Genomic DNA, 56,306 nt, shown 5'->3' with positions numbered 1-56,306 from the left:
CTGCTCGCCTCGGCCGCGCGTGACGACGGGCGGCAACGCGACCCGTGGCCGGAGCGGGACGTGGCGGTGCTGGCGGTGGCACTGTGCGCCGGGCTGCGCCTGTCGGAGCTGCTCGCGTTGCGGGTCGGCTCACTGTGTGGACGGCCGGGTGAGCGGCGCGTGGAGGTGGTTGGCAAGGGCGGGCGGCCCCGGGTGGTGCCGATCGAGGCGGATCTCGACCGGGTGCTGATGGACTACCTGGACAGTCGGGCGCGGCGCTTCGGTTCGCGCTCGGTACGCCCCGACTCGGCGTTGCTGGTGGACCGGCACGGTGAGCCGCTGCGCCGCGGTGGTCTGCAGTATCTCGTCGAGTCGTGTTATCGGCGGGCGGGCATCGGTGACCGGGTGCCGCGTGGCGCGCGGTTGCACGCGCTGCGGCACACCTTCGCGACCCGGTTGGCCGAGGACGGTGCGAGCGCGGCGGAGATCATGCGGTTGCTGGGGCACGCGTCGTTGGCGTCGTCGCAGACGTACATCGAGGTGACGGCCGGGCAGCAGCGTGACGCGATCCGCTCCAGCCGTACCAACCGCGCGTTGGCGGCTCTGGTGCCGGGGCGGCGCGCAAAGGGTGACCGGGCAGGCGCGTAGTCCCTGGAGGTGCTGCCAGCCCTCGTGGTGCAGCGGTGTTCCCAACCCTGTGCGGTCGCGGTCCCCGGTGGCCGAGGAGGTCAGCCGAGGTCGACCAGCAGGGGGCGGTGGTCGGAGATGGTGGACAGCGGCGTGGTGACGGCCCGTACGGGTGGGAGCTGGTCGAGGGCGTGCCGGTCGGCGAGGATGTGGTCGAGTTGGACGCGGGGTTGCCCGGCGGGGTAGGTGGGGCGGCGGCCCAGGGGGCGCCAGCCGGAGATGAGCCGGGCCGGGCCGGCGGGCAGGTTGAGGTCGCCGAGCAGGACGCGGGGGGCGGGCAACGCGCGCAGGGCGCGGACGGTCTGCCGTAGTTGGCGGGCGTTCCAGCCGGGGACGAAGGACAGGTGGGTCGCGGCGACGGTGAGTGGGCCGTGTGGGGTGTCCAGGACGGCGGCGAGCACGACGCGGGGTTCGTCGTGCAGTAGGACGAGGCCGCCGCCGGGGCCGGGCACATAGACCGGGGAGCGTACGGGTGCGGGCTTGAGGCGGGTGACCTGCCAGCTGCGCACCGGGTGCCGGCTGATCAGGCCGATGCCGTAGCAGGGTTCGCCGTGGCCGTCGTCGTCGTGGCGCAGGGGGCGGAACTGTTCGCCGGGGGTGCCGACGACGGCGGCGGCGAAGCGGTGGTGTGGCGCGTCGAGGGCGCGGGCGGCGATGGCGGTGAGGTCGAGGTTGCCGCTGCGGTGTTGGTCGCGGTCGACTTCCTGTAGGGCGAGCACGTCGGCGTCGAGGGCGCGTACGGCGGCGTCGAGTCGGTCGGGGTTGACGAGGCCGTCGGTGAGGGATCGTCCGTGCAGCAGGTTGAAGGTGGCCAGGCGCACCCCTGCACCCTACGTCCCCGTGGGAGGGTTGCCGGGTGCTGAAGGTGCTGCTGTGTTCGGTGTTGGTGTTCGTGGCGATGGGCGCGTTGGGGGTGTGGTTGCGGCGGGCGCGGGGTCGCTGACGTCTCGTACGTGGGTGGCGCGCGGCGCGCTTGCTCCGGTGCGCATGGCGGCTTCGTCGCTTCTTGATCTTTTCTTCATGGCTGGTTCCTACTCTGCGGGCATGTCGATCGCCATGGCCGGCCGTGACCGCGCGGCGCGGATTCCGAATCCCCTCCCTGATGCCTCATCTGCGCGCTCGGTGCCGTCACGACGGCGAGTGCTCGCGGGTGTTGCCTCAGCTTTGGCTGGCGCGGGGGTGGCTGCCGCTGGGAAGCGTGGCTACGACGCGTTCACTGCCGATGATCCTTTGCCGTTCTACGGCGGGTACGCCGCCACCGTTCACGCCGACCGTCGCACGCCGCCCAGGTCGTCTCACCTGGATGTGGTGTGGGGGGTGGACACGGCCAAGCGGCTGATCGCGCTGACCTTTGATGATGGGCCTGCGCCGAACTGGACGCCGCAGGTGTTGGCGATCCTGGCTGAGGCCCGGGCCCGGGCCACGTTTTTCATGCTGGGCGCGAACGCGCGCCGTTACGGCGATCTCGTCGCTGGGAAGCTGGCTGAGCACGAGGTCGGGAATCACACGTGGGCGCATCGGGATCTGGCCCGGATGACCGTCGAGGACAGTCGTGCGGCGATCAGCCGTGCTCATGACGAGCTGGCCCGGCTGACCGGCCGGGAGCCGACCCTGTTGCGCCCGCCGTACGGGCACCTGGCCGGCAGTAGCATGCTGGCCGCGAACGAGCTGGGTTATCAGATCATTCTGTGGAATCGGCAGATGATCGAGTCGGAGTATCCGGGCGACCCGGGGGGGTTGACGGACTACATTGTCAATGCCTGCACCCCGGGGACGATTCTTCTCGCCCACGACACCGGACCCGCTGATCGGCTGGTCGCCATCCAGGGTCTCGCGGGGATGATTCAGGGCCTGCGCCGCCGGGGCTTTGAGTTCGTGCGGGTTTCCGACCTGCTGGCTGAGTCGGCGACGCGCCGGTGACCCGCCGCACGTCGGAGGTCGAGCTGGGGCGCGACGTCGATTCCGTTGCGGGACGGCCGGTGACGGGTGATCGGCGGGTGGCCGCGTTCGCCCTTCTGGTCGTCGCGTTCGTCGTGTGGTGGTTGACCATTGGTCTGCCGACGGACATCACCGCCGCGCTTGGCTGGATGTGGGCCGCCACCGTCTGCTGGAACATCCGGCTGCCACCGCGCGAGCATCTGCGTTTCGCACGCGACTGGCTGCCGGTGGCGGTGCTGCTGATCGTCTACGACGTTGGTCGGGGGCTCGCGGACAATGGCGCTACCCCTCATGTGACGGAGATGATCGCGCTGGATCGTGCCATGTTCGGTGGTGCGTTGCCGACCGTGTGGTTGCAGCATCATTTCTACGACCCGGACACGGTCCGCTGGTACGACATTCTGGCAAGTTGGGTCTATTTCAGCCATTTTGCGGTCACGTTGACGATAGCGGTGGTGCTGTGGCTTCGCGCCCGGCCGGTCTGGATCGCGTTCACCACCCGGTGGTTCGCGCTCACCGCGCTGGGTCTGGGCACGTACTTCGCCTATCCGGCCGCGCCGCCGTGGTGGGCCTCCGTGCACGAGCTCGCACCACCGATCGTCCGGATCTCCACCCGGGGCTGGCATGCGATGGGGCTGCACGGTGCCGGGAACCTGGTCACTCAGGGGCAGGCTCTCGCCAATCCGGTCGCCGCCATGCCCTCTCTGCATGCGGCTTTCGCTCTGCTCGCGGTGGTGTTCTTTCTCCGCCGGGTGCGCCGTCGGTGGGTGCCGCTGCTGCTGGCGTATCCGCTGGCGATGGCGGTGACCCTGGTCTACACCGGCGAACACTGGGTCGTTGACGTGCTGTTCGGCTGGGTGTACGTCGGTGCGGCGATGGCGCTTGGCGCGCTCGTGGATCGGGCGCGCTCAGGTCGCGGACATCGCCGGCAGGGTGATGGTGAACGTGCAACCGGCGCCGACCTGGCTGGCGACCTCGATCGAGCCGCCGTGGTCGGTGATGATCTGTCGGGCGATCGACAGGCCGAGGCCGCTGCCACCGGTGTGTCGACCCCGGGCCGGATCGCCCCGCCAGAACCGCTCGAAGATGTGGGGAAGCGCGTCGGAGGCGATGCCGCAGCCCGTGTCGGCGATTCGCACCACGACGGTTCCCGGCGCGTGGTGGGCCTGCAGCGTGATTCGACCCCCGGCGGGAGTGGCCCGTAACGCGTTGGTGATCAGGTTGCCGATCAGTTGGCGTAACCGATCCGGATCGCCGTGCACGGTGGCCGGCTCAGCACGGACGGCCAACTCCACTCGGTCGGCTTCTGCTCGGGATCGATGGGCGGTACGGCACGTCTCGAGCAGTTCCGCTACGTCGACCGGAACGCGGTGGTACGCCAACTGTCCCGCTTCCGCCAGCGCCAGATCCTGCAGGTCGTCGACGATCCGTTGCTGGAGCACCGCCTCGTCGTGCAAGCTGGCGAACAGTTCCGGCCCCGGCGCGATCACCCCGTCCTGGAGCGCCTCCAGGTAGCCCCGGAGGTTCGCCAACGGCGTGCGCAACTCGTGGGCGACGTCGGCGATCAGCCGACGCTGGCGCTCCTCCGCCGATCGCAGCGAATCTGCCATCTGGTTGAAGGATCGGGCCAGCCCGGCCAACTCGTCGTTGCCCCGCACCGGCACCCGATTGGACAGGTCGCCGTCGCCCAGCCGATGGGACGCAGCGGTGAGTGTGCGGATCGGGCGCAACACTCGCCGGCTGAGCAGGGCGGTGCCGACAAGGGCGATCGTCATCACGACCGTCGCCGCCGCCAACAGCGGACCGATCGCCAGCACAGGTGTGGCGTACCCCCCCGCGCCCAGGTAGACCCGTACCGGTACGGGCGCCACGGCGCTGATCTGATCGGTGAAGGCCTGGGCCAGACAGCCCTCCGACGATCCGACCGTTTCAGTCAGGCAGAGCGCGACGCGGGCTTGATCCAGGTCGGTGCTCGCTCCCGCACGGTCGGCTTGCTGCCGGCATTCCGCAGCCACCATCGAGCCCGGCCGATCACCGAGGGTCTTGTCGCGGTCTGCTGGGTCGAGGTTGAACGTGGGCACGCCGTGACTGTCAGCCTGCATCGTGACGCCCAGGTTGACTCGAGCCAGGCAGGCGGCGAAAGTCGCCCCGGCCCGGTAGGAGCGGATCGAGTGCGTGGTGGTGTCGGCGGTCAGCCGCGTGGGCGACAGTTTCGGTCGCGGATCGATCAAGGCGGTCACGTTGCCGACCTTGCGGGCCGTGCGACCCGCCATCGTGTCGGTGTCCACGATCACGACGCCCGCCTCGGATTGCAGGTGGATGCGCTGTCCGAGCTTGTGGCTCAGGTCGTCCGCGAGGTCGGCGACGCCCTCCCAGGTGCCGTGACGACTCCCGTAGTCGAACAGTGCCGCGCTGACCTGGTCGAGCTGGGCGCGGTCGATGGTGGCGGACTCGTCGATCTGCTGCGAGACCTCGCGCAGGCTCAACCAGGTCGTCGCAGACGTCGCGCTCACCGCCACCAGCGTCACCAGCAGGAGCACCCGTAGTCGGAAACTCACGGACCCGTCTTTCGCGGCGATTGCCCAACCGGGGGTTTCGTCGAGTCGGTCGCGTCCTGGTCTGCCAATCGGTACCCGCGCCCGAATACCGTCTGCACATATCGGGGTCTGGCGGGGTCGACTTCGATCTTGCGCCGCAAATTCATCACGTGCGCATCGACGGTGCGCTCCAGCACCAGATGGTCGAAGCCAAAGGCCCGGTCAATGATCTGCGCCCGGGTGAACGCCCGGCCTGGGTCACCCGCGAGCACCTCCAGAATGCCGAACTCCTTGGCCGTCAAGGCGGCTTCCCGCCCGTCCACCCGCACCCTGAACCGGGCGGCGTCCACCTCCAGATCACCCACCCGAAGCACCTCCTGACCGCCTGCGCCCACCACGCCCGCACGACGCAGCAGAGCACGGACCCGAGCAGTCAGCTCCCGCGGACTGTAGGGCTTGGTGAGGTAGTCGTCCGCACCGACGTCCAGACCCAGGAGGATGTCATCCTCAGTGCTCCGGGCTGTCAAGAGCAGAATCGGAACCGTCGATTCGGCACGCAGAATCCGGCACACGTCAAGACCGCCGATGACCGGCATCATGACATCGAGGACCACCAGGTCGGGCCGGCGAGCCCGCGCCGCATCAAGCGCCGCTCGCCCATCACCGACCACCAACACACTGTGACCCTCCCGCTCGAGGTACATCCGCATCAGATTCGCCTGCTTGGGCTCATCCTCAGCCACCAAGATCCGCGCGCCCACCCTCACCACCACCCTGCCACCGGCTTCGCACCCGATTCAAACGAGCTGCCATGAAGAACCTGTGAGCGTTTCATGAGGAACTGGCCACCTCGCGGCTGGCCCGGCATGGGTGACATCACCGCGGCCGGCCGGCCCGGCGGGCGCTGAGATCGGGATCAGGGACTGGTGAGGCTGGCCACTCTGGTGCGGGCCGGGCGGCCGCGGGTGGGAAGAATGGCCGCTCGTGGACGCCGTATCGCTGAGCACCCTGTTGGCCGCCGCGGCCCTGGCCGGTTGGGTCGACGCCGTGGTCGGTGGTGGTGGTCTGCTGCTGTTGCCGGCGTTGCTGGTGGCCGCGCCCGGGCTGCCGGTGGCCACGGCGCTGGGCACCAACAAGCTGGCCGCGATCTTCGGTACGGCCACCGCGGCGGCGACGTACGCCCGGCGCACGAAGGTCGACTGGCGGGTGGCGGGGCCGGCGGCGGGCGTGGCGGTGCTCAGCGCCGGGGTGGGTGCCGCGCTGGCTGGCGCGGTGCCGGCGTCGGCGTACCGGCCGGTGGTGCTGGTGGTGCTGGTGTCGGTGGCGCTGTTCGTGCTGCTGCGGCCCCGGCTGGGCGTGGTGGCGGTGCCGCGGCGGCGGACTCCGGTGCGGGTGGCGGCGGTGATCGCGGTGGCCGGGGTGGGCATCGCCCTGTACGACGGGTTGATCGGTCCGGGCACCGGCACGTTCCTGGTGCTGGCGTTCACCGCGCTGATCGGCGCGGACTTCGTGCACGGCTCGGCGATGGCGAAGGTGGTCAACGCGGGCACGAACCTGGGTGCGCTGGTGGTGTTCGGGGTGACCGGGCACGTGTGGTGGCTGCTGGGTGCGGGGATGGCGGTGTGCAACATCGCCGGAGCGGTGCTGGGTGCGCGAATGGCGTTGCGCCGCGGGTCGGGGTTCGTGCGGGTGGTGCTGCTGCTGGTGGTGGTGGCGTTGGTCGCCAAGCTTGGCCACGACCAGTGGGTGGCTCGCTGACGGCCTAGCCGCGGCGGCTGGGTGAGTCGAAACGACCGGCGCGGATCTCGCGCAGGGCCCGGCGGCGGGTGTCGCCGCGCAGGGTGTCGACGTAGAGCCGGCCGCCGAGGTGGTCGGTCTCGTGTTGCAGGGCGCGGGCGAGGAATCCGCTGCCGGTGATGGTGAGCGGTTCGCCGTGCTGGTCGACGCCGTGGGCGGTGGCGTGCAGGGCCCGTACGGTCGGGAAGTACAGCCCGGGGATGGACAGGCAGCCCTCCTCGTCGTCCTGGAGTTCGTCGGACAGCTCGAGGGTGGGGTTGATGAGGTGGCCGCGGTGGCCGTCGGCGTCGTAGACGAAGACCTGGGCGCTGACGCCGATCTGTGGTGCGGCGACGCCGGCGCGGCCGGGTTCGCCCAGCAGGGTGTCCATCAGGTCGGTGACCAGGGCGCGTAGTTCGGCGTCGAAGGTGGTGACCGGCTCGGATTCGGTGCGCAGGACGGGGTCGCCGATGATCCGGATGGGCCGCATGGTCATGGGGGTCAGCGTATCGCCGGTGGTGGTGGGGTCAGCGTCCGGCCAGGGTGGCGCGGATGGGGGCGGTCTTCGCGGCGGCTTCGGCGACCTCGGCGGCGGGGTCGCTGTCCCAGGTGATGCCGCCGCCGGCCCAGGTGTGCAGGGATTCGCCGGCGGCGGCGGCGGTGCGGATGGTCAGGCCGAGGTCGACGCGGCCGGGTGCGACCCAGCCGAGGGCGCCCATGCTGGCGCCGCGGCCGACGGGTTCTCCGGCGGCGATGTGGGTCAGGGCGGCGAGTTTCGGGGCGCCGGTGACGGAGCCGCCGGGGCAGGTGGCGCGCAGCAGGTCGGCGAGGCCGAGGCCGTCGGCGGCGGTGGCGCGTACGGTCGACTCGGCCTGCCACAGGTCGCACCAGCGGCGCACGGTGAACAGGTCGTCGACGGTGACGGTGCCGGTGCGGGCGATGCGGGCGAGGTCGTTGCGTTCCAGGTCGACGATCATGATGTGTTCGGCGCGTTCCTTGGCGCTGGTGAGCAGTTCGGCGCGGCCGGCGGCGGTGGCGGGGCGGGTGCCCTTGATGGGTCGGGTGATCAGGTGTCCGTCGCGGACCTCGATGAGGGTTTCCGGGGAGGCGCAGCCGATCGCCCAGTCGTCGCCGGTGAGGACGCCGCCGTAGCGGGCGCCGGGCAGCGCGCGGAGGCGGCGCAGGGCGGGCAGGGGGTCGCCGGTGTAGGGGGCGGCGGCGTGGCCGACGAGGTTGGCCTGGTAGACGTCGCCGCGGCCGATGGCGGCGCGGATGGCGGCGACGGCGGCGGCGTGCTGCTCGGGTGTCCAGCTGTCGGTCCAGTCGCCGAGCCACCAGGGTGTCGCCGTGCGGGCGGGGGCGCGTCGGGTGGGGCCGTGGTCGTAGACGACGACGGCGAGGTCGGGCAGGGCCGGGGCGGGTTCGGGCGCCGCGGTGGGGGCGCCGGCCAGGTGTGCTCCGGCGGCGGCGGACAGGTAGAGCGCGGCGCCGCAGGCCCGGGTGTCGTGGTGGGTGGGGGTGGGGCGGGTGAGGTCGCGCAGGTTCAGGCCGTGCGCGGCGAGGAACTCCTCGGCGAGGACGGCGGGGTCGCCGCCGTCGGTGCGGCGCCAGTGCAGGCGGGCGCGTTCAGCGAGCGTGTCGCGACACGCGGTGGGGGCGGCCGGCACATCGACCAGCACCTGTGGGAGCGTTTCCACGCCGTATGGTCCGACCTTCCTCATCCGTTCAGTGGATTTCCCGTACGCCGGACCGGCACCTGCTCGATGCTGGACACGTTCGCTTGGTACTGTGCGTCACTGGGTCATGTGAACCATGACACAGTGCCCCCACAGTCCGGAGAACCCGATGTGCCAGCACCAACCGACCTGCCCCTTAGCTGAAGCCACCGACCGGGAAGCCGCCCGGGTCCTCGCCTGCTTCCCTGAGCAGGGCTGGAGCCTGCTCTGCAACGGCGTCATCGTCTTCGAGGACACCGGCGAGCTGCTCCCCGATGGCAGCAGCATCGCACCGCACCGCGGCCCCGCCCGCCACGCTCTCGTGGCCTGAACGACCACCCAGCGTCACCAAACAGCCGCCGTCGACCCAGGCTAGTCCCCCGGTACGGGACGCCTTTCGCCCAGGTCGCGGCGTAGCCGGGGCGGCCAGCACCGCCCGCCCCGGCCCGCCGACGTCAGTCCTCGAACGCCTCCGGCGACGGGCACGAGCAGACCAAATTCCGGTCCCCGTAGGCGCCGTCGACGCGCCGCACCGGCGGCCAGTACTTCCCCGCCCGGTCGACCCCGGCCGGGTACGCGCCCACCGACCGCGGGTACGCGTGCGGCCACTCGTCGCCGCTGACCATCGCCGCGGTGTGCGGGGCGTTCGCCAGGGGGTTGTCCCCCGCTGGCCACTGCCCCGACCCCACCTGGTCGATCTCCGCCCGGATCGCGATCATCGCGTCGCAGAACCGGTCCAGCTCGGCCAGGTCCTCGCTCTCGGTCGGCTCCACCATCAGCGTCCCCGCCACCGGGAACGACATCGTGGGCGCGTGGAAGCCGTAGTCGATGAGCCGCTTCGCCACGTCGTCGACGCTCACGCCGGTCGCCTTCGTCAACGGCCGCAGATCCAGGATGCACTCGTGGGCCACCAGGCCCTTGTTGCCGGCGTACAGCACTTCGAAGTGCCCGCGCAGCCGCGCGGCCACGTAGTTCGCGGCGAGGACGGCCACGCCGGTCGCCCGGGTCAGGCCCTCGGCGCCCATCATCCGCAGGTACGCCCACGGGATCGGCAGGATGCCCGCCGACCCGTACTTCGCCGCCGAGATCGCCGGGGTGGCGTCGGCGTGCGCGCCGAGCGGGTCACCGGGCAGGAACGGCGCCAGGTGCGCGCGCACCGCCACCGGACCGACGCCGGGGCCACCGCCGCCGTGCGGGATGCAGAACGTCTTGTGCAGGTTCAGGTGCGACACGTCCGCGCCGAACTTGCCGGGCTTGGCGAACCCGACGAGGGCGTTGAGGTTCGCCCCGTCGACGTACACCTGACCGCCGGCGTCGTGGACCTTCGCGCACAGCGACGCGATGCCCGTCTCGTACACGCCGTGGGTCGACGGGTACGTCACCATGATCGCGGCGAGCGCGTCGCGGTGTTTGTCGATCTTCGCGTCCAGGTCGACGAGGTCGACGTTGCCGTCGTCGTCGCAGGCCACCACGACCACCCGCATGCCGGCCATCACCGCGCTGGCCGCGTTGGTGCCGTGCGCCGACGACGGGATCAGGCACACGTCGCGGTGCGTCTCACCGCGCGACGCGTGGTAGGAGCGGATGGCCAGCAGGCCGGCCAGCTCACCCTGGGAGCCGGCGTTGGGCTGCACGCTGACCGCGTCGTAGCCGGTCACCTCGGCCAGCCACGACTCCAGCTGACCGATCATCTCCCGGTACCCGACGGTCTGGTCCTGCGGCGCGAACGGGTGGATGTGTGCGAACTCCGCCCAGCTGACCGGCTCCATCTCGGTGGTCGCGTTCAGCTTCATCGTGCACGAGCCGAGGGGGATCATGCCCCGGTCCAGGGCGTAGTCGAAGTCCGACAGTCGGCGCAGGTAGCGCAGCATCGCCGTCTCGGAGTGGTGGCTGCGGAACACCGGGTGGGTCAGGAAGTCCGAGGTCCGGGACAGGTCGACCGGCAGGGCCGCGTCCACGTCGCCGTCGAACGCGTCCACACCGAACGCCGCCCACACCGCGCGCAGGTGCGCCACGGTCGTCGTCTCGTCGCAGGACATCCCCACCCGGTCGGCGTCGACCAGCCGCAGGTTCACCCCCCGCTCAGCGGCCGCCGCGACGACCCGCGCCGCCGCGCCCGGCACGCGCGCGGTGACGGTGTCGAAGAACGCGACGTCCGCGACGTCGACGCCGCCGACGCGCAGCCCGGCCGCGAGCCGCGCCGCCATGGCGTGGGTACGCGCCGCGATGTCGCGCAGCCCGTCCGGGCCGTGGTAGACGGCGTACATGCCGGCCATCACGGCCAGGAGCACCTGCGCGGTGCAGATGTTGCTGGTCGCCTTCTCCCGGCGGATGTGCTGCTCGCGGGTCTGCAACGCCAGCCGGTAGGCCGGGTTGCCGTCCGCGTCGCGGGACACCCCGACCAGGCGCCCGGGCAGCATCCGCTCCAGGCCCGCGCGCACCGCCAGGTAGCCGGCGTGCGGCCCACCGAAGCCCATGGGTACGCCGAACCGCTGGGTGGTGCCGGCGGCGATGTCCGCGCCGATCTCCCCCGGCGCCCGCAGCAGCGTCAACGCCAGCAGGTCCGCCGCGACGGTCACCAGGGCTCCGACGGCGTGCGCCGCCTCGACGAGACCCGCGTGGTCGCGCACCGCGCCGGACGCGCCCGGGTACTGCAGGTGCAGGCCGAAGAACTCCGCCGGCAGCTCGTCGCGCTCGACGTCGAGGACCCGCACGTCGATGCCGAGCGGCACCGCCCGGCTGGTGATCACCGCGATGGTCTGCGGCAGGGCGTCGGCGTCGACGACGTACACCCGGCTCTTGCTCTTGGACGCCCGCCGGGCGAGGGTCATCGCCTCCGCGGCGGCGGTGCCCTCGTCGAGCATGGAGGCGTTCGCGGTGGCCAGGCCGGTCAGGTCGGTGACCATCGTCTGGAAGTTCAGCAGCGCCTCGAGCCGGCCCTGGCTGATCTCCGGCTGGTACGGCGTGTACGCCGTGTACCAGGCCGGGTCTTCGAGGACGTTGCGGCGGATCACCGCCGGGGTGTGCGTGCCGTGGTAGCCGAGGCCGATCATCGACACGGCGACGGTGTTGCGGGCCGCGAGGGCCCGCAGTTCGGCGATCGCCTCGGCCTCGGTGGCCGCCTCCGGCAGGTCGAGGGTGCCGTGCCAGCGGATCACCTCGGGGATCGCGGCGTCCATCAGTTCGTCGATCGAGTCGTGCCCGACGACCTCCAGCATGCGACGCTCATCGTCGGGGCCGGGACCGATGTGACGGGTGGCGAACTGCTCTACGGACATCAGGGGCGCTCCCGGGCGAGGTCGACGGATCGGCCTCCCCCTCTGTCGCGCCCGCACAGCGCTCCACAGTGCCTGCCCACGAGGTCCTTTTGCCTGAGAGGTTCCGGGGAGGTTTTGCCCCTTCGGCGCCGCCCCTGCTGCTGTCGGGCGGTCTCTCCCACGTGGGTGGTACCGGCATGGTCAACGCTACCAGCGCCGGTGTTTCCGGCGGATGTCCTACCCCTGTAACGTCACACGCCGGCCGGCGTGACCAGCGGCGCGGCCTCGCCGGCGACCCGCTCGGCGAGCGCCGGCAGCAGCGCTCCCAGCGGCGCGTCGAGGCACACCGTGGCGTACCCGTCACCCCGGGTCGGCCCCTGGTTGACGATCGCGACCGGAATGCCGTGCTTCGCCGCGCGAATCACGAACCGGCGCCCCGACATGACCGTCAACGACGACCCGAGCACCACCACCGCCCGCGCCTGCTCCACCAGCGCGAAACACCGCGCCACCCGCTCGGGCGGCACCGTCTCGCCGAAGAACACCACGTCCGGTTTCAGCATCCCCGTCCCGCAGATCCCGCAGTCGACCGGCCGGAACCCGGCCACCTGCTCATCGGGGAGATCCACATCACCGTCCGGGTTGACCGCGGCGGCGCGGGCCACGAAGTCCGGGTTGGCCTCGCGCAGCCGCCGGTCCACCTCCTCCCGGGAGGTCAGGTTGCCGCAGTCCAGGCAGACCACCTCGTCCAGGCGCCCGTGCAACTCGACCACCCGGTCGCTGCCCGCGGCGCCGTGCAACCCGTCGACGTTCTGCGTGATCACCGCGTCGACCAGGCCGGCGCGTTGCAGCCGCGCCACCGCCCGATGCCCGGCGTTCGGCGCCGACCGCGCGATCAACCGCCACCCCAGGTGGCTGCGCGCCCAGTACCGACGCCGAGCGAGGGGATCCCGGGTGAACGCCTGGAAGGTCATCGGGGTGTGCCGGCGGGCCACCCCACTGGGCCCCCGATAGTCCGGGATACCCGACTCGGTGGACAGGCCCGCCCCGCTGAGCACCACCACCCCGCCGCCGGCCACCAGCGAGGTCAACGCCTCCAGGCTCTTCGTCACCCCTTTATGCTGCCTCAGCGCGCCCGCCGACGCCGAACACCCCGGTATCGATCCCCAGCCGACGCCGCACGCCCGGCAGCGGCCTCGTCCGGCGCCGCACAGCCGGCACCGGTCACCCGTCGGCGCCGCACCCGCTCGACGGCCACCCCGGCGGGGGCTACACCCCGACGACGTCGGCGACGACGCAGGCGATGTTGTCCGGCGCCCCCGCGGCGACCACATTTGTGACAGACCGTCGACCTAAGTACCGCGTGACGCGGCACTTACGCAGAGCCACCTACGAGAGACGCCAACTCGGCTAACTCAGCGGACGCTGCCCGGCTCCGGGTATCGATCAACTCCGTCACGATGTCCCGGGCGTATGGCTGTTGCCGCAGCCACGGCGCCGCAGTGTCGCGCAGCCCGAGCAGGACGCCCGTCGCCGCGGAGTGCTGACCGGTCTGGACGTATGACCATGCGACGTCCAGGCGGTGCCGCTGGCGGCTGGACGGGGTGACCTGCGGGAAGCGGGTTACCTCTTCGGCGAGGGCCAACGCCCGGTCAGGCTGGCCGGCGATAACGGCTGATTCCACCCGCATCAGGTGCACACCTTCGGGTGAGGAGTCGTTGCCGATGAGATCCGCGTGCGGGACGCGCTGGTTACCGAGCCGCAGCGCGCCGGCGGCGGCCAGGTCGAGGATGTCGGAGGCTTCGTCCCGGCGTGCGTCGCGGACCGCTGCAGCGGCGGCCTTGAGTAGCAGTTGACCCCACCCGGCGAGTTCCGCCGGGGCGGCGGTCGACAGTCTGGGTTCCACTTGGTCGGCGGTCCGGATCGCGAGGGTCTTGGCGTCGGCGAACCGTCCGACGCGGAGCAGCAGCCAGCACATCGGGGCGACGGCTTCGGTGCCGGCCACCCGGTCGCCGCTGTCGCGGGCGTAGTGCAGGGCACCGTCGAGAGCGACGTGAGCGAGGTCGACCTGACGGAGATGCTCCTATGGGTCAAGTGCTCAGTGCAGGAGTTCGGCCGAGGGCAGTGGCAATCCAGGCGTTCGTCGATGCTTCCAGTTGCTACGTTGGCGACATGGCGCGCTCTTTGAACGTCGTTTACCTGTTGAGTCTTCTGACTCTCGTGGTCGTCGGGCTTGTTTGGGACGCCCCCACAGGCGTCAAGGTTCTGGTGGGAGGTGCGGCCATGGTCCCGGTTGTGGTGGCTGACGTCGTGCTCTGGCGCCGTGGACGGGCAGCTCGCGTGGCGGATACCGCGAGGTGATGATGGGTCTTTCAGGCCGGGAGTGCCCTGACTGCGGTCGCCGTGTCCGCGAGCCGTTCGAGAAGAGCATCACTGGCCGGGAGGTCTGCCCGGACTGCGCGAACGCCCTGTTCATGGGCTCCGCTGCGGGCGCGATCACGGGGAATGTCGGGTCCGGGTACGGAGTCTGGGCGATGCTCATGCGCAAGATCCGGCGCTCCGGCTGAACGCACAGAGGTCTGCCCGTCGGCCGTAAGGGCCCGGAAGATCTCGCGGGCAAGGTAGCGCTTGATGCAGCGGATGATCTCGCGTTTGGTCTTGCCTTCGGCGGTGCGCCGGGCCGCGTATTCGCGGGTGCGTTCGTCGTAGCTGAGCCGGCCCAACGTCAGGATGTAAAGGGCGCGGTTGGCGTCTCGGTTACCGCCGCGGTTGAGCCGGTGCCGGTTGGTCTTGCCCGATGAGGCCGGGATCGGCGCGACGCCACACAGGTGCGCGAACGCGGGCTCGTGGCGCAGCCGCTCGGGGTTGTCGCCGGCCGCGGCCAGCAGCGCGCCAGCGGTGTCTGCTCCAACGCCCTTGATCGCCATGAGCTGCGGCGCCGCTTGGCGGGCGAGCTGCTCGATCTCGGTGTCGAGCCTGGTGATCTCTGTCGTGAGTTGCTGGTATCGGGTGGCGAGGGACTTGAGCGCCAGCTTGCTGGCTGCCTCGATCCCGGCAAGCTGACCGGGGCGGCACCGCGTCGCGGCGTCAACGAGTTGCGCCAGCGACAGGGTGCGCAGCCGGTCGCGCTGGGCCTGCGGGGCGGTGACCAGAACGGCCCGCAGCTGGTTGGCGGCCTGGGTCCGGGCCTTCATCGCGGAGCGGCGGACCAGCCGCAGCGTGCGGATCATCTCCACCGCGCCGTCGGCGGTCTTGGGCATGCCCAGCGCAGTACCGGCTAGTACCGACCGCGCAGCGGTCTCGGCGTCGATGGCGTCGGTCTTGCCGCGCCGGCGGCGGGTCTGCCGGTTCGGCCGCACGACTTCCACCACCGACATGCCCTGGTCAAGCAGGTGCCGGGTCAGCCCGGCGCCGTAGCTGCCGGTGCCCTCGACGCCGACCTGCTCGACAACTCCGAGCTCCTGCGCCCAGGCCGTCAACTGGGCGTGCCCGGCAGCGGTGCTCGGCACGCTGGTCGTGGCGAGCAGGCGCCCGTGCTGGTCGATCGCCGCAGCCACGTGCACGTCGGCATGGGTGTCCACGCCGACGATGACTCGAACCTCGGCCAGCTCGATCGTCGCTGCCATGCCCACCCGGACCTCCGTCGCGTCGCCTCACCCTCTGCGGCGCCGCCGCCAGCGGGAACGCGGGCAGAACTCCAGTGGGATGCTTCGGGCTCCTATCAGGCCACATCGACCCCGGCCGGCAGCGGCACGACGACGTCCTCCCGACGGCCGACGTATCGCTAACAAGGCACCGCGGCCCGTTGTTTTTCGGGTCAGACCGCCGGGAGGACGTCGGCGATCATCATGCCTGGAGTCGCTCCTACGTCACCCACCTGATCGAGGCAGGCTGGGATCCGCTGTTCGTGCAGCAGCAGGTCGGCCACGAACATGCCTCCACCATGGCGATCTACACCTGCGTGTCGTCGGACTTCCGCACCCGGACGCTGCGGCAGGCTCTCGACGCGACCATGGACGCGGCACTACGACCGGCCCGGAGGGCGCAATGAGCATGAAACGCCAGGTCAGCTACCGGTGGAGGCTGCGGGAGATGATGGCCGGCCGCGGCGTGTTCACGGCCACCGAACTGGTGCCGTTGTTGCACGAGCGCGGCATCGACCTGTCCGCCTCCCAAGTGCACCGCCTCGTGACCGGCACCCCGGAGCGGCTGTCGCTGCCGGTGCTGGCGGCGCTGTGCGACATCCTGGAGGTCACCCCCCGCCGACCTGGTCGTTACCTCGGCGGCTAACGTCGCGCCGCGCAAGGCCGTCGCCGGAGACGCACCGGCGCCGGTGGATCTGGCCACGGTCCGGCCCCGGCGGGCCCGCGTGCGACCGGACTGATGGATCGCCCCTACGCCACCGCCGAGCAGTACGAACGCTGGTTCATCCGGGACTGTGCCCGGTGCGGCCGGCGCGGCAACTTCGCGGCTCGGTGGCCCGACGGGCACGTCTGCCGCACCTGCCACGACCGGGCACTGCTCACCCGTGGCCGCTGCCCCAGTTGCGGCCAGGACCGGGTTCTGGCCGGGCTGCGCCCCGTGGACCGGGCACCGATCTGCACCAGCTGCGCCGGGTTCTCCTCCTCGCATGCCTGTGTGGAGTGCGGGCAGGAGGGCAAGCTGCACGCCGGTCGCCGCTGCACCCGTTGCACCCTCGCCCGGCGCATCGCCGAACTCCTCGACGACGGCACCGGCCGGATCCGGCCCGAGCTGGCGCCTCTGGCCGACTTGTTGATCAGCATGGACAACCCACTCTCCGGCTTGGCCTGGGTCTCATCCCGGCACGGCCGCTCCGCCAGCGCCGCCGACCTGCTGCGGGGCCTGGGCCGCGGCGACATCGAACTGACCCACGACGCGTTCCACCGCCTGCAGCCCTGGCGCGTCGCCGCCCACCTCCGCGAGCTACTCATGCAGTGCGGCGTCCTACCCCGCATAGACAAGCAGGTCGTGCTCTTCGAGCGGTGGCTGCTCGAGCACCTGGACACCGTCACGGACACCGAGCAGCGCCGGCTGCTGCGCCAATACACCACCTGGCACACCCTGCCCGGGCTGCGGCGCCGCGCCGACCGCGGACCCGTCAGCCGCCACACCCGCAGCGACCTTGGTCAGCAGGTCCTGCGCACCGGCGACTTCCTCGCCTGGACCCAGGAGCAGGGCCAAGCGCTCGCCACGTTGCGGCAGGCTGATCTCGACCGCTGGCTCGTCGACCACCGGCCGCACCAGCGGCAGCTCCTCAAGCCGTTCCTGGCCTGGGCCACCCGCGCCGGGCACCTGCCACGGCTGCGGGTTCCTCCGCACCGCCCCGGCCAGCAGACCCCAATCACCCAGCACCGCCGTCTCGCGCTGCTGCGCAAGCTGATCACCGACGACGCCGGCGGCCTGCGCGCCCGCGTCGCCGCGATCCTCGTCCTGCTCTACGCCCAACCCCTCGGCCGCATCCTGCGCCTGACCATCGACGACATCGACACCACCGGACCCGACGTCCTGCTGCACCTCGGCAACCCGCCGACGCCGGTCCCCCAACCCGTCGCCGAGCTACTGCTGGCCCTGCGCGACCAGCGCACCAACATGCGCACCGCCACCAACCGCGACGCCCGCTGGCTGTTCCCCGGCCGCCGCGCCGGCCAGCCCCTCACCGTCGACACGATCGCCCCGCTCATCCGCGACCTCGGCGTCCCGACCGTCCCCGGCCGCCTCGCCGTACTCCGGCAGCTGGTGCTTCAGGCCCCGGCACCGGTCGTCGCCCAGGCCCTCGGCTTCCACCACCACACCACCCAACGGCACCACGCCGCCGCAGGCGGAACCTGGAACCGCTACAGTCCGTTATGATGATCCACCGGGAAGCCTCATCTGAAGTGGCTGCGCACAGCTCTCTACAGCGGCCGCCAACCAACCCATCGTCACCGCTGGTGAAGCCACTCGGCACCAGCAGACATACTGATCTGCCGAGAACAGTGCGTTTCCTACGCTATAGCGGTGACGTCGGTGCGACGACGGCCCCGGTCACCGTCCTCGACGGTGATGTGGACAGCCTGCCCTGCCTCGGCGCCTGACGGTTCGTTTCAGGGCGCGTCCGCCGGTGGTGGGCTCTTTCGTGTGGGCCCGTCCTGCGGTGCCCATGGGCGCAGAGCGATATCGGTGGCCTTTTGCAACGACTCGCGGATCGCGGCTGGGTCGGCTCGGCGCTGCGGATCCTCCATCAGCGTTGTCAAGGCACCGGTGGCCGCGCCGACGAAGGCGCCGACTAGCGCGGCCGCGCTCACCTCGTCCAGGCGGTCGGGGTAGGCCGCGGCCAGGTGCCGGGCGATCTCGCGCTGGCTGTCCCATTGCAGTTGCAGGCCGCGGCCGCGGACCGCGGGCACCTCCATGGTCAGTCGGATCCGCAGGACGGCGAGCCGGCCGGTCATGTCCTCGCTGTCGTCGTTCGCCTCACGAAGCGCGCGCAGCAGGACGTCGGCCGGTTCCTCGTCCGGCGAGCGGCCGGCAATCGCGTCGACCGCGACCTGCACCCGACGGTCGGTCTCCGGGAAGAGCAGATCCTCCTTGCTTGGGAAGTAGCTGAAGAACGTGCGGGTGCCGATCTCGGCGGCGGCCGCGATGTCGGCAATTGTGGTCGCCTCGTAGCCCTTGCGTTCGATCAGGTCGATGGCGGCGTCGACCAGCGCCTTGCGGGTGCGGCCTCGCTTGCGGTCGCGAAGTGACATGGGGACCAGATTACCGCATCGAGTGTTATTCGGCACCTGTTGCGATACTGCATCCAGTGCAATTATGCTCGGCTCATGCGGACGGTACTCATCTCCGGAGCCGGCGTGGCTGGCCCGACCCTCGCCTACTGGCTAGCCCGCGCGGGGCTCCGTCCCACGGTCGTCGAGCGCGTGAACGGCCAGCGCTCCAGCGGCAACCCCGTCGACGTGCGCGGTCCGGCCCTTCCGGTGGTCGAGCGGATGGGCGTGGTCGACGCCCTGCGCGCGGCGGCCACCCAGGCGACAGGCATACGGTTCGTCGACTCGGACGGCCGGTTGAGCCGCCGGATGTCGATGCCGGCCACGCGCAGCGCGGCCGGCACCCCTGAGATCGAGGTGCCCCGTGCCGATCTCGCCCGGATCCTGTGCGCGGTTGCCCGCGATGACGCCGAGTTCGTCTACGACGACACCGTCACCCGCCTCGACCAGGACCCGGGCGGGGTGGACGTCACCTTCGAACGCGGCCCGGCCCGCCGGTTCGACCTGGTCGTCGGGGCCGACGGACTGCACTCGGCGGTGCGCCGGCTCGCCTTCGGCCCGGAGCGCGACTTCGTGCGCCACCTCGGCGTCTACGTGGCCACCACACCGCTGGGTGAGCCGCCCGAGGATCCGCACGACGTGCTGCTTCACAACACGCCGGGCCGGCTCGTCGCGATGCATCCGGTCCGCGGCAAAGCGGGCGTCGCGTTCATCTTCCGGCACCCCACCGTCCCAGGCTTCGACCACCGCAACCTCGCCCAGCACCGGCGGATCCTCGCCGAGGTGTACGCGGGCGAGCACGGCTGGCGAGTGCCCGAGTTGCTGGCCCGCGCCCAACGGGCGGACGACCTCTACTTCGACGCGGTCAGCAAGGTGGTGCTGCCGTCCTGGTCGGTCGGGCGAGTGGTGCTGCTGGGCGACGCGGCGGCCTCGGTCTCGCTGTTCGGCGACGGTTCGAGCATGGCTGTCGCCGGCGCCCGTACGCTAGCCGCCACCCTCGCCGAGGGCGACCACGTCGCCGCGTTCCGACGCTACGAGGCCGAGCACCGACCCCGCACCAACGCCCGGGGGCGCGGCGCCGGTTTCGTAGCGGCGATGCTGATCCCGAAGACCCGGGCCGGCATCCTCACCCGTAACGCCGCAGCCAGGCTGCTGCCCACCGGCCGATGATCTTAAACGAGCCCGCCGCGTGGACCGCGCTTCGCTCGCGCTGTTGCCCCTCGATGTGATCTTCTGAAAGGTCGCGCGGCGGCGCCCGCTCATGCCGCTGATCGCGCCCCGGAATGTGACTGGCAGTCAACGTACTGATTTGCCGCTGACATGGCGCGCCAGTCGTCCGGACGCCCTCACGGTCAGTACGGCATCCAGATCGCCCGCCGCGTCATCAGACGATGATCGTGGATGCAGATCTCGCCGCCAGCACCATGCTCCGTGTGACTCACCGTGATTGCGGACGAGCCATGAACGCGAATACAAGACAGTTGGATTACGCGACCCTGCCAGTCGGACGGGCCTCGTCGCCGGAACGACACCGATCGCCGACGCCGTCCGCGCCACCGCGACCTGACCCCCGGGGCGGGGTCGCGGACCGCGACCCCGACCCGGGCCGGTCACCGCTGGTGGTGACGCGGCAACGCCGCCTGCCCCGCCACGCCACCCACGAAGGGCGCCCCCGGCGTCTCCTTCGCGATCCGGTCCATCGTGCGCGCCAACTGCTCACTGCCGTCGTCGAGATGCCGCGCCGCCGCCTGCATGTGCGACACCATCATCTCGCCGAAGATCCGCAACGCCTCCCGGGTCGCCACCGTGTCGTCGAAGCTCGACCCGGCCGAACTGCGGTACTCCGTGACCGCCCGCTCAGCCTCCTGCTTCGCCTCCTCCGCCGCCGCCCGCATGTAACTCTCGTACTGCATCCGGGCGTACTCGGCGACCCGCCGCGCGTAGTCGTGCGCCTGCGCGATGATCTGCTCGGCCTCGCGCTGCGCCGCCGACAGCAGATTCACCTCCTTGGCCGCCGGCACCTTCGCCGACGCCGGCGTACTCGGGATCACCCCGTGGCGGTGCAACTCCACCCGGTCGGTGAGCCGCTCGTTCTCCGCCCGCAGGTTCGCGATCTGCGTCGCCAACAGATCCAACTCGTCGGCGACCTGCACCCGGAACCGGTCCACGTCCGCGTTGTCGTAGCCACGCCGGGCGAACGGCGCCGTCCCGAACTCCCACCGCCGAACCCGGTCGGAGGTCATCCGCACCTGCACACCGCCGGACACCGGCATCCCGTCGTACCGGCTGATCGGGGTCGCGCTCACCTCTCACCCCCCTCACTCGACTGCTGGAACGCCGTACGCCACGCCGGGCCGTACCACTGCTTGCCCAGACCCTCGTGATGCACCTGACCCTCGTGGTAACCCGCCCGAGCCAACGTCTGTACCGCGTGCGACACCATCTCGTCCGACCCGCACACGTACACGTGCCGCGAACGCCAGTCACCATCGGCCAACGCCCGGTCCACCGCGTACATGAACTCACCCGGCCGGTTCGCGTCCCCGCCCACCACGTACGTCACCGTCAACCACGGACACGACGACGCCAACTTGTCGATCGCGTCGCTGTCGTAGAACTCGCTGCGCGACCGCGCACCCACGTACAGATCCACGCGACGACCTGAACCCTCCGCGGCGACCTGCTCCACCAGCGCCTTCACCGGCGCCCAGCCGGTGCCCGACGCCAGCAGCAACAGATCACTGGAACCCGCCGACCACAACGACAGGCGGTCCCCCACCGGCGCGGCCAGATGCACGCGGTCCCCCACCGCCGAGCCGTACACCAGCCGCGACGACACCGCGCCACCCGGAGCGGCCCGCACATGCAACTCCAGCGTGCCGTCCGCGCGCGGCGCGTTCGCCGGCGAGTAGTACCGCCACGACCGCACCGACGGATGCGACACCCCGATCGACTGACCCGGGGTGAACGGCAACAGGTACTGCGGACGCACCGTCAACACCGCCACGTCGAACGCACGCCGCTCATGGGCCACGATCTCCGCCACCCACCACGGCGGGTTCACCGCCTCCGCGGCCTGCGCCGCCTCCATCATCACCTGCGCGATCAGCCCGTACGCCGCCGCCCAGTCCTGGGCCAGCTCATCGGTCCACTGCTCGGCGAGAAAATGCTGCAACGTCGCCAACAGCGCCTCACCGACCGCCGGATAGTGCTCCGCGCGGACCGCGAACTTACGGTGATCCGCGCCGAGGTCCTGCAGAAAACCCACCAGCCGATCGACCTGATCCACGTGGGACACGATGTGGCCCAGCGCGGTGACCAGGCGGTCCCGCTGCCCCGCCATGTTCGTGGGGAACATCTGCCGCGTCTCGGGATGCGTCAGAAACAACGTTGAATAGAAGTAGAGCGGCACCTCGTCGCCGTGCCCGGCGACGAGGGACCAACTCTGCTTGAGTCGGGCCGCGTCCACGCTCAGACGCCCGGACGCTCTCCGGTGGCCACCACCTGGTCCTGCACCTGCGCCAGCACCGCCCGCACGTCGTCCTGCACGTCGGCCGGAACACCCAACTCGGCCAGCGTCGCGATCAGGTACTCACCCACCTTCGCGTAGTGCGCCACCGGAATACCCAACGGCTGGTGCGCCTCGGCCAACCCGCGACCGGTGTACTCGTTCGGGCCGCCCAGCACCACCGTCAACATCAACGCCAGGTGCCGACGCTGACCCGCCATGTCCACAGTGGCGAAATAACCCGCCAACTCCGGATCGGCGAGCACCTTGTCGTAGAACAGCTCCACGGCCGCCTTCACCGAACTCGCACCGCCGATGCGGTCGTAATTCGAGGCTGGAGCGGTCTCTTCCGTAACCGTCACGGTCGTTCCTTCCGGGGTGACAGGTCGCGCGCGCGGTGACGCGCAGGGGCAACGGCCCCGACGCCGCACCGTCACGCCACGGCGGCTCACCGGGGACCGTGACGGACCATAGCGTGCCCCCAACCTCCGGTCTGGGCCCCCCTATCGGTTTCCCGACATTGACGCACACGCACCGTCACCACAGTGGAATCCGGAAATCCACCCACGGCAACCAGGAGAGCACCGACAGTATCCACTGTGGAATCGACCACCCGGGGAACCCGCACCCGGACACCACGAGCTGACCCACAGTCACCAGACGGCCGTGGCCAAAAAAATCACCCGTATCGACGGACCGCGCCCCAACGGACGCGCAGCGCGACTCAGCCGGCCCGCCGCCGCGCCCGCCGCGCCGCCAACTCGTCCCCCACCGGATCCGACGAGGCCCCCACCGCCGGCTCCGCCGGGCCGCTCGCCGCCGGCTCCGCCGGCAGATGCGACAACGACCCCTGAATCTCCTTGAACGCCCCACCGATCGCGATCCCGAAGACGCCCTGCCCACCCTGCAACAGGTCGACCACCTCCTCCGGAGACCGGCACTCGTACACCGTCGTCCCGTCGGAGATCAGCGTGATTCCCGCCAGATCCTCCACACCACGCGACCGCAACGCCTCGATCGCCTTGCGGATGTTCTGCAGGGACACCCCCGCGTCCAACAACCGCTTCACGACCTTCAACACCACCAGATCGCGGAACGAGTACAACCGCTGCGTCCCCGAACCCGACGCGTCGCGGACACTCGGCACCACCAGCGTCGTCCGCGCCCAGTAATCCAACTGCCGGTAACTGATGCCCACCGCGTGGCACGCCGTCACACCTCGGTAGCCCACCGAGCCGTCACCCTCAGTCGCCACACCCGGCTCACCCAACTGTGTACCCGGATCAGAATCCTGCGGCTCGTGCATCCGGACAACCTCCCCGTCAGTGCGGCGACGCCTCGTTTCCTCCGACGCGCACCCCTCGACACGGCAACCCTAACGCCACCTTCAGGGGTTACCACGGAGGAACCGACGCGACACGCCGCGCAGCCACCGAGAAAGATCACCAACCACGCGCCGACGTCACCCACCGTGACACCAGCGCGGAACCGAAGCCGCTCAGCCCGCGAAATCCTCCGGACGCACCTGCTCCAGGAACTCGCGGAACTTCTCCACCTCATCCTCCTGCTCATCGGGGATAACGATCCCCGCCTCGCTGAGGACCTGCTCCGCACAACGAATCGGCGCACCGACCCGCAACGCCAACGCGATCGAATCGCTCGGCCGCGCCGACACCCGCACCCCATCGCCGATCAGGAGATCCGCGTAGAACACGTTCTCCTTCAGCTCGGTGATCTCCACCGCCTGCAACGGCGCCTGCAACGCCGCCAACACATCCCGCAAAAGATCATGCGTCAACGGACGGGCCGGCTTGACCCCCTGCTGCTCATAAGCGATAGCCGTGGCCTCGACCGCGCCGATCCAGATCGGCAGATAGCGGTCGCCCTCGACCTCCCTGAGCAGGACGATCGGCTGGTTGCTGGGCAGCTCCACCCGAACTCCGACCACGCTCAGCTCGCGCACCGCCGCCTCCGTGTCGTTGTCACCTACGCCGCACCGCGCCCTTCCCTGCACGGTACACGGACCGCAACACGGTCGTCCGATGCGCTACAGCACCACGCCCGCGCCAGAAAGGGGTTACCCCGGCAAGCCTACGGCACGCTTCCCCGAAGAGATCTTTCCGCTCCACCGCCACCCGCCGGGCACCCTCACCGACCCAACGTCGACCGCAGCCCCACCCGCACCAACGCCGCGTGCAACTGCTCCGACAACGCCACCAACTCCCGCGCCGTCTCCGCCGCCCGCGCCCGCGCCGCCGGATCACTCTGCCGCGCCAACGGCGCCACCAACTGCGCGAACAACCCGACCTCACGATCGGCCGCACTCCGGTAACCCCGCAGATGCCGCGGCTCCAACCCGTACGCCGCCAAACCCGCCACCGCCGACGCGATGATCAACGCATCCGCGTCATACCACCCCGGCGGATCCGACACCAGCACACCGAGCCGCTCCAACTCCACCAGCGTCGACTCGTCGATCCCACTGCGGGCCACCAGCTCAGCCCGGCCGAGCCGCACCTGCGACGACTCGGCCGGCTCCGCCGACTCCCGACCCGGCACCGCACCATCGGGCCCCACCGCGACCAACGCCGGCCGCGACCGCTCCGGCTGCTCGCCGGACGAATCCCACTGGGCCAACTGCTCACGGATCACCCGCAACGGCAGGTAGCGGTCCCGCTGCGCGGTCAGCACGAACCGCAACCGCGCCACATCGTCCCAGCTGTACTTCCGGTAACCCGCCGCCGTCCGCTGCGGCTCAACCAGGCCCTCAGCCTCGAGGAACCGCAGCTTCGAAATGGTCGTGTCCGGGAAATCCACCCGCAACTGCCCCAGCACCTCACCGATGCTCATCAGCGGCTCAGACCGGGCCGCCCCGGGTGGCGTGGAGGCCGCAGGCTCGTTCACCCCCGGCCGGCCTCCTCCTCCGGGCGCGGACCGGCGATGAACACCACCCGGAACTTACCGATCTGTACCTCGTCACCATTGCTCAACGTGGCCGCCTCGACCCGCTCACGATTCACGTACGTGCCGTTCAGGCTACCCACGTCCCGCACCGTGAACGTCCCACCATCACGGTGGAACTCCGCGTGCCGGCGCGACACCGTCACATCGTCGAGGAAGATGTCACTGTCCGGGTGCCGGCCACTGGTCGTCACATCGTGGTCCAACAGGAACCGGGCACCCGCATTCGGGCCGCGACGAACCACCAGCAGCGCCATACCCGGCGGCAACGAACCGGACATCCGGCTCGGCACCACATCGGTGTCCGGCCCTTCCAGCACTTCGTCGAGCGAGCCGAGATTGAGCGTCGAGGTGACGTCGAGTGGGGGGAACTCGTCGTCTGGGCGCGTCATGGGACCACCTCACGGATCTGTTCGGTCGGCGTCGGGTAATGGCGGGTCTGGCCGCCGGGCGCTCGTCCACCCGGCGGCTGGCTCCCCGTGCCCGGGAAGGCAATTCCACAACGCTCAACTAATGGGTTCTTCTCGGTCGACTGGGCGAGCCTAGCCAGCGCCGAAATGCAGGGCAACCGGACGCGCGCAGACATCCCGCACACCGGATCAAGCACACTCAGCCTTCGGTGATCTTCTGGTACGCGCCCGCCGTCAGCAACCCGTCCGTCGCCGTCGGATCGTTCGGGGCGATCTCCACCAGCCAACCCGCACCGTACGGATCCGTGTTGATCAGCTCAGGAGTGTCGCCCAGCGCGTCGTTGCGCGCCGCCACCGTGCCCGCGACCGGCGCGTAGATCTCCGACACACTCTTGGTCGACTCGATCTCACCCAGCGAGTCACCGACCACGACGGCCGCACCCACCTCCGGCAACTGCACGTACACGATGTCACCCAACGCGTCCTGCGCGAAGTGCGTAATGCCGACCCGGAGCGAGCCGGTACCGTCACCCGCCACCCACTCATGCTCGGCGGTGTATCGCAGATCCTCGGGAATCACCAGACGCGTCCTCATCCATCGGTGCCCCGGACCACCCGGGCCCGGCGCGGCCGCGCCGGTCAGGAGACCGGACGGGCGTGTTCCTACTTGGTCGGCACGTGCAGCGCCGAAACCTCGGCAACCTCACGCTCCCCAAACGTCACGTTACCGCCGTCACCCCGGACCGACGCGACCACCCCACCAGGAATGTTCAACGCCGTACGCATCGTCGCCGGATCACCGATCACCGTGATGGTGAACGGGCCCGTCAACCGACGCCCCTGAACGATCAACGACCCGTTGTCCCCATCCAGGAAGTACGTCGATGCGATCACCCGCACCGTCGCCCGGTCACCACCGGAAATCTGCATCGCCTCCGCGCCCGCGCCGCGCAACTCCTGCACCGCGTCCAACACCCGGTCCGCCGTGATCGGCTTGATCCCGTTGCTGGAGAACTGCACCGTCAACCCCGGCCCCACCGCCGGCAACGTCCCCGCCAGAATCCCCAGCTCGTCCGCCCGACGAGTCGCCTCGTCCAACGCCGCCTGCCGACCCTGCGCACCCGAGGCCAACTGCCGCTGGCTCTCCTCCAACGCCCGAATGTCCTGCTGGAGACGGTTCTCGCGCGCATCCAGATCCGACAGGATCCGCACCAGGTCCTCCTGACGCGTCGCCCCCAACGTCGGATCCGTCGACGTCGTCCGCAACTGCACGACCAACGTGAACCCCAGCAACGCCAACAACGCCGCGATCATCACCCCGGCCGCGCTGAACCGCGACCGCACCGACGCCGCCGGGACCGACTCCACCACCGGCTCACTTGAGCGCGACATCGCGCTCAAGTCCACCGTCGCGCCGTCATCGACCGGGGCCACCCCGGGATCCGCGTCCGGTGACTCCGGCTCCCTTGTCGGACCATGCGGCGCCAACGGACTCACCTCGTCCGGGTCCGGCGCCTCCGGCCGCGGATCCGGCTCACCCGCCGGCCCACCCGGTCGCCCCGGCCCCGCCGGCTGCGGCCAACCCGTCCCCGTCTCCGCCTGCTCGTCGCTCATCGCTGTCAAACCTACGCCCGGAACAGGTGCCGACGGATCGCCGCCACATTCCCGAAGATCCGCACACCCAGAACGACCACCACACCGGTGGACAACTGCCCGCCCACCCCCAACTGATCCCCCAGATACACGATCAGACCCGCCACCAGCACGTTCGAGATGAACGACACCACGAACTGCTTGTCGTCGAAGATGCGGTCCAACTTCGCTCGGACCCCACCGAACACCGCGTCCAACGCGGCGACCACCGCGATCGGCAGGTACGGCTGCAACGCCGCCGGTACCGTGGGATCAAGCCACACGCCCAGCACCACACCGGCGAGCAACGCCAGCACCGCGATCATCCGCCACCTCCGGAAGGACTAGCGGTCCCCGGCGAACCCGACGACCCAGGACTGCCGGACCGGACACCCGACCCCGAAGGACTCGGACTGACCGACGGCTTGGCGTAGCGTAGCTGCGGCTCCGGAGCCGCCGGCAGGGTGAGGTCCTCCGCCTTGCGCACACCGAACGACAGGCCGGTCTTCTGCGCGACCTCCCGCATCACGTCCGCGTTCCGACTGTCCTCGAACTTGCGCCGCATCGACCCCGGCCCGATCGCCGACACCTCGTACGGCCCCGTCACCGGCCGGAAATCCACCAGGATCGCCTCGCCCGCCGTACGGATCGTCGACGTCGACGTCAACCGCTGCCCATTGATCGCGATCGCCTCCGCACCGGCGCTCCACAACGCGTTCGCCACACCCTGCAGATCGCTGTACAGCACCTGCGACGGCCCCGCGCCCTTACCGGTCACCGCGTCCGCGTTGCCCGGCGCGTCCGCCAGGCGCACCACCACACCGTCACCCCGCACCCGGCCGAGCCCGGTGACCGCCTCCAGGTCCCGCAGACGCGCCGCGGTCGACCCGCTCAACGCCGCGTCCCGCTGCCGGTTGACCTCCTCACGCAGCTGGTCCGCGCGCGCCGACAACCGGTCCGTCTGGCCCTCCCGCTCCTTGATCTGCGCCACCAACCCGGAGCGGGCCTGAGCACGCCCCGGCTCGTCCGCCATCGTCTGGCGATACGCCACCGCGAACAGGAAACCCAGCACCACCGCCACGACCAGGCTGATCGACCGCGCCGGCCAACCCCGGGACGCGTCGTCCTGCGACGACGCCACCCGCCGGCGCGCGGCCGCCGCGTCCGCGTACCCCGGATCCAGCGGGCTGCGAAACAGCTCGGTGAGGAAGTCCGGGGCGTACACCCGATCCGAGCGGGGACGCTCCGGCGGCGTCGCGCTCACGCGGCCGCTCCCGGGCCGCGCGCCGCCCGCACCAGCCGAAACGCCTGCACCACGTACATGGCGCCGGCCACCCAGTAGAGCACCAGCCCCCACCAGGCCAGCCCCCAGCCGATCGCGGCCGTCGCCGTCGCCGCCGCACTCCACTCGGTGGCCAACAGCAGCACCGGGAACGCCGCGAGCAGCAGGAAGGTGGCGGTCTTGCCCACGTAGTGCACCGGCGGCGGCCCGTACCCGTAGCGGCGCAACACCGCCAGCGAGCCGAGCAGCAGCGCCTCCCGGGCCAGCAGCGCCGCCGTGAACTGCCACGGCACCACCTCCCGGGCCGTGAAGGCGAGCAGCGTGGCGAGGATGTAGAGCCGGTCGGCGAGGGGATCGAGCAGCTCCCCGAGTCGGCTCACCTGACGCAGCCGGCGCGCGATCCAACCGTCGACCCAGTCGGTGGTGCCGCCGATGGCCAGCACCACCAGCGCCGCCACGTCCGCGCGGGCCACCAGGAACAGGTAGAGGAACAGCGGTACGCCCAACAGGCGCCCGAAGCTGATCAGGTTGGGCAGGGTGAGCACCTGGTCGCCGGGAGCCTGGTCACCGGTGTCCCGCGGATGCTCTGCCCGAGCCGGCCGACGCGACACCGAACCTCCTCCACCGCACGCCCCGACGCCAGACCGAGATCGGGCGCGGCGGAGGTCGTACGCGCTGTCGGGCCGGCAACCGCCGGCTCTCCTGCGGCCCCGGGATGGGACCTCTGCTCTGATGCGGCCCGCGATCATCGAGATCGCGGGCCGGCTGAGTGCGCTGCCACTATATCGGGCTTCCCCGCGCTCCTCGGTCGCCGCCACGTGCCGTTGGTGCGGCTGTGCCGCACTGTGGCGTGGATCACCACGCCTAAAGCGTCCTAGGATACTGGTGGAACGGGGATGGCGGATCAGGCCGTCTGGACCGCCTGATCGGTCTGCTGCTCGGGCACCGTCTGGGTCGCCGCGCGACCGAAGGCGAGCAACGACAGCAACAGATCGTGCTGCAATCGGAGCGGCATCCGGTCCAGCACGGCCTGCACCGCGCGCTGGCGCCGCTCGGCCAGCTCCCGCAGCAGGGTCAGGGCGGCCGCGGTCGGCATCAACCGCACCTCCCGCCGGTCGCGCGGGTCGGCCACCCGGCGCAACAGACCGGTCGCCTCCAGTCGGTCGCAGAGGCGGCTGGCCGAGGAGGGCACCACGTCCAGCAGCTCCGCGAGACCGTTGATATTGGTCTCCTGCCGGCCGCTGATCAGCATCAGCACCCGCAGCTGGGTCGGTGGCACCTGATGCCGCGACGCCGCCGAGTCGAGCACGGCGATCAACGTCTCGGCGGCCGCGTCGATCGCCGAGGCGAGATCCCCAGGTCGCTCCACCCGATGTCCCCTGCCGTCGTCGCGCTGGTGCCCGCCCGGCGCGGCGGCGGCGACTCTCATCCGCCGTCCCGCTCACGCGGACCATGCCAGTCGAGGCAGACGACGACGGCGTCGTCGCGCAAATCGGAATCCGCGTGGTAGGCGTGTAGTTCGCGCATCACCGTACCAACCGCCTCGGTCGCCGGCTGCAACCGTGTGGCCCGCAGGGATCGGGCCAGCATCCGCTGCCCGTACGGCTCCCGCCCCGCCGGCTCGGCCGCCCACACCCCGTCGCTGACGACGAAGACACGGTCACCCGGCGCGAGCGCGAACTCCTGCAGCTCGTAGCGGGTCTCGGCGAACATGCCCAGCGGCAGTTGCTGCTCCAGCTTCATCGGCTCGACCGTCGCGCCACGCATCCGCAGCAGGTGCGGCGAACCGGCGTCGACCGCCCGCACCCGCCCGGTGCGGATGTCCAGCTCGAGCAGCAGCGTGGCCACGTGCCGACGCCCCCGGTGCTGGTAGTAGACCGTGTCCGAGGCCAACTCCGCCTGCTCCACGAGGCCACCGCCGGAGCGGCGGGCGTTGCGCATCGCGTTCACGGTGACCGCCGTCAGCAGCGACGCGGCCAGGCCGGTGCCCTCGCCGTTGAGCACCGTCAGGGTGAGCCGGTCACCGTCCAACGACCAGTCGAAGTGGTCCCCACCGACGGTGTACGCCGGTTCCAACTGCCCCGCCAGGTGAAAGGCACGGTGCGCCACGCTGCGACCGGGCAGCAGGTCCCACTGCATCTCGGCGGCCATGCTGAGCCGCTCCCGGCGACGGGCCCGCCGATAGCGGTCGGTCTCCCGGTCCGCTGCCCGCATCGCCACCGCCAGGTCGCCGGCGATGTCGGTGGCGCGGCCGGTGACCGCCGGACCCGGGACGGTCGGCAGCTCGATGAGCAGCACACCAAGCCGTTCCCCCCACACCGTCAGGGGAAGGTAGAGCCGGCACGCGCCGTCGTCCAGCCCGTCGCGCACCGGCTGCTGGCTGGAGAAGCAGCGCTGCGCCACGGTGTGCCGGGCCAGGGCTCCGGCCGCCGGCAGGTCGGGATCCAGCACCGGCCAGAGACCGCTGATCCGGTAGTCGGCGACGAACACGTCGGTGCGCAACGCGCCCAACGCCGACCGGATCGCCCGGTCCGCCGCTTCCGCCAACTGGTCGGGCGCAGCCTCGCGCAGCGCGCGCGACACCCCGTCCGGCGCGTCCACCATGGTTGGTCGTCCCTCCAGAAACTTGCTACAGGGCAAGCATCATACGGACGCCGTCGGACAACCGGTCGTCGCGGGTCAGTCGACGCCCCGTGTCGCCAACACGCCGTAAAAGGCGTCCGGCACGTCGGCGGGCGGGCCGGCGGGCCGCCACCGGTGCACCGGAACGATCCCGTCCGGCGTCGGCATCCACCGACCGAGCAGCGGAGCGAACGCCGCCGGCGGACGCATCCGAAACGCCGGCCCCATCATCGCCAGCGCCTGCGGGTGGGCGGCCAACTCCTCGGTGTCGAAGTCCACGGCCAGCAGGCTCCCCGGCGCCGCTGCGGCGTACAGCTCGTCAAGAGTGCGCGTGAGCGTGGCGTCGTCGAGGAACGCGGCGAGCCCGAGGAAGACCACCCCCACCGGCCGCCGCCCCCACCCCGAAACGAATCGGTGCAGCTGGGCCGGGTCGATCGTGCCGATGTCGGTGGCGTCGCCATAGCCGTAGCCCGCCCGGTCGCTGTCGGCGAGGATCCGCTGCCCCAGCCGGATGGTGACCGGGTCGACGTCGGTGTAGAGCACGGTGGCCTCGGCGGCGACCTCATGCACGTTGCCCATCGTGGGCACCCCCGCGCCGAACACCAGGAACCCGTCCACGCCCTGCTCGACCATCGCCCGCACCGCCCGGCCGAGGAACGCCCGCAACTCCCGAAAGACCGGCACGCACGGCCCGTACGCCTGCTCGAAGGCGGCCGCCGCGGCCACGTCGACGTCGAAGTGGTGCGCCCCGCCGAGCCAGAAGTCGATCATGCGGGCGGTGCTCGGCTCGTCTGCTTCACCCATCGACGACGCTCCTCCCCGTCCGGTCGCCGCCAGCGTACCGACCCGGGCCCCACCGGCGGTATCGCTCCGCCGCGCCGCCACGCCCGCGATACTGGCCCGGCGGGAGGTGAAACCGATGAACTCGGCGGACAGCGCGGCGGTGGTGGTCGGCGTGGACGGCTCCGAGTCGTCCCTGCGCGCGGTGCGCCTCGCCGCCGCCGAGGCCGTCCGCCGGCACCGGCCGCTGCGGGTGGTGCACGGGTTCATCTGGCCGCTGCTGCACGTGCCAGTCTCCCCCGCTCCCGACGCGCCGCCCGGCGCCGGACTGCGCCACCGGGCCGAGGAACTGGTCGCCGCCGCGGTGGCCGAGGCCGAGGCGACCGCGCCCGGGCTGACGATCTCCGGCGAGATCATCGACGGCGAGGCGTCCGCGGTGCTGGTGGGTGAGTCCCCCACCGCCGCGCTCATCGTGCTCGGCGACCGCGGGCTGGGCGGCTTCTCCGCGCTGGTCGTCGGCTCGGTGGCGGTGCAGGTCTGCGCGTACGCCGACTGCCCGGTGCTCGTCGCCCGCGGCGACCAACGCCCCGACGAGCCGGTGCTGGTGGCGATGGACGGCTCGGCGGCGTCCCGGCTCGCCGCCGAGTTCGCCGCCGAGACCGCCGTGGCGCGCGGCGTGCCGCTGCGCGCGGTGCACGCCTACCGGCACCCCGGCAGCAGCGGCCCCGGTGACATGCAACCCCTGGTGTACGACGAGGCGCAGTTGCACGCCGAGCAGGAGCGCATGCTCACCGGCTGGCTGGACGGGCTGACCGACCGTCACCCGGGGCTGCGGCTGACCTGGCGGGCGGCGCACGGCCGCCCCGGCGCGGTGCTCGCCGAGGCGTCCCGTTCCGCCCAACTTCTGGTCGTCGGCGGGCAGGGGCGCGGCGAGGTGACCGGCCTGCTGCTGGGGTCGGTGAGCCAGTCGGCGCTGCACCACGCCCACTGCCCGGTCGCCGTGGTCCGCGGCCCCCGCTGACGCCCCGGGGTTGGCCCGCCGCGAGACGGGTAGACGGCCACGGTACGCCAACGGCGACGAAGGAGGCAGCACATGCCAGGACCACGGCCGGGCAGCAACGCGTACGACAAGCAGCGGGCGCGGTTGCGCAACGCGATCGACGACTCCGGACGCCGGGTGCCCGACGGCAAGGCCAATCAGGTCGCGAACCGGATCCTGCAGGAGGATCGCGGCCAACGGGGCGTCGTACGCGGCGAGCGCACCTACGGGCCCAAGAGTGAACGCGAACCGGGCGACCCGAAGTGAGGCGGGTCGACCTGGCCGACGGCGCCATCGCGGGCGCCGTCGGCAGCACCGCGCTCAACGTGGTCAGCTACCTGGACATCGCCCTGCGGGCACGACCGGCGAGCAGCACACCGGAGCAGACCGTCGACCGGCTGGCCGGCATCGCGCACGTGGACCTGGGGTCGGGGCCCCGGGCGGCGAACCGCCGCTCGGGGCTCGGGCCCCTGATCGGCTACGGGCTCGGCATCGCCGCCGGCGTGGCGTTCGCGCTCTACGCCGGCGGTCGCCGCCAGCCACTGCCGATGGCCACCGGCGTGCTCGGCGCCGGGGTCATGACGATTACCGACGGGTCCATCACCGTGCTGGGAATCAGCGATCCGCGCACCTGGCGGCGCTCCGACTGGATCTCCGACATCGTCCCGCACCTGGCGTACGGACTGACGGCCGCCGCCACCTGGAACAGGTTGCGGCGGCCGTCCGGTCACGGTCGTTAGGCGCTGTCGTCCTCGGCGACCGGCTCACCCGCCGGGCCGTACGGCGACACCTGGCCCTTGGGCACCGGCCGACCGGCGTCCCCGCGCGACGTGCCGCGGTTGAGCGGATGCCCGGTCGGCTGGGGCCCCTTGCTGTCCTGGCTCGTCGCTCCCTTGGCGTTACGCCGGAACTCCTCCTGCTGCGGGTTGACCACGAGTGTCTCCCTCCGGGTACGGCAGGCGGCATCGACCGCCTCCACCGGCGGCATACCCGCCCGGCCGGGCGGCATTCCGGTCCCGCCCCGCGCCCGCAGGGCTAGCCACGCCCGCAACGGGTACGCACCAGGTGTGGGTGACGATCGAGCGGTGGTGCGGGTCCTGCTGGACCGGCGCAGCCACACATACGCCGAGGAGGCCGGTATCCGGCTCTCCGACCGCCCCGGTCCGCTGTACCAGCTGCTGGTGCTGGCCACCCTGCTGAGCACCCGGATCCGGGCGTGCGTGGCGGTCGACGCCGCGCGGGAGCTGTTCGCGGCCGGTTACCGCACACCGCGGGCGATGGAGGCGGCGAGCTGGCAGCAGCGGGTCGACGCGCTGGGCCGCGGACACTACCGCCGCTACGACGAGCGCACCGCCACCATGCTCGGCACCGGCGCCCGGCTGTGCCTGGACCGCTGGCACGGCGACCTGCGGCGCCTGCACCGGGACGCTCAGGGTGACCCGGCCGGGCTCCGTCGACGGCTCACCGAATTCCCCGGCATCGGGCCCACCGGCGCGGACATCTACCTGCGCGAGGCACAGACGGTGTGGTCCGACCTGCGCCCGTACGCCGACCGTCGGGCCCTCGCTGGCGCGAAGCGGCTGGGCCTTCCCGGCTCACCGGACCGGCTGGCCGGGCTGGTCGACGAACCGGACTTCGGCCGGCTCGCCTCGGCGCTGGTGCGGGTGGCGCTCGGCGAGGAATCCGCCGGCGAAGTCACCCGCGTCGCCGCCCGGTGAGGCGAGGCGCTCACTTGACGGTCTTGTCGCCCGGTCGGGTCAGGTGCCACACACCGAGCGCGGCGAGCAGCGCCAGGACGATGACCCCGCCGGAGAGGCCACGGCCCTCCTCGGGGCTGCGGCCCGCGCTGCCGAAGTAGATCACCGCGAGACCGGCGAGCACGGTGACGAACGTACGCAACCCTCGGTCCTTCACATACCGCACGCTAGGCGAGGAACATCCGCCCGGGGCGGTTCGCGTGTGTTGTCCCTCTTCTGGGCGACGCGCTCAGCGCTCCGTGACGAAGCCGCGCAGCCGCACCCGCCGCACCGCCCGGTCGGCGACCTCCACCACCTCGATGGTCAAGCCGGGCAACCGCACCGTCTCGCCCGGCTCACCCGGCAGGTGACCCAACCGTGCCAGCACCAGCCCCGCCACCGTCGTGTACTCCCGCGACAGCCGGAAGCTCAGTCGCACCCCCAGATCGGGCAAGTCGTGCAGGGGGAAGTCACCGGGCACCAGCAGCGACCCGTCCGGCTCCCGGGCCACGCCCCGCACGTCGCGGTCCGTCTCGTCGTACAACTCGCCGACGACCTCGGCCAGCAGGTCCTCCAGCGTGACGATGCCGTCGATGCCGCCGTGCTCGTCGACGACGAGGGCCAGCTGCTGGTGTTCCTGGCGCAAGCGGCGCAACGCGTCGGCCACCGGCAGGGTGACCGGCAGCAGCAACGGCGACCGGACCCGCTCCCCCACCGTCCCGGTGCCGGCCCGCACCAGATCGCGGATGTGCACCACGCCGATCACCTCGTCCAGACCGCCGGGGCCGGTCACCGGGGCGCGGGACCGGCCCGCGGCGGCCAGCAGGCGTACCCCCTCGTCGGCGGCCAGGTCGGTCGCCAGCGTGGTCACCTCCCGGCGGGCCACCAGGATCTCCCGCAGCGTCCGACCGGCGATGTCGAACGCGCCGGTCAGGATCTCCCGCTGCTGCGCCGACAGGCCACGCTGACTGACCAGCATCTCCCGCAACTCCTCCTCGGTCATCTCCTCCCGGCTGGCCCGGGGGTCCCCGCCGGCGAGCCGGACCACCACGTCGGTGGCCGAGCTGAGCAGCCACACCGCCGGGCGGGACAACCGGGCAAGCAGGTCCAGCGGCCCCGCGCTGAGCAACGCCCACCGCTCGGCCCGCTGCATGGCCAGGCGTTTGGGCGCCAACTCGCCCAGCACCAACGTGACGAAGGTCAGCGCCACGGTCACCAGCAGCACCGCGGCCGGGCGGGCCGCCGCGCCGAGGAAGCCCAACGGGCCGACCAGCGGCTGGGCGAGCGACACCGCCGCGGCAGCCGAGGCGAGGAACCCGGCCAGGGTGATCCCGAGCTGGATGGTGGCCAGATAGCGGTTCGGGTCCCGGGAGAGCCGGACCAGCCGGTCACCGGCGCGGGTCCGTCGCCCCAACCGGCGCAGCTGCCCCTCGCGCAGCGTCACCAGCGCCATCTCGCTGCCGGAGAGCGCGGCGTTGACCAGCACCAGCACGGCCACCAGCGCCAACTGCCCCAGCTGACCGCCCACCGCCCACCCCCGTTGACCGCCTCAGGTCACCTAACCGCAGCGCACCCGGCTCCGGGTCCCGTTTCCGGCCGGCGGGGCGCTCAGTCGACCTCCAGGTCGTCCAGCGAGATCGAGTGGGTCATCAACCACCGCGCCAGCGCCGACATGCCGAACAGCCAGAGCGGCACCGACTCGGTGGGGCCGTTGGTCGCGTAGATGGCGAACCGCAGATCCGGCGCGCGGTACGCCTCGATCCGCCATTGGTGCTGCCGGTCCCGCCAGACCGCCGAAGGGTCCATGGCGTCACCGTAGGTGACCGCCGACGGTCGAGGGGCCGGTTAGCCCGGCACCACCGCGACGCGGCGACGCGGCGACGGGCTCAGGTGACGACGACCCGGGCGTCGTCGGGCAGGCGGCGAGTGGCGCCGCGACGGTCCAGCAACTCCAGCAGCGGCACCGCCACCCGGCGGGTGGTGTCCAACGCCTGCCGGGCCGCCGACAGGGTGAACGGCTGCGGCAACGCGGCCAGCACGGCGACCGCCGCGTCCAGCGCGTCGGGCAGCAGCACCACGGTGTCGGCCAGCCGCAGCAGCGCGCCGGCGCGTACCGCCGCACCGATCTCCCGCGGGCCCAGGCCCAGGTCGACGAGGCGGTCCGCCTCGGGGGCGCGAAACAGCCGGTCGGCGTACTCGGCGCGGACCCGCTGCACGGCCCGGGCCACCGACTCCGGCAGGGTGTCGACGGCGGCCGTGCCGATCCGCCCACCGTGGAACCGCAGCGGCGGGCGGATCAGCGCCTCGACCAGCGCCCGGTCGGGCAGGGCGAGGCGTTGACGCAGCGCGTCCACCGGCATGCCCGGCTCCAACGGGTGCTCCCGGGCGTACCGGCCGACCTCCTCGGTGAGCTGATCGCCGAGCCGCTGCCAGTGCGCGGGGTCGGCCAGCCAGTCACCGGCCACCGGCGTGGCCTGCACCGGCACACCCATCCGCCGCAGCGCGCCGGCCCGCACCAGCCGACGGCGGCGCAGCTCACCGGCCAGGTCGGGTCGACCGTCGAGGTCGGCGAGGACCGTCGCGCGGACGGCAGCCGCGCCTCGGCGCGACAGCGGTGGCGGCGCCACGTCGAGGACCCGTACGCCGCCGGCCACATGGTGTCGGCCGGGATCACGCAGCAGCGCCTGGTCGCCGACCAGCAGCGGCAACGGGCGGGCCAGCCGAAGCCGGACGGTGTCCACGCCGAGCGGGCGTACCCGCACCGGCACCGCCGCCGACCCCACGTGCAGGGTGAGCGTGGCGGGCAGGTCGGCGGCCGGGTCGCCGGTGAGCCGTACGTCGATGACGTCGGTGTGGTGGAACCGGCCCGGGGTGAGCAGCGCGTCGCCGCGGCCGAGCCGGTCGCGGGGCGTACCACGCAGGTTGACCGCCACCCGGGCCACGGCCGCCGCCTCCGGACGGGCCTCGCCGAGGGAGTGCAGGCCCCGAACCCGAACCGGTTCGTCGGCCCCGGCCAGCTCCAACTCGTCGCCGACGCGCAACCGGCCGGCGCCCAGCGTGCCGGTGACGACGGTGCCGCTGCCCCGCACGGTGAAGCTGCGGTCCACCCAGAGACGCACCGGCGCGTCCACTGTGGGGGCGGGCAGCCGGGCGGTGAGCCGGTCCAGCGCCGAGCGCAGCTCCGGCAGGCCGACGCCGGTCAGCCCACTGACCGCCACCGTCTCCACCGCGCCGAGGCTGCTCGCCGCGATCTCGGCGCGGGCCCGCTGCGCCGCCGGCGCGGGGTCGGCCAGGTCCGCGCGGGTCACCACCAGCAGGCCGTACCCGACGCCGAGCGCGTCGAGCGCGGCCAGGTGCTCGGCGGACTGCGGCATCCACCCCTCGTCGGCGGCGACCACGAGCAACGCGGCCGGCACCGGGCCGACCCCCGCGAGCATGTTCGGCACGAACCGCTCGTGCCCGGGAACGTCGACGAAGGCGATGGTGGCGCCGGACGGCAGCGTCGTCCAGGCGAAACCCAGGTCGATGGTCATGCCCCGGCGGCGTTCCTCGGCCCATCGGTCGGGTTCCATTCCGGTCAACGCCCGGACCAGTGTCGACTTGCCGTGGTCGACGTGCCCGGCGGTGGCGACGACGAACATGTCAGTCGTCCCCGCCGACGCGCAGCACTGCCGCCAGGACCGCCTCGTCGGCGTCGACGGGCACACAGCGCAGGTCGAGCAGGAGCCGACCCCGCACCACCCGGCCGAGCACCGGCTGCTCGCCGGTGCGCAGCGGCACGGCGTACCGCTCCGGCAGGCTCAGCGCCCAGGAGTCCAGCTCGACGCCGGGGGCGCCGCCGCCGCCGACCACGGCGACCGCCGGGACGACCTCCGCCTTGCGCCCGTCCGCGCCGAGCCGGTCACGCAGCAGCTCCACCCGGCAGCGCAGGGACGCCGGGTCGGCGTGCAGCGCGGTCCGCGTCGGCGTGTCCGGGCGGTGCACGGTGGCGGCCAGCGCGGCCAGGGTCAGCTTGTCCACCCGCAGCGCCCGGGCCAGCGGGTGGCGGCGCAGCCGTTCGACCAGCGCGGCGTCGCCGAGCAGCAGCCCGGCCTGGGGGCCGCCGAGCAGCTTGTCGCCGCTCGCGGTGACCAGGGCCGCACCGGCGCGCAGGGTGCCGGCCGCGTCCGGCTCGTCGGGCAGCAGCGGATCCGGCGCGAGCAGCCCGGAGCCGATGTCGGCGACCACCGGCACGTCGAGCGTGGCCAGTTGGCGCACCGGGGTGGCCGAGGTGAAGCCGGTGATCTGGAAGTTCGACGGGTGCACCTTGAGCACGAAGCCGGTCTGCGGGCCGACGGCCGCGGCGTAGTCGTCGAGCGTGGTGCGGTTGGTGGTGCCCACCTCGCGCAGGCGGGCGCCGGTGCTCTCCAGCAGGTCCGGCAGGCGGAAACCGTCGCCGATCTCGACCAGCTCGCCCCGGCTGACCACGATCTCCCGTCCGGCGGCCAGCGCGGTGGCGGCCAGCACCAGCGCGCCGGCGCCGTTGTTGACCACATGCACGGCGGCGGCGTCCGGCACGGCGGCGGCCAGCGCGTCGATCGCGTCCCGGCCGCGGCGCGCGCGTCGCCCCGTGCGCAGGTCCAGCTCGACGTCGGTGTGCCCGGCGGCCGCCACGACCGCGGCGACGGCGGTCGGTGACAGCGGCGCCCGACCCAGATTGGTGTGCAGCACGACGCCGGTGGCGTTGAGCACCGTACGCGGGCCCGGGGCGGGCAACCCGACGATCACGGCGTCGGGGACCTCGTCGGGCTCGATCTCGCCACGACGGGCCCGCTCCTGCGCCTGGACGACGGCGGCCTTGACCCGGTCCCGGCCGAGGGTCGCGACGGCCTCGGCCAACCGCGGGTCGGCGAGCAGCGTGTCGGTGCGGGGCACCCGGCGTCGCGGGTCCACGCTGCCGTCGCGCATCACGTCACTCCTGCCGCAGTTGGCGGAGACGGACGGGAATCGAACCCGCCTGGCCCGGGTCCCGGACCACACCGGTTTTGAAGACCGGGAGGGGCACCAGCCGCCTGAACGCCTCCGTCGGACATTCGATCACAACGCCGAAGCGGCCGCTCAGTCAGCCGCCGGATCCACCCCGTTGCGTCGAGCGTTCACCCGCTCGCGTTGCGGCACCACTGTGTAGCGCGGGTCGCGCGCCGACGCGACGCCACCGTAGAAGATGCCGAACCGGGTGGCCACCGACGCGGCCAGCAACGCGACGCCGGACAACGCGCCGACCGCGCGGCTGCGCCGGCCGAGCAGCGCCCCGGCCACCCCGGCGGCGGTCAGCAGCCGACCGGCGCGCAGCAGCCGACCGGGCCGCCCCGACCGGTAGGGCTCGCTGAGCAACCCCATTCGGGTCTCCACCCGGTGCGCGCCGTACAGCTCCAGGGCCGCGCCGGCCACCGCCATCCGGCGGGCCGGCCCCGCCTGGGCCGGTGGCGCGGCGAGCAGACCCACGCCGGCGCCGCTGGCCAGCGCGCTGCCCGCGAAGATGACCGGCAACTCGGGGTACGCCTCATGCCACGACGGCACCGCCGTGTCGGCGAGCAGCACCCCGGTGTACGTGGCCAGCGCCGGCGCGGTGGCGGCGGCGACGAGCCCGGCGGCGTGCCCGACCGGCGGCAGTGCCCGGCCAGCCACGCCGAGCAGCCCGCGGCGGGGCAGCAGGCCGGCGCCCTCGGCGATCGCGGCGACCCCGGCGGCCGGCCCGAAGGCGGTGAGGATCCAGGTGCCCACCGACATCGGCGAGGTCGGTTTGGCCACCCGCAGCATGTGGTGGAACCGCTCCGGCCGGCCCAGGTCCCGGATCAGGAAGACGGCGCTGGCGCTGACGGCGCCCAGCGCGGTGACCCGACCGGCGCGGCGCAGCACCGGCCGGCCGGTGAGCTGCCCTCCCGCGGCGAGCAGCGACGAGCCGGCGGCCAGCCCGCCGGTGAACAGGTACGCGGCGATGTCCCATTTCCAGACCGGCGCCTTGAGGATGGGCCGCCCGTAGTACGACGTGAACTCGGCCTCCGGAACCCGCAGCTCCTCGCCGCCGCCGCGACCGCGCCGCCGGCCTGACCGCCGGGCCGGGTCGCCGCCGGACGGTCGCGCGACGGCGTCACCGCCGGACTGCCGTGCGGCCAGCTCGTCGCGGGCGTTGGTGAACCGGCGGAACCGATCGCCCACCGGGGGTCGCTGTGGGCTCACGAGGACCCTCCGACGACGAACGCGGCGACGGTCGCCGCCGTCATGGCCAGCGCGGCGAGGCCGGCGCGTTTCCACATCGCCGGCAGGTCCCGCGTCGTCACCACCGGATCCGGCGGCAACCCATACACCTCGGGCTCATCCAACAACAGGAAGAACGCCCCGTCACCACCCACACCATCGTTCGGATCATGCCCGTACAACCGCGCCTCGGGCACCCCCCGCTCCCGCAACGTCGCCACCCGCGCCGCAGCCCGCTCCCGCAACTCATCCAGGGGCCCGAACTGAATCGACTCCGTCGGACACGCCTGCGCACACGCCGGCGTCATCCCGGCCCCGAGCCGGTCATAACACAACGTGCACTTCCACGCCCGACCATCACCCTTACGCTGATCGATCACCCCATACGGACACGCCGAAATGCAGTACCCACACCCATTACAAATGTCCTCCTGCACCACCACCGTCCCGAACTCCGTCCGGAACAACGAACCCGTCGGACACACATCCAAACAAGCCGCATGCGTGCAGTGCTTACACACATCCGACATCATCAACCACCGAAAATCCGACCGACCCTGCACACCCATGCCCCGCCCCGGCGGCTGCCCACCCGGCATCCCCAGGAACTGCACGCCCGCGCCGCCGTTGGTCCCGGCCGGCGCGGTGGGGCCGTCGCGCGTGACGGTGGGGCGCGTGCCGTGCTCGTGCGCGACGGCCGGGTCGCCGAGCACGTCGACCCGGCCGCTGGCCGTCGACTCTGCGGTAATCGGGGTGCCGTTGGCCATGCGCGCGGCGGCCGACGGTGACCCGGGCGGCAGGCCCGGGTCGGTGCCGGTCGGGCCTGCGGCGACCGTCGCCGACGCCGCGCTGACCGTCGCGCCGGTCGGCGTACCCGCGAACGCCGCGCCGCCGTGCCCCGCCGGGCGTGGCTGCTCGATGAACGCGACGTGCCGCCACGAGTTCGCGGTCAACGCCCCGGTGTTGTCGTACGACATGCCCAGCAGATCCAGGCCACTGTCCGGAACGCCGTTCCACTCCTTGCAGGCCACCTCGCACGCCTTGCACCCGATACACACACTCGTGTCGGTGAAGAACCCCATCCGCGGCGGCGCGTCCACATAACCGGCGTCCGGCGCCGGATCGAGCGGCCCGTAGAGGCTGTTCCGGTCAGGAGCCATCGCTAGCCTCCACGTCCTGGTCGGTGGTGACGGCCGGCGCGTGTCCGCCCGGGGTGATGCCGGCCCGCCGCTGGTAGTCGGCGACCAGGTCGAGCAACGCCGTCCCGGTGGGCCGGCGGCCCGACCGGACGTCGCAGGTGCCGACCTTGCTCTCCTGGATGAGGACGTTGGGGTCGAGGGTGATGCCGAACAGGTCGTTGGCCGAGTCGCCGGTGACCAGACCCTCGTAACCGAAGTGGTACGGCAGCCACACCTGGTGGATGACCCGCCCGTCCACCCGCAGCGGGGTGAGCCGGTCGGTCACCAGCACCTTCGCCTCGATCACCGCCCGGCCGCTGATCAGGTGCGCCCACCCCAGGTGCGCCAACCCCGTTTCGGCGGCCAACTCGGGTGACACCTCGACGAACATCTCCGGCTGCAGCTCCGCGAGGGGGCGCACCGTGCGGCTCATCCCACCGGCGGTGTGGTGCTCGGTGAGCCGGCTGACCGTGAACACGTACGGGAAGACCTGGCTGTGGTCCTCGGGCGGGCTCGGGTTGACCGAGTTCACCGGGTGCGCGTACGACTTGCGGGTCGGGTTGGCCTGCTGCCGGTAGAGCGGGTTGCGCACCGGCGACTCGACCGGCTCGTAGTGCGTTGGCAGCGGCCCGTCCAGCACGCCGCTGGGCGCGTACAGCCAGCCCTTGCCGTCGCCCTGCATGACGAACGGATCGTCGCCGGCGATCCCCTCCGGCCCGGACGCGCCGGCCGGCGGCCGGTACGACGGGGGTTTGGTCTTCTCGAAGTCCGGCACGTCGTAGCCGGTCCACTCGGCCTTCTCCGCGTCCCACCAGACGTAACGTTTGCGCTCACTCCACGGGTTGCCGTCCGGGTCGGCCGACGCGCGGTTGTAGAGGATGCGGCGGTTCGCCGGCCAGGCCCAGCCCCACTCGGCGGCCACCCAGTCCTGCTCGTGTCGGGACTTGCGGCGCGCGGCCTGGTTGACGCCGTCGGCGTACACCCCGGTGTAGATCCAGCAGCCGATCGCGGTGGAGCCGTCCGCACGGGCCTCGGCGAAACTGGACAACGGATGGCCCGTCGGCACGTCGTACCCGTTGATCTCCCGCAGGACCGACTCGGCGCTCGGTTCGGCGTGCGGACCGTGCGTGGGGTAGTCCCAGGTGAGGTCGAGCAGCGCCCGGTCGCGCGGCAGCGTCGAGTCGGCCAGCTTCTCCCGCAGCTTGCGGCCGAGGTGGTAGAAGAACCACAGTTCGGAGCGGGCGTCGCCCGGCGGCTCGACCGCCTTCTCCCGCCACTGCAACAACCGCTGCGTCTGGGTGAACGTGCCCTCCTTCTCCACGTGCGACGCGGCGGGCAGGAAGAACACCTCGGTACGACACTCCTCGGGCACGATCTCGCCGGTGGCCACCTCGGGACCGTTCTGCCAGAAGGTCGCGCTCTCGATCATGAACAGGTCCCGCACGACCAGCCAGTCCAGATTGGCCATGCCCAGGCGCTGCGCCCGGCCGTGCGCCGAGCCGACCGCCGGGTTCTGCCCGAGCAGGAAGTACCCCTTGACCTTCCCGTCGATCATGTTCAGCACCTGCTGGTAGGTGCCGTGATCACCCGTCAGTCGGGGCAGGTAGCCGTAGCAGTAGTCGTTCTCCGGTGTCGCCGCGTCCCCCCAGTACGCCTTGAGCAGGCTGGCCGCGAACGATCGGGCGTTGCCCCAGAAGCCCTTCTGGCCGGGGTGCCGGATGCTGTCCACCCACTCGTCGAACGTGGGGTGGTCGGCGTGGTGCGGCATCGGCAGATAGCCGGGCAGCAGGTTGAACAGCGTCGGGATGTCCGTCGAACCCTGGATGCTGGCGTGACCGCGCAGGGCCATCACCCCGCCGCCCGGGCGGCCCATGTTGCCCAGCAGCAACTGGATGATCGCGCCGGTACGGATGTACTGCACGCCCACGCTGTGCTGCGTCCACCCCACCGAATAGATCAGCATGCCGGTGCGGTCCCGGCCGGAGTTGGCAGTCCACGCCTGGGCCAGTTCGAGGAACTTCTCCTGCGGGATGCCGCAGACCCGCTCCACCATCTCCGGGGTGTAGCGGGCGAAGTGCCGCTTGAGGATCTGGTAGACGCAGCGCGGATGCTGCAACGTCTCGTCCCGCTGGGTCTGCCCACCCACCTGCGCGCCGTGCGACTCGTGCGCCAACCCCGCGGCGTTGTCGCGCTCCTGGGCGGTGTGCCCGCTGCCGGAGGAGCCCTCGTGGCCCTCGTACTGCCAGCTGTCCTGCACGTAACTGCCGGTCTCCGGGTCGAAGCCGGAGAAGAAGCCGTCGCCGTCCTCGGTGTCGCTGAACTGCTCGCTGACGATCGTCGCCGCGTTGGTGTAGGCGAGCACGTACTCGCGGAAGTCCAGCTCGTTGTCGAGGATGTACCGGATCACGCCGCCGAGCAGGGCGATGTCCGTGCCGGCCCGGATCGGCAGGTACGCGTCCGCCACCGCGCTCGTACGCGTGAACCGCGGGTCCACGTGGAAGACCTTCGCGCCACGGCGCTTGGCCTCCATCACCCACTGGAAACCCACCGGGTGCGCCTCGGCCATGTTCGAACCCTGAATGACGATGACGTCAGCGTTGGCGATGTCCTGCTGAAAATCCGTCGCACCGCCACGACCGAAGCTAGCCCCCAGACCGGGGACGGTGGCCGAGTGTCAAATACGGGCCTGATTCTCGATCTGCAGCGCCCCCATCGCGGTGAACAACTTCTTGATGAGGTAGTTCTCCTCGTTGTCCAGCGTCGCCCCGCCCAGACTGGAGATCCCCAACGTCCGGTTGAGCGGCCGGCCCTGCTCGTCGACGTCCTCCCAGGTCTGCTCGCGGGCGGCGAGGACGCGGTCGGCGATCATGTCGAGCGCCGTGTCGAGGTCCAGGTCTTCCCACTGCGTCGAGTACGGCCGCCGGTAGCGGACCGTCGTCTGCCGCAACGGACTGGTCACCAGACTCTTGCTCGCCGAACCCTTCGGACACAACCGACCCCGCGAGATCGGACTGTCCGGATCACCCTCGATCTGCGTGACCTGCCCGTCCTTGACGAACACCCGCTGACCACAACCGACCGCACAGTACGGACACACCGAGCGGGCCACGCTGTCGGCCGTCTCGGTGCGGGCGGTCAGAGCGGCCGAGCGCGCGGACTTGGCCGCCGCGCCCCGGCCCAACGGGTCCGTGCCGGTGAGCTGCCGATACACCGGCCAACCCTCGATGAACGTCCGCAGACCCATCCCCGACACCCCCTCCCACGCGAGCGACCTCACGAACATAGGTCAGATGAGGACTCTTCGCTAATCGGGAGGGAGGCGTCGCGGCATCGTCACTCGGCACGCAGGCCCCATCTCAGCGCGGGGATCATCACGGCCGCGGGAACGAGGTGCAATCCGACAAGGGCGGTGACGGTGGCGGCGTTGCCCCCGCAGAGCAGGGGCGCGACCAACGAGATCGCGGTCAGCGACACCGCCGTCCACACCCAGCGCGCGGCGGGGCGCGCGCTCCAGCGCAGCAGAGCGGCCGCGATGACGGCGCCCACGACCGAGAAGACGCCGGTCACCACGGCGAACCCGGGTATCGGGATCGTCTCGCCACCGGCAGGGACCGTGAAGTCGACGCCAGCGGCCCGGGCGAGCGCCGCGGCGACGGTGGTGGCCAGCATCGCCGCGAACGTGGCGAGGAACCCGACACCGGCCAGCCCGCGCAGCCGGTGCGCACGGCTGGTCCGGCCCGACGCCGGGGCCGCGGCGGTCACCTGGCACCGCCCGCGGGGAGGCGCTGCGGCAGCCCGAGCCGCGGGAACTGGTCGTCGTGGAAGATGACGATCTCGGCGACCGCACCGCCGGTGACGCGCAGGACGTCGATGGTCAGCGGCAGGTACGCGCCCTCGGACTCCCGCCACAGGTAGAAGGCGACGGCGGGCTGCCGGTTCACGGCGGTCAGGACGCCGCGCAGGCGTCCCAGGTCGGCGAAGCCATCCTGCACCCAGTCGCGCACCACCGCGTCGCGGCCGACGTGCACGCCGGGTGTGGGCGGCATCGAGCAGCGGACGTCGTCGCGCAGCATCGCGGCGAGCCCGTCGATGTCCTTGGCGACGCTCGCGTCGGCGAAGCGGCGCACCAGCTCGCGCGTCCCGGCGTCCTCCTCACCGCCGGTCCAGTCCTGCCGCTCGGCGGGCAGGTGCTCCCGCATGCCGGCGCGGGCCCGTTGCAGCGCGCTGTTCACCGAGTTGACGGAGTCCCCGAGCAGCTCCGCGACGTCCTTCGCCGGCCAGCCCAGCACGTCCCGCAGGATCAGCACGGCCCGTGGGCGCGGCGCGAGGTGCTGGACCGCGACCAGGTACGCCAGCTCGATCGTCTCCCGCGCGAGGGCGACGGTCTCCGGCTCGTCCGCGGCACCCGCCGGCAGCTCGTCGAGCAGCCGGTCCGGATACGGCTGCAACCACCGCACCTCGCCACCGGTCGCAGGCTCGGGGCGGCGCCGGGCGAGCAGGTCCAGGCAGGCGTTCGTGGCGATCCGGTACAGCCAGGCCCGGAACGACGACCGCCCCGCGAAGGTCTCCCGCCGCCGCCACGCGCGAAGCAACGTCTCCTGCACGGCGTCCTCGGCATCCTCGAACGACCCGAGCATCCGGTAGCAGTGCACGTGCAGCTCCCGCCGGTGCCGACCGGCCAGTCCCGCGAAGGCCGACTCGTCCACCCCAACCAGACCGCCCCCGCCCACCTGCTCGTGTGTGTGCGCACTCGTCACGTCATGCTCCCGTCTCGTCGTGTCCCGTCGCAGGTATGACGGGTGCGGGCGCGACAACTCATCACCGGGGCGGACGATCCTCGTCCTACCCGCCGCCGGGCGGCCGGGGAAGGTCGCTTGAGCGACACCGGGACCGGCGGGCGCTACCCTGACAGCATGCAGGCCGTCTCGCCCACCGCGACCGGCGTGGTCTTCCTGGCCCGCCCGGGTCGTCCCGCCGTGGTGGCGCGCACCCTCACCGAGCTCACCGGCCCCACCCACGGCGTGGTCGAGCTGCCGGTGCGGTTGATGTGGAACGCCGAGCGCACCTTCGACCTCGGCGACCCCGACCAGCTGCTCTGGATGTACGAGAACGTGCTGCGCGAGACCCCCAGCGCCGACGACCTACGCGTCCTGATCAACGGGCGGACACTGCGCCGGGTGTGGCGGTTGCTCAACCTGCCCCGGGGCGTCCGCCTCGCCTGGGAGAGCCGGCACCGCGGCCTGCGCGCGGCGTGATCGCACCACATCTGCACGAGTTCTACCGGGAGGTGGCCCGGGTGGCGCTGACCGCCGCCGGGCCGTACCGGTTCGTGCTCGGTGGCGGGGTGGCCTGGGCCGCGCACGGCCTGGTCGCCCGGCCGACCGAGGACGTGGACCTCTTCGCCGACGTCGAGGGCGCTGCCGCGGCGGCCACCGCCGGGGTGCGCGTGGCGCTGGAGCGGGCCGGGTTCACCGTCACCGACGCCGACCCGGACAGCGAGCTCGCCGACCTGTTCGACGGGTACGGCCAGGACATGAAGGACTTCGTGGTGAGCCGCGACGGGCGGGAGATCCGGCTCAGCCTGGCGCGGCTGGACCGGCAGCAGAGCCCGGTGGTGATGGACCTCGGCCCGGTGATGGACGTCCGCGACCTGGTCGCCAACAAGATCGCGGCGTTGGTCAACCGGCGGGAGGTCCGAGACTTCATCGACGTGGCGGCGGCGTTGGAGCACTACGACGTGACGCAGCTGCTGATGCTCGCCCGGCAGGTCGACCCCGCGCTGGACCCGGCCGACGTGCGGGCCGCCGGACGCTACCTGGACCGGCTGTCCGACAAGCGTTTCGGCCGCTACGGCCTGGGCGCCGACGACGTCGCGCGGGTGCGCCACCGCTTCGCCACCTGGCCCCGCTGACGCCACCGCCCGCCACGCCGTACCGCCGGGTGGTCACCCGCGGGCGACCACCCGGCGACCGGATCACTTGGTCGGTCGACCGCCGGTGACCCCCAGGATCTCGCCGGTGACGTAGCTGGACTCCTGGGAGGCGAAGAAGACGTACGCCGGGGCCAGCTCCGCCGGCTGGCCGGGCCGGCCCTCCGGGGTGTCGGTGCCGAACTGCCGCACCTTCTCCTTCGGCATGGTGGCGGGGATCAGCGGTGTCCAGACCGGGCCGGGGGCCACCGCGTTGACCCGGATACCCTGCTCGGCGAGGTCGGCCGCGAGGGCCTTGGTGAAGTTGGCGATCCCCGCCTTGGTGGTGGCGTAGTCCAGCAACTGCGGCGACGGGTCGAACGCCTGGATCGACGCCGTGTTGATGATCGCCGAACCCTCCGGCAGGTGGGGAATGGCGGCCTTGCAGAGCCAGAACATGGCGTACAGGTTGGTCTTGAGCACCCGGTCGAACTGCTCGGTGCTGATCCCGAGAATGCCCTTGTCCTGCGACATCTGGTACGCCGCGTTGTTCACCAGGATGTCGATCCCGCCCAGGTCGCGCACCGCCCGGTCGACGAGCTCCTGACAGTGCGCCTGGTCGGTGATGTCGCCGCGGACCGCGATGCCGCGTCGACCGGCGTCCTCGACGAGCCGGATGGTCTCGCGGGCGTCGGCGTCCTCCTCCGCGCCGAGGTACGAGATGAGCACGTCGGCGCCCTCGCGGGCGAACGCGATCGCCACGGCCCGGCCGATCCCCGAGTCACCGCCGGTGATCAGCGCCCGCTTGCCGTCCAGCCTCCCGCTTCCCCGGTACGACTCCTCACCATGGTCCGGCTTCGGGGTCATCTCCCCGGTCGAGCCGGGCGGCGACTGCTGCTGGCCCGGCGAACCGGACTGCTGGCCGTACTGGCTGGTCGGGTCCTGCTGGGTGTGCTGGTCCTCACTCACCGACATCTCCCTCACACTGTGCGCACTACTCCCCCGTGACCTGATCCAGAGCGCCCTACCCTGCGGCGGCCTGCGGAAACCGGGGCTGGCGTGGCGCAAGTGACAGGCGCTGGTTATGGTGCGCGAGGCGCTCACGAGGCGCGTCCACCCCCATGGAAAGGCACGTCATGACCTCTGGATCCGGTCCGTCGCGTCGGCAGGTGCTCGCGGTCGCCGCCGCGGCCGCGACCGCCCCGCTGATCGCCGCCGCCCCCGCGCAGGCGGCCGGCGCGGCCCGACCGCGCACCTGGGACCTCACCCTCCTGGGCACGTCGGACACGCACGGCAACGTCTACAACTGGGACTACTACCGCGACGCCGAGTACGACGACAGCAAGCACAACGACATCGGTGTCGCGAAGCTGGCGACCCTGATCAACCAGATCCGCGCCGAGCGGCGCGGCAAGGCCACGCTGGTCCTCGACGCCGGCGACACCATCCAGGGCACTCCGCTGGCCACGTACTACGCCAAGCAGGAGCCGATCACCGCCACCGGCGAGAAGCACCCGATGGCCCGGGCCATGAACGTCATCGACTACGACGCCGTGACGCTGGGCAACCACGAGTTCAACTACGGTCTGCCGCTGCTGGACCTGTGGATCCGCCAACTCGGCTTCCCGGCGCTCGCCGCGAACGCGATCAACGCGAAGACCGGCAAGCCCGCCTTCCTGCCGTACGTCATCAAGAAGGTCTCCCTCGGCTTCGCGGCGCCGACCCTGCGGGTCGGCATCCTCGGCCTGACCAACCCCGGCGTGGCCATCTGGGACAAGGGCACCGTCGAGGGCAGGCTGCGCTTCGACGACATGGTGGCGACCGCCGCGAAGTGGGTGCCGATCATGCGGGCGCGCGGCGCGGACCTCGTGCTGATCTCCGCGCACGGCGGCGACAGCGGCACCTCCAGCTACGGCCCGGAGCTGCCCAACGAGAACCCGGTGGCGCTCATCGCCCAGCAGGTGCCGGGGATCGACGCGATCCTCTTCGGGCACGCCCACAACGAGGTGGTCGAACGGTTCGTGACCAACGAGCGCACCGGCGCGCAGGTGCTGCTCTCCGAGCCGTCGAAGTGGGGCCAGCGGCTCACCCGGATGGACTTCACCCTCGCTCGTGAGCGTGGCCGCTGGACGATCACCAAGAAGGCCGCCTCCATGTTGAACACCAACACGGTGGCCGAGGACCCGAAGGTGCTCGCGGCCGTGCGGGCCCAGCACGCCAAGACCATCGCGTACGTCAACCAGGTCGTCGCACAGTCCACTGTGGAACTGTCGGCGGCGGAGTCGCGGTACAAGGACACGCCGATCCTGGACTTCATCAACCACGTGCAGACCGAGGTCGTCGGTGCGGCGCTGACCGGCTCCGCGTACGCGGACCTGCCGGTGCTGTCGATCGCGGCGCCGTTCAGCCGCACCGCGGTCTTCCCCGCCGGCGACGTCAAGATCCGCGACGTGGCGGGGCTCTACGTGTACGACAACACCCTCGAAGCGGTCGTGCTCAGCGGCGCCGAGGTGCGCGCATACCTGGAGTACTCGGCGAAGTACTTCCGCACCCTCGCCCCGGGCGCCCCGGTCGACCCGGAGCAGATCAGCGACCCGGCGGTCCCGGACTACAACTACGACGTGATCTCCGGCCTGGACTACGACATCGACATCTCCAAGCCGGTCGGCCAGCGGATCACCCGGCTGGTGCTGCCCGGCACCGACACCCCGGTGGCGGACGACGCGCAGTTCGTGGTGGCGGTGAACAACTACCGGCGCAGCGGCGGCGGCAACTTCCCCGGCATCGTGAAGACCCAGGTCTACAACGCGCAGCAGGAGATCCGCCAGCTGCTGATCGACTGGGCGCAGGCCAAGGGGACGATCAACCCGGACGACTTCTTCCAGCCCAACTGGCGACTGGTACGCGAGGGCGTGCCGGTCTTCTGATCCCGGAACGTCGGCGGGCCGTGGGTGACGACACCCCGGCCCGGCGCGTTCGTCTCTCGGCCCTGCGCGTTCCCGTCTCAGCCCTGCACGTTCGGGTCTCAGCCCTGCACGTTCCAGCGGATCGGGTCCTCGGCCTTCTCCGGCCGGTCCCGCCCGGGATCGGTCTCGGTCAGCGCGACGCGCTCGTCCGGGCGTACGGCGGGCGGCAGCTCCCCGAAGCGGATGTGGCGCAGGAACGCGTACTCGTCCTCGGTGAACGGTTGCTCGGCCATCGGCACCCCCTCCTACCCCGCCATTGTCTGACGGCTGGCGAATCGCGGCAGCGGTCTGTCGGCTGACGGTCCTTCGGCCCTTGGGTGCGGGCCGACACACCGCGTACAGCATCCTAGGATCCTGGGTGTATGGCGTGCTGCGACGCGCCGTCGGCAAAAGCGGTCAAGCGGCAGGCGCAGGCGAGCAGACGGGCGCAGGCCAGGCGGGGCACGCGGACTGGGCGGGCCTGCGGACCGCCGGGCTGTTGCTCAGGGGTGGATGCTGGCGACCGGCCGGCGCGGGGCGGGCAGCCGGTCCAGCACCGCGAGCGCCGCCCGGACCGGTCGACGACGCAGCATGTCATCGAAGCTCGCCCGACCCTGACAGAAACGGACGAACATCCGCCAACCCGGCGGGGTCGCCAACAGGGCGTGGAAGACCTCCGGTCGGCGGGTGAACAGGTCGAGCAGTCGGAATCCCGCCCGCATCTCCGGCGTCAGGCGCTCAGTTACCGCCCGCTCGTACCCGGACAGGTCACCGTCGGCGACCGCCGTGCCGGCCAGCTCCCCGGAGCGCAGCGCGAAGCTGATGCCCTCGCGGCTCCACGGCTCCAGCAGCCCGGCCGCATCCCCCACCACCAACACACGGCCGTTGCGCAATGGGGAGTCCTCCGCGCGGCAGCGGGTCAGGTGACCCGAGTCGTGCTCCGCCGGCAGCCCGGTCAGGCCCAACCGGTCGACGAACTGCCGCAGGTAGGCGCGCGTCCCCTCCCCCGCGCCCCGACCCGCGATCACACCCACGGTCAACCGGTCGCCCTTCGGAAACACCCAGGCGTACGAGCCCGGCATCGCGCCCCAGTCCAGCAGCAGTCGCCCGCGCCAGCGCTCCTGCTCGGCGGGCGGCACCGGCACCTCCAACTCCAGCCCCAGGTCCACCTGCCGGTAGCGCACACCCACGTGTCGGGCGGTCACCCCCGAGGAACCGTCCGCGCCGATCACCGTGCGAGCCGTGAGCGTCGTACCGTCGGCCAACCGCAGGCGTACCCCCTCGGGGTCCTGCTCGATCGCGCGGACCGCGACCCGCTCCCGCAGCTGCGCACCGGCGGCCACCGCCGCCGCGCGCAGCCGGTCGTCGAACTCCTCGCGGCGCACCATGGTCACCACCGGACTGCCGTTGCGGCGGGTGAACTCCCGCCGGCCGTCGCGGGTGAACGTCACCCGGTCCACCCGGTCGTGCGCGGGCACCTCGATGCGGCCGCGCACGGCCGCCAGCGACGTGCCGATCAGGCCACCGCCGCACGTCTTGTACCGCGGGTGCGCGGCCCGCTCGACAACCAGCGTACGAACGCCGGCGCGGGCCGCGGCGTGTGCCGCGGAGAGCCCGGCGGGGCCGGCGCCGACGACGACGAGATCCCAGACGATCACGGTTGCAGCCTAGGGCACCCACCGCTGCGAGGCCCCGGCACGGCGCGCTGCCAACCGCCCGATCGGGTGGGCATCTTCGGTCAGGCAGGGGGTAACCGGCCTGGCGCGACCGTCCGCGCGGAGCGGACGAGCAAAAGGAGGAGATCATGCATCGGGTGCAGCTGTCGGACGTCGAGCAGCGCGTGTACCAGGCGGTCACCGCCCTCGAAGCACGTGGCCAGGTGCCCTATCCAGACCTGATCGCCGAGGAATCCGGACTGACCGAGGAGCAGGTGCACGCACCACTGCACCAACTGACCGAGAAGGGCCTGCTGCACCGCGAGGATTCGCCGATGGCCGGCCTCGACTTCGGCCCCCGATTCTGCGCCCGTCAGATGGCGTGACCCCCGACGATTGGCCCCCGCCTGCCGGGGTAGCGGTCAAGGATGCATGATCGACCGTCAACGGGAGGCGCCATGAGCGCGGCGCACGCGCCGCAGCCGGTCGACGCGGCCGAGAACCGCCGACGCTGGCAGGCCATCGCGGTCGGGCTGGTCGCCGCGTTCATGACGCTGCTCGACGTGAGCATCGTCAACGTCGCGGTGCCCTCCATCGACCGGGCGCTGCACGCCTCCCCGAGCGACCTGCAGTGGGTCCTCTCCGGGTACGCGCTGACCTTCGGGCTGGTGCTCGTACCGGCCGGCCGCTTCGGTGACTTCCGTGGGCGGCGCAACGCGTTCGTCTTCGGCATCGCGCTGTTCACCCTGACCAGCGCGCTCGCCGGCCTGGCCACCTCCCCCACCTGGCTGGTCGCCACCCGGCTGCTCCAGGGCGCCGCCGCCGGCATCATCAACCCACAGGTGATCGGGTTGATCCAACAGCTGTTCCGCGGGCCGGAACGAGCCCGCCCGTTCGGTCTGCTCGGCGCGACCATCGGCATCTCCACCGCCGTCGGGCCGCTGCTCGGCGGGCTGCTCATCGCCCTCGGCGGCGAGGAACACGGCTGGCGGTGGGTCTTCTTCGTCAACGTGCCGGTCGGCATCGTCGCGGTGATCCTCGGGTGGCGGCTGCTACCCGGTCGACCCGACGGGCAGCCCGGCCGACGCCGACTCGACCCGATCGGTGTGCTGCTGCTCGGCGTCGGCGTGGTGCTGATCCTGCTGCCACTCGTCCAACAACAGCAGTGGCACACGCCGTGGAAGTGGGCGCTCATCCCAGCCGGCCTGGCGGTGCTGGTCGCCTTCGGGCTGTGGGAACGGTGCTACGCGCGGCACCGCGAACCCCTGTTCGACCTGCGCCTGTTCACCTTCCAGTCGTACACACTCGGATCGCTCATCGCGCTTGTCTACTTCGGTGGATTCACCGCGATCTTCTTCATCTTCACCCTGTTCCTGCAGAACGGGCTCGGCTACAGCGCGCTCGTCGCCGGTCTCGCCATCACCCCGTTCGCGCTCGGGTCTGCCGCCGCGTCCGCACTGGGGGGACGCATCGTCAACCGTTTCGGTCGTCCCCTGGTCGCCATCGGCCTGCTCGCCGTGGTGATCGGTCTGGCCGCCACGGTGCTCGCACTGCACCTCGCGCCGGACGCCCCGGCGCCCTGGGTCACCGCCGCGCCGCTGCTCGTCGCCGGTATCGGCAGCGGACTGGTCATCGCCCCCAACCAGACGCTCACCCTCGCCCAGGTGCCGGTCCCCCAAGCGGGCAGCGGAGCCGGCATGCTCCAGACCGGCCAGCGGATCGGGGCGGCGGCCGGCATCGCCGCGGTCGGCTCGATGTTCTTCTCCTCGCTCGCCGACAGTCACGGCAACTGGACGTCGGCCTTCGAGAAATCGCTGCTGCTCGCCACGGGGATCATCGCGCTCGCGCTGGTCGCCGCGCTGATCGACATCTTCCGCGGCAACCACGACTGAAAATCCCCGCGGTACGCGTGCCGCCCGGCCCCCGACGTGCCGCACAGGTGGGCATGCCGGGGACCGGCACCGACTCGGGGTGGTGGCCAGGTCAGTAGGCGGGGGTTGGGTACGCCGATGGCCGGCACCCGTTCTCGGGTGCCGGCCATCGGTCGGGGTGGTGCGGTGGGTCAGCTGTTCCAGTACTGGCCAACCAGGTCGGCGGCCTGCTGCTCCCACTGGGCGTACGCGTCCGGGTACGCCGAGACCTGCACGGTCTGCGCGGCCTTGGTCAGCGGCATGTCCTGCCAGCCGTCAACCTGACGCAGGCCCTTGAGGAACGCGGTCGTCGAGTACTCCGGGTCAGTGATCTGCTCCGGCGTGCCCCAACCACTGGACGGACGCTGCTGGAACAGGCCCTGCGAGTCGTGGTCGTTGGCGTCGCCGAGGTGACCCAGGTTCTCCAGCTTCGACTCCTGCAAGCTCGTCGCGATCGAGATGACCGCCGCCCGCTCAGGCAGGCCAGCCTTCTTCGTCGCGGCGATGATCGCCTTGACGTTGGCGGTCTGCTCGTCGTTGAGGGTGATGTGTGACTGGGCGCCCTGCGGCTTCGACGCCGCGGTGTGTACGGCTGCCGCGACCGGCTTGGCATCAACCGGGTTGGCGTGCGCGGCGATCGGGCCGGCGAAGACACCACCGGCGAACGCGATACCGGCAACGGACAGCATGCTCTTGCGGAAGATCGTGTTCATGGGGGTAGCTCCTTCGGGGGTAGGAACACCACACACCACCATCGGGGGACGGTGACGCGGGGTGTGAGCACCTCGTCCGGCGCTGCACAAGACAGGGAAAAAGTCTGGGGGCGGCCCTGCGAACCCGGGGAAGGTTCGTGGCGCGGCGACCTGCGAGCGCAGGGGCTCGTGGCGCGGGGACCGTGTGTAACGACCGGCGGGCCGGGGTCATTCCCGGGCCCCCACCGGGGCCAAGGGGCGAGCCCCACGCTCGTTCGGGGGTCTGCAACGACCCGGCCCGGCCGGCCATTCCCATCCCGGTCGAGCCGGGCGGGGTGGCCGTGGTCCTGCGATCGTCAGGGTGTGTAACGACCCCCGGCCCGCCACGATTCCGCCCGACGGATGCGACCGGTCACACCCCACAGCCACCCAGAAACGGACATCCCGCCCAGCCAGACACCGACCACGCCCGGCCCGCACCGGGACACCCAGGCTGATCGACTCCAGATCGGCGATATCGCGGCATCCGGTCGGCGGGACACCCCCACTTCGCCGACACCGTGTCGATCACGGCAACCGGACAGCGCCGGCCACCTCGACCGGGACTGGCCCGAACACGTCTACGCGGGACCAGGCCCGCCGGGGCGTCCCCGCGCACGGGGCGACCTGGGCGGAGGTCGGGGGTGTGGCGGGGTCCGACAAACGCGAGTCGATCGCCCCGCCGGGTGACTCGTGACGAGTCGCCGCCGGGGTGGTCGACGGGTCCCGTGGGAGGGATGACATGGGGCTGGCGCCCGTCGGAGGATCCGACGGGCGCCAGCCTGAGGTGCGATCCGGGCACTGCCCGATTGGTGGTGCGCCGATCAGTGCGCAGCCCCGCCGAAGCGCTGGCGGCGACGCCAGGCCAGGGTCAGCAGCAGCATGATCGCGCCGGCGCCGACGAGGCCGCCGCCGAGCTTCATGGGCGTACCGATGCTGTCACCGGTGACGGGCAGCGGCTGCTTGCGGTGCAGCACCCGCAGTTCGGTGGTGGCGGTCCGGCCGGACTCCCGGCCCGTGGCGGTGAAGGTCAGCAGACCGGTCACCGACGGCTTGTAGCTCTTGGTGAAACGGCCCTGGGCGTCGGTGTGCGCCGTGAACTGCAGCGGCGCGCTCGCC

The 56,306-nt window shown here is 71.7% G+C and carries 56 protein-coding genes, 1 tRNA gene, 3 pseudogenes and 1 riboswitch (2 of these 61 running past the window's edge); of the genes and pseudogenes, 18 read left to right on the top strand and 42 right to left on the bottom strand.

Going from position 1 to position 56,306, the window contains the following annotated elements:
• A protein-coding gene (locus tag OG505_RS09865) for a tyrosine-type recombinase/integrase (RefSeq protein WP_405432691.1) crosses the window boundary here: on the top strand, nucleotides 1-627 show its 3' portion. It extends 396 nt beyond the left edge of the window; only the last 627 of its 1,023 coding nucleotides appear in the window; its start codon lies beyond the left edge, outside the window; its stop codon occupies nucleotides 625-627.
• Nucleotides 628-707: 80 nt separating this feature from the next.
• Here OG505_RS09865 and OG505_RS09860 read toward each other — a convergent pair whose 3' ends face one another.
• Nucleotides 708-1,487, bottom strand: a complete 780-nt coding sequence (locus OG505_RS09860; protein WP_405432689.1) for an endonuclease/exonuclease/phosphatase family protein — start codon at nucleotides 1,485-1,487, stop codon at nucleotides 708-710.
• Nucleotides 1,488-1,623: 136 nt separating this feature from the next.
• Between OG505_RS09860 and OG505_RS09855 the strand changes: the two genes are divergently transcribed.
• Nucleotides 1,624-2,586, top strand: coding sequence for a polysaccharide deacetylase family protein (locus tag OG505_RS09855; RefSeq protein ID WP_405432687.1), 963 nt, complete (start codon nucleotides 1,624-1,626; stop codon nucleotides 2,584-2,586).
• Nucleotides 2,587-2,753: 167 nt separating this feature from the next.
• A pseudogene (locus tag OG505_RS09850) lies at nucleotides 2,754-3,488 on the top strand (phosphatase PAP2 family protein); the annotation flags it as partial.
• Nucleotides 3,489-3,512: 24 nt separating this feature from the next.
• Here the strand turns inward: OG505_RS09850 and OG505_RS09845 are convergent.
• Nucleotides 3,513-5,162 (bottom strand): sensor histidine kinase, encoded by a 1,650-nt coding sequence (locus tag OG505_RS09845; protein ID WP_405432685.1) that lies wholly within the window; start codon nucleotides 5,160-5,162, stop codon nucleotides 3,513-3,515.
• Nucleotides 5,159-5,911, bottom strand: a complete 753-nt coding sequence (locus tag OG505_RS09840; RefSeq protein ID WP_405434442.1) for a response regulator transcription factor — start codon at nucleotides 5,909-5,911, stop codon at nucleotides 5,159-5,161. The genes OG505_RS09845 and OG505_RS09840 overlap by 4 nt, the downstream gene beginning before the upstream one ends.
• A gap of 214 nt (nucleotides 5,912-6,125) precedes the next feature.
• Between OG505_RS09840 and OG505_RS09835 the strand changes: the two genes are divergently transcribed.
• Nucleotides 6,126-6,899, top strand: a complete 774-nt coding sequence (locus tag OG505_RS09835) for a sulfite exporter TauE/SafE family protein (protein ID WP_405432684.1) — start codon at nucleotides 6,126-6,128, stop codon at nucleotides 6,897-6,899.
• 4 nt (nucleotides 6,900-6,903) lie between these two features.
• On the opposite strand, the gene def is transcribed toward OG505_RS09835, so the two are convergent.
• Nucleotides 6,904-7,413: a peptide deformylase gene (gene def / locus OG505_RS09830; RefSeq protein ID WP_405432683.1), complete on the bottom strand. Its 510-nt coding sequence runs from the start codon at nucleotides 7,411-7,413 to the stop codon at nucleotides 6,904-6,906.
• 31 nt (nucleotides 7,414-7,444) lie between these two features.
• Complete coding sequence (locus tag OG505_RS09825) at nucleotides 7,445-8,638, bottom strand: chorismate-binding protein (RefSeq protein WP_405432682.1); 1,194 nt, start codon at nucleotides 8,636-8,638, stop codon at nucleotides 7,445-7,447.
• Nucleotides 8,639-8,762: 124 nt separating this feature from the next.
• Between OG505_RS09825 and OG505_RS09820 the strand changes: the two genes are divergently transcribed.
• Complete coding sequence (locus tag OG505_RS09820) at nucleotides 8,763-8,963, top strand: DUF5999 family protein (RefSeq protein WP_234586185.1); 201 nt, start codon at nucleotides 8,763-8,765, stop codon at nucleotides 8,961-8,963.
• A gap of 124 nt (nucleotides 8,964-9,087) precedes the next feature.
• Here OG505_RS09820 and gcvP read toward each other — a convergent pair whose 3' ends face one another.
• The 4 genes and pseudogenes from gcvP to OG505_RS09800 form a co-directional block, all read right to left on the bottom strand.
• Nucleotides 9,088-11,910, bottom strand: a complete 2,823-nt coding sequence (gene gcvP, locus OG505_RS09815) for an aminomethyl-transferring glycine dehydrogenase (RefSeq protein ID WP_405432680.1) — start codon at nucleotides 11,908-11,910, stop codon at nucleotides 9,088-9,090.
• 71 nt (nucleotides 11,911-11,981) lie between these two features.
• Nucleotides 11,982-12,080: riboswitch (glycine riboswitch) on the bottom strand.
• 60 nt (nucleotides 12,081-12,140) lie between these two features.
• Nucleotides 12,141-13,001: an NAD-dependent protein deacetylase gene (locus tag OG505_RS09810; protein WP_405432678.1), complete on the bottom strand. Its 861-nt coding sequence runs from the start codon at nucleotides 12,999-13,001 to the stop codon at nucleotides 12,141-12,143.
• A gap of 263 nt (nucleotides 13,002-13,264) precedes the next feature.
• Nucleotides 13,265-13,894: a hypothetical protein gene (locus OG505_RS09805; protein WP_405432677.1), complete on the bottom strand. Its 630-nt coding sequence runs from the start codon at nucleotides 13,892-13,894 to the stop codon at nucleotides 13,265-13,267.
• A 586-nt stretch (nucleotides 13,895-14,480) separates the two neighbouring features.
• A pseudogene (locus OG505_RS09800) lies at nucleotides 14,481-15,515 on the bottom strand (IS110 family transposase); the annotation flags it as partial.
• 179 nt (nucleotides 15,516-15,694) lie between these two features.
• Here OG505_RS09800 and OG505_RS09795 point away from each other — a divergent pair.
• From OG505_RS09795 to OG505_RS09785, 3 genes and pseudogenes are all read left to right on the top strand, one after another.
• Nucleotides 15,695-15,940, top strand: a complete 246-nt coding sequence (locus OG505_RS09795) for a tyrosine-type recombinase/integrase (RefSeq protein WP_405432676.1) — start codon at nucleotides 15,695-15,697, stop codon at nucleotides 15,938-15,940.
• A pseudogene (locus OG505_RS09790) lies at nucleotides 15,937-16,273 on the top strand (helix-turn-helix domain-containing protein). The gene OG505_RS09795 and the pseudogene OG505_RS09790 overlap by 4 nt, the downstream one beginning before the upstream one ends.
• Entirely contained in the window at nucleotides 16,273-17,760 is a 1,488-nt protein-coding gene (locus OG505_RS09785; RefSeq protein ID WP_405432674.1) for a hypothetical protein, read from the top strand. The pseudogene OG505_RS09790 and the gene OG505_RS09785 overlap by 1 nt, the downstream one beginning before the upstream one ends.
• A gap of 233 nt (nucleotides 17,761-17,993) precedes the next feature.
• Here the strand turns inward: OG505_RS09785 and OG505_RS09780 are convergent, their stop codons facing one another.
• Nucleotides 17,994-18,635 carry a TetR family transcriptional regulator gene (locus tag OG505_RS09780; RefSeq protein WP_405432673.1) on the bottom strand — a complete coding sequence of 214 codons (642 nt, stop codon included), beginning with the start codon at nucleotides 18,633-18,635 and terminating at the stop codon, nucleotides 17,994-17,996.
• Nucleotides 18,636-18,710: 75 nt separating this feature from the next.
• Between OG505_RS09780 and OG505_RS09775 the strand changes: the two genes are divergently transcribed.
• A complete protein-coding gene (locus OG505_RS09775) occupies nucleotides 18,711-19,823 on the top strand; it encodes an FAD-dependent monooxygenase (protein WP_405432672.1) in 1,113 nt (370 codons plus the stop codon).
• A gap of 440 nt (nucleotides 19,824-20,263) precedes the next feature.
• Here the strand turns inward: OG505_RS09775 and OG505_RS09770 are convergent, their stop codons facing one another.
• The 15 genes from OG505_RS09770 to OG505_RS09700 all read right to left on the bottom strand — a co-directional run bounded on the left by OG505_RS09770 (nucleotide 20,264) and on the right by OG505_RS09700 (nucleotide 31,872).
• Nucleotides 20,264-20,959, bottom strand: coding sequence for a DivIVA domain-containing protein (locus OG505_RS09770; RefSeq protein ID WP_405432671.1), 696 nt, complete (start codon nucleotides 20,957-20,959; stop codon nucleotides 20,264-20,266).
• Nucleotides 20,956-22,122 carry a globin domain-containing protein gene (locus tag OG505_RS09765; protein ID WP_405432670.1) on the bottom strand — a complete coding sequence of 389 codons (1,167 nt, stop codon included), beginning with the start codon at nucleotides 22,120-22,122 and terminating at the stop codon, nucleotides 20,956-20,958. The genes OG505_RS09770 and OG505_RS09765 overlap by 4 nt, the downstream gene beginning before the upstream one ends.
• A gap of 2 nt (nucleotides 22,123-22,124) precedes the next feature.
• Nucleotides 22,125-22,523 carry a group 1 truncated hemoglobin gene (locus tag OG505_RS09760; protein WP_405432669.1) on the bottom strand — a complete coding sequence of 133 codons (399 nt, stop codon included), beginning with the start codon at nucleotides 22,521-22,523 and terminating at the stop codon, nucleotides 22,125-22,127.
• A gap of 362 nt (nucleotides 22,524-22,885) precedes the next feature.
• Nucleotides 22,886-23,467 carry a MerR family transcriptional regulator gene (locus OG505_RS09755; RefSeq protein WP_405432668.1) on the bottom strand — a complete coding sequence of 194 codons (582 nt, stop codon included), beginning with the start codon at nucleotides 23,465-23,467 and terminating at the stop codon, nucleotides 22,886-22,888.
• 192 nt (nucleotides 23,468-23,659) lie between these two features.
• Nucleotides 23,660-24,124 (bottom strand): bifunctional nuclease family protein, encoded by a 465-nt coding sequence (locus tag OG505_RS09750; protein WP_007460347.1) that lies wholly within the window; start codon nucleotides 24,122-24,124, stop codon nucleotides 23,660-23,662.
• 185 nt (nucleotides 24,125-24,309) lie between these two features.
• On the bottom strand, nucleotides 24,310-25,011 hold the full coding sequence (locus tag OG505_RS09745) for a MerR family transcriptional regulator (RefSeq protein ID WP_193376631.1): 702 nt from the start codon (nucleotides 25,009-25,011) through the stop codon (nucleotides 24,310-24,312).
• A 50-nt stretch (nucleotides 25,012-25,061) separates the two neighbouring features.
• Nucleotides 25,062-25,514 carry an FHA domain-containing protein gene (locus OG505_RS09740; RefSeq protein ID WP_007071101.1) on the bottom strand — a complete coding sequence of 151 codons (453 nt, stop codon included), beginning with the start codon at nucleotides 25,512-25,514 and terminating at the stop codon, nucleotides 25,062-25,064.
• A gap of 217 nt (nucleotides 25,515-25,731) precedes the next feature.
• Entirely contained in the window at nucleotides 25,732-26,112 is a 381-nt protein-coding gene (gene gcvH / locus OG505_RS09735) for a glycine cleavage system protein GcvH (RefSeq protein ID WP_405434440.1), read from the bottom strand.
• 83 nt (nucleotides 26,113-26,195) lie between these two features.
• The gene (locus OG505_RS09730) at nucleotides 26,196-27,146 is read right to left on the bottom strand and encodes a DUF881 domain-containing protein (protein WP_405432665.1); all 951 of its coding nucleotides are present in this window, start codon (nucleotides 27,144-27,146) and stop codon (nucleotides 26,196-26,198) included.
• An 11-nt stretch (nucleotides 27,147-27,157) separates the two neighbouring features.
• Complete coding sequence (locus tag OG505_RS09725) at nucleotides 27,158-27,490, bottom strand: small basic family protein (protein ID WP_007460356.1); 333 nt, start codon at nucleotides 27,488-27,490, stop codon at nucleotides 27,158-27,160.
• On the bottom strand, nucleotides 27,487-28,428 hold the full coding sequence (locus OG505_RS09720) for a DUF881 domain-containing protein (RefSeq protein ID WP_405432663.1): 942 nt from the start codon (nucleotides 28,426-28,428) through the stop codon (nucleotides 27,487-27,489). Before OG505_RS09720 ends, OG505_RS09725 begins: the two co-directional genes overlap by 4 nt.
• The gene (locus OG505_RS09715) at nucleotides 28,425-29,057 is read right to left on the bottom strand and encodes a CDP-alcohol phosphatidyltransferase family protein (RefSeq protein WP_405432662.1); all 633 of its coding nucleotides are present in this window, start codon (nucleotides 29,055-29,057) and stop codon (nucleotides 28,425-28,427) included. Before OG505_RS09715 ends, OG505_RS09720 begins: the two co-directional genes overlap by 4 nt.
• Nucleotides 29,058-29,350: 293 nt before the next feature.
• Nucleotides 29,351-29,875, bottom strand: a complete 525-nt coding sequence (locus OG505_RS09710; protein WP_405432660.1) for a MarR family winged helix-turn-helix transcriptional regulator — start codon at nucleotides 29,873-29,875, stop codon at nucleotides 29,351-29,353.
• Entirely contained in the window at nucleotides 29,872-31,050 is a 1,179-nt protein-coding gene (locus tag OG505_RS09705) for a PP2C family protein-serine/threonine phosphatase (protein WP_405432659.1), read from the bottom strand. Before OG505_RS09705 ends, OG505_RS09710 begins: the two co-directional genes overlap by 4 nt.
• Before the next feature lie 75 nt (nucleotides 31,051-31,125).
• Nucleotides 31,126-31,872, bottom strand: coding sequence for an SAM-dependent methyltransferase (locus OG505_RS09700; protein WP_405432657.1), 747 nt, complete (start codon nucleotides 31,870-31,872; stop codon nucleotides 31,126-31,128).
• A gap of 115 nt (nucleotides 31,873-31,987) precedes the next feature.
• Here OG505_RS09700 and OG505_RS09695 point away from each other — a divergent pair, with 115 nt between their 5' ends.
• From OG505_RS09695 to OG505_RS09685, 3 genes are all read left to right on the top strand, one after another.
• A complete protein-coding gene (locus OG505_RS09695) occupies nucleotides 31,988-32,869 on the top strand; it encodes a universal stress protein (protein ID WP_405432655.1) in 882 nt (293 codons plus the stop codon).
• Nucleotides 32,870-32,941: 72 nt separating this feature from the next.
• Nucleotides 32,942-33,154 carry a phosphatidylethanolamine-binding protein gene (locus OG505_RS09690; protein ID WP_088948250.1) on the top strand — a complete coding sequence of 71 codons (213 nt, stop codon included), beginning with the start codon at nucleotides 32,942-32,944 and terminating at the stop codon, nucleotides 33,152-33,154.
• Nucleotides 33,151-33,627 carry a hypothetical protein gene (locus OG505_RS09685; protein WP_405432654.1) on the top strand — a complete coding sequence of 159 codons (477 nt, stop codon included), beginning with the start codon at nucleotides 33,151-33,153 and terminating at the stop codon, nucleotides 33,625-33,627. Before OG505_RS09690 ends, OG505_RS09685 begins: the two co-directional genes overlap by 4 nt.
• Here OG505_RS09685 and OG505_RS09680 read toward each other — a convergent pair.
• Nucleotides 33,624-33,821, bottom strand: a complete 198-nt coding sequence (locus tag OG505_RS09680) for a hypothetical protein (protein ID WP_405432653.1) — start codon at nucleotides 33,819-33,821, stop codon at nucleotides 33,624-33,626. The two genes, OG505_RS09685 and OG505_RS09680, sit on opposite strands and share 4 nt — an antisense overlap.
• A 133-nt stretch (nucleotides 33,822-33,954) precedes the next feature.
• On the opposite strand from OG505_RS09680, the gene OG505_RS09675 reads away from it, so the two are divergent.
• Nucleotides 33,955-34,605: a hypothetical protein gene (locus OG505_RS09675; RefSeq protein ID WP_405432652.1), complete on the top strand. Its 651-nt coding sequence runs from the start codon at nucleotides 33,955-33,957 to the stop codon at nucleotides 34,603-34,605.
• Between the two features lie 10 nt (nucleotides 34,606-34,615).
• On the opposite strand, the gene OG505_RS09670 is transcribed toward OG505_RS09675, so the two are convergent.
• From OG505_RS09670 to OG505_RS09620, 11 genes are all read right to left on the bottom strand, one after another.
• Nucleotides 34,616-34,801 (bottom strand): hypothetical protein, encoded by a 186-nt coding sequence (locus OG505_RS09670; protein WP_234586346.1) that lies wholly within the window; start codon nucleotides 34,799-34,801, stop codon nucleotides 34,616-34,618.
• Nucleotides 34,802-34,873: 72 nt separating this feature from the next.
• A complete protein-coding gene (locus tag OG505_RS09665) occupies nucleotides 34,874-36,151 on the bottom strand; it encodes a hemolysin family protein (protein WP_405432651.1) in 1,278 nt (425 codons plus the stop codon).
• 80 nt (nucleotides 36,152-36,231) lie between these two features.
• Nucleotides 36,232-36,429 (bottom strand): hypothetical protein, encoded by a 198-nt coding sequence (locus OG505_RS09660; RefSeq protein WP_088989536.1) that lies wholly within the window; start codon nucleotides 36,427-36,429, stop codon nucleotides 36,232-36,234.
• An 80-nt stretch (nucleotides 36,430-36,509) separates the two neighbouring features.
• On the bottom strand, nucleotides 36,510-38,264 hold the full coding sequence (gene selB / locus OG505_RS09655; RefSeq protein ID WP_405432649.1) for a selenocysteine-specific translation elongation factor: 1,755 nt from the start codon (nucleotides 38,262-38,264) through the stop codon (nucleotides 36,510-36,512).
• A gap of 1 nt (nucleotide 38,265) precedes the next feature.
• Nucleotides 38,266-39,570, bottom strand: a complete 1,305-nt coding sequence (gene selA, locus OG505_RS09650; RefSeq protein WP_405432648.1) for an L-seryl-tRNA(Sec) selenium transferase — start codon at nucleotides 39,568-39,570, stop codon at nucleotides 38,266-38,268.
• Between the two features lie 20 nt (nucleotides 39,571-39,590).
• Nucleotides 39,591-39,686 (bottom strand) — tRNA-Sec (locus OG505_RS09645).
• Between the two features lie 34 nt (nucleotides 39,687-39,720).
• Nucleotides 39,721-40,842, bottom strand: coding sequence for an NrfD/PsrC family molybdoenzyme membrane anchor subunit (nrfD, locus tag OG505_RS09640; protein ID WP_405432647.1), 1,122 nt, complete (start codon nucleotides 40,840-40,842; stop codon nucleotides 39,721-39,723).
• Entirely contained in the window at nucleotides 40,839-42,020 is a 1,182-nt protein-coding gene (locus OG505_RS09635) for a 4Fe-4S dicluster domain-containing protein (protein ID WP_405432645.1), read from the bottom strand. The genes nrfD and OG505_RS09635 overlap by 4 nt, the downstream gene beginning before the upstream one ends.
• On the bottom strand, nucleotides 42,010-45,282 hold the full coding sequence (gene fdh / locus OG505_RS09630; RefSeq protein ID WP_405432644.1) for a formate dehydrogenase: 3,273 nt from the start codon (nucleotides 45,280-45,282) through the stop codon (nucleotides 42,010-42,012). The genes OG505_RS09635 and fdh overlap by 11 nt, the downstream gene beginning before the upstream one ends.
• 89 nt (nucleotides 45,283-45,371) lie before the next feature.
• The gene (locus tag OG505_RS09625) at nucleotides 45,372-45,800 is read right to left on the bottom strand and encodes a DUF6069 family protein (RefSeq protein ID WP_405432642.1); all 429 of its coding nucleotides are present in this window, start codon (nucleotides 45,798-45,800) and stop codon (nucleotides 45,372-45,374) included.
• Nucleotides 45,797-46,795, bottom strand: coding sequence for an RNA polymerase subunit sigma-70 (locus tag OG505_RS09620; protein WP_405432640.1), 999 nt, complete (start codon nucleotides 46,793-46,795; stop codon nucleotides 45,797-45,799). Before OG505_RS09620 ends, OG505_RS09625 begins: the two co-directional genes overlap by 4 nt.
• 156 nt (nucleotides 46,796-46,951) lie before the next feature.
• Between OG505_RS09620 and OG505_RS09615 the strand changes: the two genes are divergently transcribed.
• Nucleotides 46,952-47,293 (top strand): hypothetical protein, encoded by a 342-nt coding sequence (locus tag OG505_RS09615; RefSeq protein ID WP_405432639.1) that lies wholly within the window; start codon nucleotides 46,952-46,954, stop codon nucleotides 47,291-47,293.
• The gene (locus OG505_RS09610) at nucleotides 47,290-47,949 is read left to right on the top strand and encodes a nucleotidyl transferase AbiEii/AbiGii toxin family protein (RefSeq protein WP_405432638.1); all 660 of its coding nucleotides are present in this window, start codon (nucleotides 47,290-47,292) and stop codon (nucleotides 47,947-47,949) included. The genes OG505_RS09615 and OG505_RS09610 overlap by 4 nt, the downstream gene beginning before the upstream one ends.
• Before the next feature lie 63 nt (nucleotides 47,950-48,012).
• On the opposite strand, the gene OG505_RS09605 is transcribed toward OG505_RS09610, so the two are convergent.
• Nucleotides 48,013-48,915 (bottom strand): SDR family oxidoreductase, encoded by a 903-nt coding sequence (locus OG505_RS09605; RefSeq protein WP_405432637.1) that lies wholly within the window; start codon nucleotides 48,913-48,915, stop codon nucleotides 48,013-48,015.
• 167 nt (nucleotides 48,916-49,082) lie between these two features.
• Here OG505_RS09605 and OG505_RS09600 point away from each other — a divergent pair, with 167 nt between their 5' ends.
• A complete protein-coding gene (locus tag OG505_RS09600; protein WP_405432635.1) occupies nucleotides 49,083-50,873 on the top strand; it encodes a bifunctional metallophosphatase/5'-nucleotidase in 1,791 nt (596 codons plus the stop codon).
• A 98-nt stretch (nucleotides 50,874-50,971) separates the two neighbouring features.
• Here the strand turns inward: OG505_RS09600 and OG505_RS09595 are convergent, their stop codons facing one another.
• Both OG505_RS09595 and OG505_RS09590 read right to left on the bottom strand, forming a co-directional pair.
• Nucleotides 50,972-51,145 carry a hypothetical protein gene (locus tag OG505_RS09595; RefSeq protein ID WP_234591432.1) on the bottom strand — a complete coding sequence of 58 codons (174 nt, stop codon included), beginning with the start codon at nucleotides 51,143-51,145 and terminating at the stop codon, nucleotides 50,972-50,974.
• Nucleotides 51,146-51,394: 249 nt separating this feature from the next.
• A complete protein-coding gene (locus tag OG505_RS09590) occupies nucleotides 51,395-52,549 on the bottom strand; it encodes a geranylgeranyl reductase family protein (protein ID WP_405432634.1) in 1,155 nt (384 codons plus the stop codon).
• 146 nt (nucleotides 52,550-52,695) lie between these two features.
• Between OG505_RS09590 and OG505_RS09585 the strand changes: the two genes are divergently transcribed.
• Both OG505_RS09585 and OG505_RS09580 read left to right on the top strand, forming a co-directional pair.
• Nucleotides 52,696-52,932, top strand: coding sequence for a hypothetical protein (locus OG505_RS09585; RefSeq protein WP_405432632.1), 237 nt, complete (start codon nucleotides 52,696-52,698; stop codon nucleotides 52,930-52,932).
• Nucleotides 52,933-52,974: 42 nt separating this feature from the next.
• Nucleotides 52,975-54,438: an MFS transporter gene (locus tag OG505_RS09580; protein WP_405432631.1), complete on the top strand. Its 1,464-nt coding sequence runs from the start codon at nucleotides 52,975-52,977 to the stop codon at nucleotides 54,436-54,438.
• Nucleotides 54,439-54,608: 170 nt separating this feature from the next.
• Here OG505_RS09580 and OG505_RS09575 read toward each other — a convergent pair whose 3' ends face one another.
• Entirely contained in the window at nucleotides 54,609-55,169 is a 561-nt protein-coding gene (locus tag OG505_RS09575; protein WP_405432630.1) for a hypothetical protein, read from the bottom strand.
• An 842-nt stretch (nucleotides 55,170-56,011) separates the two neighbouring features.
• Nucleotides 56,012-56,306, bottom strand: the final stretch of a protein-coding gene (locus tag OG505_RS09570) for a hypothetical protein (protein ID WP_405432628.1). 341 nt of this gene lie beyond the right edge of the window; 295 of the gene's 636 nt are visible here — the last part of the coding sequence; its start codon lies beyond the right edge, outside the window — the gene reads right to left on this strand; its stop codon occupies nucleotides 56,012-56,014.

Source organism: Micromonospora sp. NBC_00617 (assembly GCF_045161355.1).
In the GTDB taxonomy this organism is placed as follows: Bacteria; Actinomycetota; Actinomycetes; order Mycobacteriales; family Micromonosporaceae; genus Micromonospora.
Note: the sequence above shows the minus strand (reverse complement) of the source record. Positions and strands in the feature narration are given on the sequence as shown.

Coding starts and splice junctions, on each gene's coding strand:
- def (WP_405432683.1), bottom strand. CDS start 7,413: ATGACCATGCGGCCCATCCGGATCATCGGCGACCCCGTCCTGCGCACC.
- OG505_RS09825 (WP_405432682.1), bottom strand. CDS start 8,638: ATGAGGAAGGTCGGACCATACGGCGTGGAAACGCTCCCACAGGTGCTG.
- OG505_RS09820 (WP_234586185.1), top strand. CDS start 8,763: ATGTGCCAGCACCAACCGACCTGCCCCTTAGCTGAAGCCACCGACCGG.
- gcvP (WP_405432680.1), bottom strand. CDS start 11,910: ATGTCCGTAGAGCAGTTCGCCACCCGTCACATCGGTCCCGGCCCCGAC.
- OG505_RS09785 (WP_405432674.1), top strand. CDS start 16,273: ATGGATCGCCCCTACGCCACCGCCGAGCAGTACGAACGCTGGTTCATC.
- OG505_RS09780 (WP_405432673.1), bottom strand. CDS start 18,635: ATGTCACTTCGCGACCGCAAGCGAGGCCGCACCCGCAAGGCGCTGGTC.
- OG505_RS09775 (WP_405432672.1), top strand. CDS start 18,711: ATGCGGACGGTACTCATCTCCGGAGCCGGCGTGGCTGGCCCGACCCTC.
- OG505_RS09755 (WP_405432668.1), bottom strand. CDS start 23,467: ATGCACGAGCCGCAGGATTCTGATCCGGGTACACAGTTGGGTGAGCCG.
- OG505_RS09745 (WP_193376631.1), bottom strand. CDS start 25,011: ATGAGCATCGGTGAGGTGCTGGGGCAGTTGCGGGTGGATTTCCCGGAC.
- OG505_RS09740 (WP_007071101.1), bottom strand. CDS start 25,514: ATGACGCGCCCAGACGACGAGTTCCCCCCACTCGACGTCACCTCGACG.
- OG505_RS09730 (WP_405432665.1), bottom strand. CDS start 27,146: ATGAGCGACGAGCAGGCGGAGACGGGGACGGGTTGGCCGCAGCCGGCG.
- OG505_RS09725 (WP_007460356.1), bottom strand. CDS start 27,490: ATGATCGCGGTGCTGGCGTTGCTCGCCGGTGTGGTGCTGGGCGTGTGG.
- OG505_RS09710 (WP_405432660.1), bottom strand. CDS start 29,875: ATGAGAGTCGCCGCCGCCGCGCCGGGCGGGCACCAGCGCGACGACGGC.
- OG505_RS09705 (WP_405432659.1), bottom strand. CDS start 31,050: ATGGTGGACGCGCCGGACGGGGTGTCGCGCGCGCTGCGCGAGGCTGCG.
- OG505_RS09700 (WP_405432657.1), bottom strand. CDS start 31,872: ATGGGTGAAGCAGACGAGCCGAGCACCGCCCGCATGATCGACTTCTGG.
- OG505_RS09695 (WP_405432655.1), top strand. CDS start 31,988: ATGAACTCGGCGGACAGCGCGGCGGTGGTGGTCGGCGTGGACGGCTCC.
- OG505_RS09690 (WP_088948250.1), top strand. CDS start 32,942: ATGCCAGGACCACGGCCGGGCAGCAACGCGTACGACAAGCAGCGGGCG.
- OG505_RS09660 (WP_088989536.1), bottom strand. CDS start 36,429: ATGGACCCTTCGGCGGTCTGGCGGGACCGGCAGCACCAATGGCGGATC.
- selB (WP_405432649.1), bottom strand. CDS start 38,264: ATGTTCGTCGTCGCCACCGCCGGGCACGTCGACCACGGCAAGTCGACA.
- selA (WP_405432648.1), bottom strand. CDS start 39,570: ATGCGCGACGGCAGCGTGGACCCGCGACGCCGGGTGCCCCGCACCGAC.
- OG505_RS09635 (WP_405432645.1), bottom strand. CDS start 42,020: ATGGCTCCTGACCGGAACAGCCTCTACGGGCCGCTCGATCCGGCGCCG.
- OG505_RS09615 (WP_405432639.1), top strand. CDS start 46,952: ATGCAGGCCGTCTCGCCCACCGCGACCGGCGTGGTCTTCCTGGCCCGC.
- OG505_RS09600 (WP_405432635.1), top strand. CDS start 49,083: ATGACCTCTGGATCCGGTCCGTCGCGTCGGCAGGTGCTCGCGGTCGCC.
- OG505_RS09595 (WP_234591432.1), bottom strand. CDS start 51,145: ATGGCCGAGCAACCGTTCACCGAGGACGAGTACGCGTTCCTGCGCCAC.
- OG505_RS09585 (WP_405432632.1), top strand. CDS start 52,696: ATGCATCGGGTGCAGCTGTCGGACGTCGAGCAGCGCGTGTACCAGGCG.
- OG505_RS09580 (WP_405432631.1), top strand. CDS start 52,975: ATGCATGATCGACCGTCAACGGGAGGCGCCATGAGCGCGGCGCACGCG.
- OG505_RS09575 (WP_405432630.1), bottom strand. CDS start 55,169: ATGAACACGATCTTCCGCAAGAGCATGCTGTCCGTTGCCGGTATCGCG.